Below are 57671 nucleotides of genomic sequence, written 5' to 3'. Positions count from 1 at the left end.
TTGCCGATGCTTTGAATAAAATCACCAAAGAAAAACAAAAAAAGATTGCTGTAATTAAAGGAAATGGCGAAATCCAGGATGTTTTTATTGCTAAGTTTCTTTTACAAATAAGAGAGAGTTACCACATTGGTCCATTTACCTTAGATTCTGTTGCTAAAAGTCCCGTTAACAGCTTAGAAGCATTAAAAAAATACGATTTGGCTATTATTGCCAAACCTACCGAAGCATTCTCTGATGCTGAAAAACAAGTTTTAGACCAATTCATTATCAATGGTGGAAAAACGATTTGGTTAGTCGATCAGGTAACGGTTGAAATGGACAGTTTGTACAACGATGCCGGAGCTACTCTTGCTTTTCCAAGAGATTTGAATCTAAACGATATGTTTTTTAAATATGGTATTAGAATCAATCCTGATATTGTAAAAGATGAACAAGGAAGTCCTATAAAACTGGCTACTGGCGAACAAGGAAGTGCGACGCAATACCAGGCTTTCAATTGGAAATTTGCGCCTTTGGTTTATCCAGAAAGCCAACATCCTATTGTGAAAAATTTGGGTGGGATCAAATTTGATTTTGCTAATCCAATGGATACTTTAAAAAACGGAATAAAGAAAACAGTACTGCTAAAATCATCTCAATATTCTAAAAAAATTGGAACACCTACCGAAATTAATTTGAATATTGTAACCGAGGAAACCAGCCCAAATCACTACCCAAATACAGGAAATCTTCCAATGGCAGTTTTATTGGAAGGCAACTTTCATTCGGTATTTCAAAACAGAGTTTTAGCTTTCGACCAAAATAATTTTGAAGCCACAGGAAAAGCCAGTAAAATGATTGTGATTTCGGATGGTGATATCATCAAAAATCAATTGGATAAAAATTACGAACCTGTCGAATTAGGTTTTGATCAACGTTCTGGAAATTTATACGATAATAAAGATTTTCTGCTCAATTGCGTCAATTACTTGCTGGACGATACGGGACTTATTAACATTCGATCAAAGGATTTGGATTTGCCATTACTGGATAAAGAAAAAGTATATGAAAATTATACCCAGACGCAAGTCATAACTATCGGGCTTCCAATTCTAATTTTAGCAATTTTTGGACTTGTATTTGGCTTTTTAAGAAAGCGTAAATACAGCAGATAGATGTTAATAAAAAATTTTCAATACTAGATTTGTTTACGATATATTTGTAAAAGTGTATCATTTACCAATTCTATAAAAAGATACTCTATTCCAATAAAAAAACAAATATAATCTTCATATGAAATTTATAGTATCGAGTTCGTACTTATTAAAGCAATTACAAGTTTTAGGAAGCGTCATTAATAGCAGTAATACGTTGCCTATTCTGGATAACTTCTTATTTGAATTAGACAATAATGAGCTAACCGTTTCTTCGTCTGATTTAGAGACTACAATGTCTGCTACTTTAGCTATCGATTCTACCAGTGTAGGTAGTGTTGCTGTACCTGCTAAATTGCTTTTGGAAATCTTAAAAACATTTCCTGAACAACCCTTAACTTTTACTGTTGAAGAGAATAACACTATAGAAATTAGTTCTAATTCAGGAAAATATGCCTTGGCTTATGCTCCAGGAGAAGAATTCCCAAAAGCAGTCAACCTTGACGAACCTTCCGTAACTTTAGTTCCTGCTGATGTATTAGCTACAGCGGTAAGCAAAACTATTTTTGCAGCTGGAAACGACGATTTACGTCCAGTAATGTCAGGAGTGTTTTTCCAGTTTTCTCCACAAGGTTTGACTTTTGTTGCTACAGATGCTCATAAATTAGTAAAATATGCCCGTACAGATGTTACTGCATCTCAGGTAGCTGATTTTATCATGCCAAAGAAACCTTTAACAATTCTAAAAAATATTCTGTCAACATCTGATGCTGAAGTAAAAATCGAATATAACGATTCGAATGCTACTTTTTCTTTTGATAACTACGTATTAATGTGTCGTTTGATTGATGGAAAATATCCAAATTACGAAGCGGTAATTCCAAAAGAAAATCCAAATAAATTAATGATTGACCGTTCTCAATTTTTGAGTTCTGTACGTCGTGTGGCTATTTTTTCGAACAAAACTACGCACCAAATTCGTTTGAAAATTGCGGGTGCTGAATTGAATGTTTCTGCTGAAGATATCGATTATTCAAACAAGGCCGAAGAAAGATTAACTTGTGATTATCAAGGAGATGACATGCAAATAGGTTACAATTCCCGTTTCTTAACTGAGATGTTAACTAACCTACAATCAGATATGATTATGCTGGAAATGTCGTTGCCTAATCGTGCCGGAATTTTAACTCCAATTGATGGATTAGAAGATGGCGAAACAGTAACTATGCTAGTTATGCCTGTAATGTTAAATAGTTAAACAAATCTTAAAAAATGATGGGTTTTATTTTTGATTTAAAAATAAAATACTTATCATTGTAAAATATTACGCTATTAACCAACCATTTTTTATATTTAAAAAAACCGCGATTCCTCCTAGAAAAGCGGTTTTTTTTGTTTTATAATTACTGAATAAAGATTGATTTTTTTTACCACATAAGTCATATAAGTTTATAAAACTAAGATTACCGTTCTGTATATCTACTACAGAACATATAAGTCAAACTTTAAGTACTTAAATTTTTAATTTTTGACTCGAGCGACAGCGAACAGACGAAGCAATTTGCGGTCAAATCTAAATTCTAAATTTAGTTTAACATCAAATAATTTCCATTTTCTTCATCAAAAACGTAGCGCTTTTATTTTTACAAATTCCTTTTCGAAGTTTATAATCAAAATGAAGATCATCATTTTTTATTTCGACTTCAAAACAGTTATTACTTAATATTTCGGGATATTCATTGGTAGTCAAACAAACTTCAATATCGTGTGTTGCAATAACTCCAATGGCTTTTTTAGCAATTACTTTTTTAAGAACTTCAATAGTTCCGTTACGTTTATCATCGGAATTAGTTCCTCTTAAAATTTCATCCAATAATACAAAAGCGGGCTGAACTTCTAAACCATCCATAATTTGTTTCAAACGTTTTATTTCGGCAAAGAAATAGGATTCACTATCCGACAAAGAATCTGATAATCGCATAGAAACCAAAACTGGCAAAGGATGTACCTGAGCCTCACTCGCACAAACTACAGAACCCGTTCCTGCTAAAACCATATTGATTCCTAAACTTCTCAAAAAAGTACTTTTACCCGACATATTGGAACCGGTCAAAATCACAAATGATTGAGGATAAAACAGCGTGTCATTCCCTACTCTAGTTTCGGGATTCAATAAAGGATGACCAAGATTTGAAAAATTAATTTTATAATCGGAATTCAATTCCGGATAAGCAAATTCAGGATTATTATAGGAAAAATTAGCCAGACTATTCAATTTTTCGAATTCGCCAATTACAATTAACCAATCTTCAAGAACTTCAGAATGTTCTTTTTTCCAATTCAATAAGGCTTTTAAAACATGAAAATTAAAGAGAAAAGTACCATTGAAAACTGTGGCTGTAAATAAATTACCAATAGTATCCATTCTTGAAAACAACTCTGATAATTTTTTCAAATGCGTACTCGCATTAGTTGATTTGAATTGTAGTCTTTTTTGTAAATCGATTAACTTTTGAGAATGAAATTTTTCATCTTCAATTTTTTTAACTAACAAACCGTATTGGGCAATAATCTTATCGATGTTTTCAGCATTCGCAATTTCGCTTTGAATGCGTTTGATAAACTTTCCCAAAAACATTAAATTAATAATAAATATATACGACAAACAACTTAAAAAAACGGTGCTGCTAGTAATCAAATAAGTAATTAATGTTCCTAAAAACAACGCAGGAAAAACATAAGAAAGAATGATAGTTGTTTTTGATAAATCGGCACTGGAATTTTTATTCCATTTCAACAAAGTCTCATAACTGTTTTGATTGTCCTGACTTACTTTGGCTAAAGCCAAAAATTCCTGTCTCCAATCTAATTTCTGATTCAATTCTTTAATTGACTGCTGATTATCTACAATCTCCTGATTAGAAACTTTATGTAGTAAAGAAGCAGCTAATGTCTTTTTTCCAATAAAAGTTGCAGTTCTATTGAGGTATTGAAACAACGAATTTGCTCCAAAAATATCCAAATCGTAAGCATACGGATGATGATAGTCTTGAAATTCTTCACCATTTTCAAAAGGGATTTTTTCTCTTTTTAGAAACGAAATTTCATCTTCATTGATTTTTATCAATGCTTTCGTTAAAAGTCTTTGAAAAGACAAACGAGAATGAATTCGCATCAAAATCAAAAAAGAAGCAAAAAACAACACAGCCAAAAGAACCCAAAATCCTTCCAATTTTTGAATGTAAAAATAGATTGAAGTTAAAAACAAAAAAATACTCAACAATCGGAACAAACTGATGGAATTGTATTTTTTGTTGATTTTGCTTAATTCGCTAGTAAAAAAAGTAACCTTAGATTTATAAATGTCCATAATGTATCAAATGAAAGACAAATATAAACCAGGCTGATAAAAAAGTAGAAAATATTTCGTTAAAAAACAACTATTCTATAGGAATAGCCAAAATAGGAATATCCAAACTGGCAGCACAATCCTTAGTCAAACTATGATGGAATAAGTTTTCGAAAAAACTGCGTTTGTATGTTAGCATAGTCAAAACATTTATCTCTTTATATAAAATAAAATCAAGAATACTCTCTTTGACATCATCACTAAAAACCACATTAAATTCTACTGTATCACTGACAAATTCATTTTCCCATTCTTTTATAGTTTCCTTACTAACATCCGAAGAATCGGTTTTAACATAAAGACATTTCACTTTTGCATCTAGCTTTTTAGCTAATTTTAAAACTTTCTTCAACGCTTTTTTGTCTTTAGGTCTAAAACGGGTTGTAAATGCAATATTTTTTATGCTTTTAAATTTAGCATTGACTGGAACACTAAAAACAGGAATATCCACATCTGAAATAACTGCCGTTGTATTCGTTCCAAATAAAGCATCTATCCAGCCTGTTGCTCCTTCTGTTCCCATAATTACATAATCAATTTTGTCTTCTTTGATTGCTTTTTCAACGGCAAACATCAAACCTCCGTCCATTAAGCGGTGAGTCATTCTAATATCGCCTAGATTTCGTTTTTGAGCAATTGCTCGAAGTTTAGGTAACTCGTCTTTAAAATGTTCAAATTCAGCTAATTCTATCGATTCATAAATAATCATGTAATTTTCAGGAAAATATTGATTGTCGTAAATAGGCAATTCGAAAGCGTGTAGCAACACCAACTCCCCATCAATACTTTTAGCAAATTCTAAGGCGTGTACAAAAGCATTCGTTGCTGCTTCAGAAAAATCGGTAGGAAATAAAATGCGTTTCATTGTAAATGAGTTATAGAATTAAACATAAAGAACAAAATAAAGATACAATTTTAACGCTGGAATTCCCAACAAATTGTGGTTTTATATTCGCACGCCAAACAATACTTCATTAGATTTAGTACCTTTGCAGCCAATAATTAAGAAAATGCTAAACAACGATTCCATAGTAGCACTAGCCACACCTTCAGGAGCTGGAGCAATTGCCATCATCCGAATTTCAGGTCAAGAAGCCATCCGTATTGCCAATGCCGTTTTTAAGTCAATTAAAAATAAAGATTTAACAACGCAAAAAACACATACACTGCATTTAGGACATATTGTTGATGGCGCTAAAACCTTAGATCAAGTATTAGTTTCTATCTTTAAAGGACCTAACTCTTACACAGGCGAAAATACTGTTGAAATTTCGTGTCATGGCTCTACTTACATTCAGCAGCAAATTATCCAATTATTGCTACGAAATGGTTGCAGAATGGCTGATGCAGGCGAATTTACGTTACGTGCTTTCCTGAACGGAAAACTAGATTTATCTCAGGCAGAAGCCGTAGCCGATTTGATTTCGTCAGACAATGAAGCTTCACACCAAATTGCAATGCAGCAAATGCGAGGCGGATTTTCGAACGAAATTGCTAAACTGCGTGAAGAATTATTGAATTTTGCTTCTTTAATCGAACTCGAATTAGACTTTGCTGAAGAAGATGTCGAATTTGCCGACAGAAGTCAGTTTAACGAATTATTGAACCGCATCGAATTTGTTTTAAAGCGACTGATTGATTCATTTGCCGTAGGAAACGTAATCAAAAATGGGATTCCTGTAGCCATTGTGGGTGAACCCAACGTTGGAAAATCTACTTTATTAAATGCTTTATTGAATGAAGAACGTGCCATTGTTTCCGACATTGCCGGAACCACTCGTGATACCATAGAAGACGAATTAGTCATTGGTGGAATTGGTTTTAGATTCATTGATACTGCGGGAATCCGTGAAACTAAAGATATTGTAGAAAGTATCGGAATCAAAAAGACTTTCGAAAAAATAGAACAAGCACAGGTAGTTTTATATTTGGTTGATAGTTATGAGTTATCGGTGGTGAGTTTAGAAGCACTTAAAATTGAGATTGAAAAAATTAAAAACCAATTTCCACTCAAACCACTTTTAATTGTCATCAATAAAATGGATTTACTTTCTGCAGAAAAAATTAATTTAATTGAAACCCAACTCACAACACACAACACACAACTTCAATTTATTTCTGCTAAAAACAAAGTAGGAATTAATGAATTGAAAAACCAACTCCTTTCTTTTGTTAACACAGGTGCTTTACGAAACAACGAAACAATCGTTACCAATACAAGACATTACGATTCTTTATTAAAAGCTTTAAATGAAATCCAAAAAGTAAAATACGGACTAGAGACTAACCTTTCCAGCGACCTTATGGCATTAGATATTAAAGAAGCTTTATATCAATTTGGAACCATAACTGGCCAGGTCACAAATGATGAATTACTGGGAAATATTTTTGCTAATTTTTGTATCGGGAAGTAACAAAACATTACAAACCATCATATTTCTACGTTTCAAGCGCTATAAACAAAGAGATTCTAAAAATTCATAGATAACTTTGTTTACCCTTATTTACTATATTCAGTCTACTAATTGTACTACTATGTTTTGAAATCAGAGTTTTTTCAGGAACTTTATACTACCATAGTCTGTAAAACCTTATGAGTAAAGGAAGGTTACTTTCGAATTTTGATTTACTAATAAAACAATGGTTTTCAATGCAGTAACTAAATAAAATATTGTAATGAGTCATCTGACTATCAGAAGAAAATGTGTAGTATTTAATGAAGAATTTACCTCAAAAAGTAGTAAAGATATCTATTGTTCTAAATTATGTTTTAAGAGAAATTGGAGGAAACAACAAAAAGAAAATATTATTGTAGTTCCAAAGGTTAAACCAATTATAGCCAAAGATGATTTACTTTCAAAACATTATTTATCGGTTAAAGAAGCTGTTGTTTTCTTTGAAATTTCAGAAGTAACTTTAAGACGATTAATAAAATAAACAACACAAAATATGTTTCTTTGAAAAACAGATATTTATTTTTGAAGTTAGATTTAAAGAGAATTATTTATTGTTAAGTTTTTTTGCGGAGAATAATTGCTGTTTTAGTCATATTTTTTTAACCTGAATTACTTGAACATTTTCGTTTTGGTTTCTAGTAAATTCAAATACTTTTCTTTCATATCGGGTGACAGAAAAGATATTTCAAGTAGTTCTTTCCATTTTGGAGTTGCTTGTTGCATTTGTTGCAGTATGTTCGCAATTGTTTTTTCGTTAAGTTGGAGTCTTTCTTTAGCATAATAGTCAACAAAATCAATTGCTTTTAAATTACTCTTTTTTCCTTTCAAGGTCAGTGCAATTTCTTCTTCAGGATTTTTAATTGCTATGGTGGAATTTAAAAAATCATATGCAGGAGTAAGCGTTGTTTTACCATTTTTAGTTATCAAGGAAAAGTTTTTCAAATGCATATCTTCATTTCCAGTTACATAACAAAAAAGAATTCTTTTAAAAAAATCTGCTTTTTCGATAGCTGGAAATGAACAAAATTCGTCAAGTACAGGAATCAATTTTTCCATTGTAAAACGATATTTTGTATCTCGTGTATTTGCTGTTAATTGGGCAAAATCTTCTGTTGCCAATTTTTTTCCTTTTCCATATCGGTCAAAACGCTTAATAAAATAAGACAAACTACCGTCTTTAGCATATACCATACCGTGAAAAGGAACTTCTAAACCAAACACCTTAGCCATTCGCATGGTCACATCTTCATTTTCTGGCAATTGTGGAAATAAATCATTCTGTGGTTTTATAATATACGTTCCAAATTGATCTACAATTTTAAATTCTTGGTCCACTATTGAAATAGCTGCACTAAGCTTTGGTTGAACCCCTTGAATAGATAGCTTTTTAGCTCTGTTAGCCGCTTCCTGACGAAGTTCAACTGCTGTATAGGGTAAATCATTTAAGTAAGTTAATTTAGGAGCTATCATTCGAAGTCCTTTTTCGCTGTACTTATCTGTTCCACATAATTCATAAGTAATGGGACATCTATTCATCTTCCATCAATTTAACCGTTACTGCTCCAACTAAATCATTTCCAGTTGCTATCAATTGAGAGAAATAATCATTTTTGTCAATTTTCACAATGCGTAGTAACCCTTCTAACATGACACCTTCAGGTAATAAACCTTCAAAAAAAGGAGGAAAGGATTTGTAACCATATTTTTTATGACTTACAGGCATAGTCAATGAAACAGCATCACCTTCATAATTTTCATCATACTCGAAATGATAATTATTTGAGGTGATTTCTGTTAAAATTCCAGCTCTTTTTCCGTGTACAAATACGATTGCTTTTCTCATGATTATTTAGTTAATGGACTTTTGAATTCTATTTTGATATTCAAAACCCGAAGTACTGCCAATAGATTGTTCCAGCGAACTGTTTCTTTATTTTTTTCAATATCAAAAACAGTAGTCTTCCCTACTCCTGCTAAGTTCGCTAGTTCAAGTTGTGTCAATCCTGCTTTTTTTCGATGCTCTTTAATTAAAGCGCCTAAATCAAAATCATTCATTTTATACTGTTTTAACGGTAAAAATAATCATTTTAATAATTAGTTAAGTTAAAACAGATTAAAATTTTATTTTTTTTACTGTTATTACAGTAAATTTTAACAAAAAGCTTGGCAAGATATATTCGTTAAAGTCAATAATTTAATATTTACTGCTTTTGCGGTAAATATTAAATAAAGTAGATTTTTAAAAGAATCACTTCTATATATGAGACAAAAAAAAAATCTCCACCAGGAAGATTTTTTTATTGAAGATTTCTATTATGTTGTCTTTTTTATACAACTCAAAAATAATTTAATCATTAATCATTTTTCTCAAAGCGTTCATGTCGTTTGGTACAGTATAAATAACTATATCTTTAGAAAATGCTGACGAAAATTCACAAGCTATTGCCCCCATATAATGATCAGAAAGATTAAAATTACATACGTGCCAGTTCTTTGTATCTTCAGATAGTGCGGCATCAATAATATGCTCACCATCGGCACATGGAATATGCTTAAAGTTGTCATTAATACCTGTTCCCAACCCTTTTACAAAGGCTTCTTTTCTTGTCCAATAGCTGTAAAACAATCTTTTTTTATCCTTGGAATTATGAATTGCTGTAATTTCACGCTCTTCAAAAACTTCCGGAATCAAATTGGTGAAAGGAAGATCCTGTGCAATGTATTCAATATCAATTCCCAGATTTCTTCGGGAAATTGCAATCACTACATAATCTTCTGAATGGGAAATATTAAAATGCAACCATGGTTTTGATGCTAAGTATGGTTTTTTATATAAATGGTAATCAAACTCCATTTTTTTTGCATCTAATTTAGAATAGGCAGCAAGAATAATTTTCAATATCGACCTGTAAATAATGAATTCATGATTCATTTTCATATAAAGATTAGAAGATACAGGAAGTTCTTTTACATTCAGATATTCAGCCAGATCAGATTTTAAATCTGCAAAATCAGGTAAATAAATGGAATAGATACGAATATCATTTTCATTTAAAAAAAACTCATTATCAGGCATTAAGATACGCTTTCTTATATTGAAAAATGAAATAAGTAGTTTAGCTGTTGGCGTGTTTTTCATCTAAAATATTTTGTAGCATTCTGGCTAATACTTTATCATTTGGAGGTGCTGTGATACCCAGATGGTTACCTGTTATATTATGAATTTTAACACCGCTCAATGCAGCCTTTTTCCATCCTAAATGATTGGGATCTAATTTGTAATTTTCATCATCTTTGGCTCTAAATAATTCTACTTCAAAAGGCTGAGGAATAAGATGATACCGATTTACAATTTTATCAACCATTCTATCGGCTTCCATAAAATGCTGAAGAGCTAATCGTTCCTGTTCGCTCATATTATCTTTTAATCCAAAATATTTTTTTTGCAAATAAATCTTTTTAGTATTCACACGCAATTTTAATGAATCCCAACTGGTCAGCATTTGTTTTAAATAATCTAAACGTCTGTAAGTACGGTCATAATACCTCATCAACTTTTTTTGCGTAGCCGAAGCATAGTAATAAGAAGAATCAACATAAGTATCTAATGCAGCAATAAGACTTACGGTTTTGCCTTGTTTTTTAAGCTGACGGGCTATTTCAAAAGCCACAATACCTCCAAACGAAAATCCGGCAATGGCATAAGGTCCTTTTGGGTTTATCTTCATAATTGATTCTATATATCTGGCAGCCATATCCTCAATAGATTCAAACCAATTGTTATATCCATTATTCCCTACTCCCTGAAAACCATAAACAGGCTGATCCTCATCAAAATGGTTGATCACATGTGCAAAATTCAAAATATTAAGTCCGGATCCATGCACGATAAAAAGAGGTGTTTTGGTTCCGCCTGGTTTAAGAGGCACCAGATGATCTGATGTAATCTGACTTTCTAAATTAATTAATTTGGCAAATTTTTCAACCGTTGAATGTTGGAATAAAGCAGAAAGAGGAATGCGTATGCCAGTCTTTTTTTCTATTTCGACCATTACATTTACTGCCATAATAGAATGACCTCCCATTTCAAAGAAGTTACTAAAAATATCGATACGCTCTTTTTTTAAACTTTCCTGCCAAATTGCCGCTACTATTTCTTCTTCACTGGTACGAGGAGCTGTATAACTTTCACCACTTTCAGCATCCGATTTATAAGCCAATAACGCGGTGCGGTCTACTTTGTCATTAAGCGTTCTGGGCATTTCATCCAAAATATGAAAAACATGGGGTACCATAAAAGCCGGTAATTGTGAAGATAATTCATTTCTCCATAATCTGATTTCATCTGCTTCTTTTATAATTTTGTAATCAGCGACAATAAAAGCAACAAGAATATCAGCTTTAGCTAACACAATTGCTGATTTAATCCCTTTAACAGACATTAAAACATGTTCTATTTCGCCAATTTCAATACGATGCCCCCGTACTTTTACCTGATGATCAATACGTCCAAGACACATCACTTCATTGCTGGGCAACAATTTTCCTAAATCTCCGGAAAGGTACATGACAGCTTCTTTTTTGTCCGAAAAAACATTAGGAATATATTTTGCCGCAGTCAATTCTGGTTTTCCTAAATATCCCTTTCCTACCCCATCGCCTCCAATGGCAATTTCGCCAATAGCGTTAGGCGGTAAAAGTTTACCCTGTTCATCAACTATATAATATTGCATATTAGCTATAGGAGCACCAACAGATATTATTGTTTCTTCATTTTTTATATGCTTGCAGGATGAAAAAATAGTTACTTCTGTAGGACCATATAAAGTCCACAATTCGTCACTTCTTTTTATAAGCTCCTGAGCCAGTTTATGAGGCAAGGGTTCACCACAGCAAAATATTTTTATAGGTAATTTTTTTGTCCATCCCGCATCTAAAAGCATTTGGTAAGTAGTAGGTGTGGCAACCACCAGCGAAATTTTCTCTTTATCCAGCATTTCATGAAATAATCTGCCGTCACTGGCAGTTTCATGTTCGGGAATAACTAAAGTAGCTCCTTTAAATAAGGGGAAAAACAACTCAAAACTTGCAATATCAAAAGAAATAGTAGAAATAAAAGGAAGTCTGTCAGTTTCTTTTATACCCGGCTCTTTTTCTAAAGAAAAGAACAAGTTCACTACATTTCTATTGGATATTTTTGCTCCTTTTGGCTTCCCTGTAGATCCTGAAGTATATAGAAGATATAAAATATTTTCAGGGTCAACACTAGTTTCCAGTTTTGTTGATGGATATTGATCTAATGATTCCATAGCATCATCAATCAAAATGGTATTCGAACATTGAGGCAATGATAATGATAAAGCTTTACTGGTAAATAAAAATTTAGCTTCAGAATCTTCCATCATGTATTCCACACGTTTACTTGGATATTCGTGATCTAAGGGTAAATAGGCAGCTCCACATTGTATAATTGCTAAAATAGCATATACTAACTCAGGACTTCGCGGATAGGACACGGCTATATAATCACCAGATTGTACCCCCTGTGCCACTAAGAAATGGGCAAACTGGTTTACCTTTATATGTAAATCCTGATAGGATATTGCAGTTTTATTATATTCAATAGCTATGTTATTTGGTGTAATTGCTGCTTGTTTATTTAACAATTCAGATAATGAAACGTAAGGATAAGGTGCTTCTGTATCATTCAGGGCTTTATAATTAGCTAAATAATCTTCTTTTAAGAGATCACTTATTGGACTTTCCTGATTTGTTATTAATTTATTTAATACCTCTTCAAATGAAATCATCATTTGCGTTATTGTTTCTTCTTTAAATAAGGAAGTGTTATAAGAACATTGAAGTGCAGGTCGGTTTTTTGACATACAGGCATGTAAGTTAATTTCAAATGATGAATAACTGGCAGGGTTGATTTCAAATTCATAATTAAGACCAATAAATGAAAACTCACTTTCCATATCCCGGCTTAAATCTACTGTTAATGTAACAGGCACCATAGGAATTCTTGAAGAGTTGCGGGGAATTGCAAGTTTTTGAATCAGATGCCCAAAACTATGCTGATTGTTTATATAAGCTTTTACTATTTGCGGATATCTTTGTTTTAAATATTTTAAAAAGCTCACATTACTATCTACATTACTACGTATAGGGAGTAGATTTGCACAATCTCCTATTAAATGTTTCATGTCATATCTCCTGTTACCTGAAACGGGGAAACCAACAATCAAATCATTTTGACCAGTAAGTTTACACAAAAAAACTTCAAAAGCGATAAGAAAGGTTGTAGCCAGACTACAACCGGCACTACTCCCAAGCTGTTTGAGCGAATTGATAAGTTTTATGTCTATAAAATAATCAAAACGTTTACTGTTGTAAGTCCTTAAAGAAGGTCTGGCATAATCTATAGGTAATTCTACATTAGGAACAGAATCTTTATAGATGTTTAACCAAAAATCCTCTATTTGCTTAGAATCCTTGTTCTGTGCTAACGAATTTACTATTATGGCATACTCACTAAAGCGTTCCGGAGTGGTAAGTTTAGGAATTGTTTTTTCGATAAATGCCGAATAAAGAATACTGAGTTCTTCCAGCATAATCTTAATGCTTAAACCATCGCCAATGATATGATGATAAGTTAAAACCAGAATATTTTCAAGATCATCAATTTTAATTAATTTAGACTTGAACAGAGGTCCTTTTACAAGATCAAAAAGAGTATTAACTTCATCATAAATTATATTTTCTCTCGCTTTTTCTTTATCATTTCCATCTAAATAAGAAATATCAGCATGAGCTATGTCTATTTTTAAACTCCTGCAAATATTCATATATACTCCATCGGAGCTAAAGGTGGCTCTTAGAGATTCATGTCGCTGTACTAAAGTATCTAACGCATTTTCTAAGGCTTCTACAACCAATTTACCGTCAAATTTAATTGAAAAAGAGAGGTTGTTCGCTTTATTTGCATCATCACCTCCAATTAAGCAATCAGTCCAGATTTCCAATTGGGTGTTTGTTGTTTGTATTACGCTTTCAATTTCATGGGAAAGCAAATCGAATGCAAATGTATTCGCTTCGGATAATAGTTTTTTCATAAGCTTCAGTATTGGTTAATAATATTAGTTCATTAGTCAGACGCAATAGTTTTTAATAAATCAAACTTTGTGGAGTTTATATTTAGCTATAAACTCTTCCACTTTTTCTACCATCTTGATGCTTCCGCTGTAAAAGGCAACTCTTTGATGTAAACTTTGAGGTTCTATTTCCATTATTCTGGAATTCCCGTCAGATGCTTTCCCTCCGGCTTGTTCGGTTATAAATGCCATAGGATTGCATTCATATAAAAGTCGCAGTTTGCCGTTATTAGATTTGGTATTGGGATACAAATAAATACCGCCTTTGAGCATGTTTCTATGCATGTCTGAAACCAGACTTCCTATATATCTTGAGGCGTAAGGTCTGTCTCCTTCTTCTTGCCTGCAATACCTTATAAAGTCCTTAATTCCTTCGGGGAAATGAGTATAATTTCCGTCGTTTACAGAATATATTTTACTTTTTTCAGGGAATTTAATTTTAGGATGAGAAAGATAAAAAGTTCCAATGGCGGGATTCAGCGTAAATCCGTTAACGCCATGACCTGTTGTGTACACCAGCATTGTTGAAGTTCCGTAAATAACATATCCTGCTGCAACCTGGTTTATTCCAGGTTGTAGAAAATCTTCTAAAATTACCGGAGTTCCTACTTTAGAAATTCTTCTGTAAACAGAAAAAATGGTTCCTACAGAAACATTTACATCAATATTAGATGAGCCATCTAAAGGATCCATTAACAGGATATATTTGTTGGTGTTACTGTTGTCACTACCCTGAACGCTTATAAAACTGTCGTTTTCTTCAGAGGTAATACCGCATACAATCTGTCGGTTGATTAAGGTTTCAATAAAAATATCATTGGCATACACATCTAGTTTTTGCTGGTCTTCACCCTGAATATTTTTACCTCCTGCTCCTCCCACAATGTCTATCAGACCCGCTTTATTAACTTTATGACTAACAACTTTTGCAGCTAATTTAATGGAGTTAAAAAGTCGGGATAATTCCCCGGAAGAATATTTGAATTCCTGTTGATTTTCTATTATAAATTCACCTAATGTTTTGTTACTTTCCATATCTATTAGCTTTAAGTGTTTTAGGTGTAAAAGTTGGTTATTTTGCGTAGTCGATGCAGTACTTATGTTGTTGAGCAGCTAATCGTTTAAGTGAAACGAACTGTCTCACTGCAATAGAGTTTTAAGCGACTTTAAATTTTTTGATTTTGTCATTCAATTTTAAAATCCTGTCCAACTGTTTCTTTTGAACTGTATATTTGGTGTAGTATTTATACAATTCTTTACCAATAAAAAAGGCACTTACAGAAATTCCTGTAAGTAAACCAAGGAAAAAATAAGTAGTATTCATAATTTTAAATTTTAAGTTTAAAAGGCATTTTCATCTCCTTTTAACGTTACAATAACCGTTAAAATGCATATTTTAATATCAGTAATAATACTCCATCGCTGTACATAATCGATGTCAGTATTTACACGTCGTTTCATATCAGAGACTTTTTTAGTTTCTCCTCTAAGCCCTGTTACCTGTGCCAAACCGGTGATTCCGGGTTTAACAAAATGCCGAACCATGAAATTATTGATATGGCTGTTATAATCTGTAGTATGTTTAATCATATGAGGACGAGGTCCTACGACACTCATTTTCCCCATTAGGACATTAAAAAACTGAGGCATTTCATCTAAACTAGTTCTGCGGATAAACTTACCAATAGGAGTAATTCGGGAATCACCTCTTTTGGCCTGTTGCGCTTCATCTCCCATATCAGTGTACATACTTCTGAATTTGTAACACCAAAAAGGTTCATTCTTTTTACCTGTTCGCATTTGTTTAAACAATACTGGTCCTTTACTTTCTCTTTTTATAAGAAAAGCCAATAAAGGATACAGCCATGACAAAATGAAAATAATTACCAGCAGACTAAACACGATATCAAATACTCTTTTAGCCAGCCGGTTATAAGCATCCTGCAAGGGTTCGTAGCGGGGTTTTATAACATGGAAATTATTTAAATGGGTAGAGCTGAAATGTTTTTTTGAAATAGATGAAAAATCAGGAATGAACTTTAAACGCATGCAATGCTTGTCTCCCAATTCAAAAAAACTATTTAAATCTGAAATAAAATCAGGTTTACATACTATGTATAATTCGTTGATATTTGCTTTAGAGGCATCATCAATAGCTTCAGTAAGAGCCTCAGTAAACTCTTCTTTAGAGGAATAAGTAACTTGATTATTTTCGTTAAGTATGCCTACAAAATGAATAAAGAAAGAATTGGTTTCTAAGTAAGAAGCCAGTTGAATACTGGTAAGATTAAAACCCCAAATGGCAACTGTAAAACGTTTAAAAACCCATTCTTTAATTTTTCTGATCACCAGCGTAAATATTGTTCTGGATAATAAAAAGTAGAATAATAAAAAACTCAGCTGAATTAAATTGGCTCTGCTTTCAAAAAAATAAGAGATATCATCCTGAAAGATATAAATATAAATATGCCATAAAATTCGCTGGGTCAGAAAAGCACGCCAGCTATTACGGAAAAAATGTTCTAAACTAAAAAGAACATCAATTTTATAAAGATTAAAATAAGAGACCGAAAACAACCAGCTTAAAACCGTTATTGGAATCATTTTATTCAGAAATAAAGTATCCCAACCCAATCTTTCTTCTGTAGCAAATTTCAAAAAAATCAAAGTTGAAACTATCATTGCTGACATGTCGGCAATGGCACAGGAAATTACAAAGGTAAACTTGTGTCTATTTCGCATTTTTAAATTTTCTTACATTAAATAAACTATAGGTAAAAGCTCCTACTGAACTTCCTATAATGGCAAAATAAATATCCATCAAATCCGGATTTCTACTTTGGATTAAAAATTGCCCGCCTTCGGCAATAAAAGCTACAATTCCAGCCACACCAAGATTTTGGATAAAAATTAAATTGGTGTTTTTTTCTTTATTGTCAGAGTTCGTTATTTGAGAATAAGCCGCCAGAAAATAACCAAAAGGGATAAATGGAACTCCGGTACGGAGATTGTAATTTTTATTACTCCAGTCCAAAATCCATTTGGGTAAATAAGCTTCTGATCTCATGTTAGGATCTGGTAACCATGAATAATAAAACACTAACAGACTAACGATCAGTAGTGTAAAAAGGATTGCTTTTTTTTCCATATTAAATGTTATTAATTATTAAAAGCTATGCTTCTTTTAAACCATGGTACTTTTACCTTTTTTTCCTGATAAGTATAGCTATAGCCGTAAATACTTTTTTTATTAATTCCGTTAATGACCACACCCACATTTTTCAGTTGTCCTTTTTTTATAAAATCATTTAACTGTAAAAGCATCTCTTTGTCAGAAAAATTAGACTTAGCGACATATACCGTCACATCTGCGAGATAGCTAAAATTAAGCGTATCAGAAACAACCTGAACCGGAGCCGAATCAATAATTATAAAATCATAGAATGACTTAGCTTCCTCCAGTAAAGTTTCTAAATTAGAATTAGTCAGTAATTGAGTAGGATTAGGAGGAATCTCTCCTGAAAAAAGTACGTCAAGATTTCCTGAAAAATCAGTTTTCTTTACTAAAAAGTTTTTCCAATTCTTAGTATTATCATATAAAAAATCCGAAAGTCCCGGTATACTTTTTTGAACATTATAGTAATCATGCAACTGAGGATTTCTTAAATCGGCACCAATAAGGAGTACTTTTTTATTTAAATTACCAATTGTAACCGCATTATGAAAAGCACAAAAGGATTTTCCTTCTCCCTGAATAGATGAAGTAAACAATACTACTTTTCCTTTTTGATCCTTATCATGAGGCAGTAAATACGAAATATTAGAAAATAATGTTCGTGTTGCTTCGGCAATTAATGATCTGGAAGTGGCTGAATTGTCTAGTTTTTCATTCGAATCTATTTCAGGAATATTTCCAAGAAAAGGGATATCAGCCAGTTGTCCCGTAAGATCTTCCTGAGTATGAATTTTAGAATCCATTTTAAGTTTTACATACACAAAACCAAAAGGCAATAAAAAACTAAACAAAATTGCACCAAGCATGAAAGGCTTTGGTTTTGGAGAAATGGCAGCATAATTAGTTTGTGGAAAATCAAGAATACTTAAATTAGAATCTAAAACAGCTCCGTTTAAGATGGCTTCTTCCCGTCTTTGTAATAAAGCCGAATACGTCTCCTCTTTCAGACTCAAATCATTATTGATGTTGCCTAATTCCTTGTTTTTTGTAGGGATACTTTGTGCTTCCGAAATAGCGTTACTTTGTTCAATTCTGTTAACAATTTTAGTTTGCTTTAATTGATTTAAATAATCACCTAAGGTGTTTAAAATAGTTTGTTTTTGAACTTTTAACTGAGCCATTAAACTCACATAAGCAGGATTGTTTTTTTGTGCTCTCTGCAAAATTAATTCACTTTCTATAAGACTGGAATTGTAATTAACAAGCAGCTGATTTAATGATGGAATTTCCAGATTATAATCAGTACCTAAAGGAGTTGAATATCCTGATTTTCTAATGTCACTAATTGCAAAATTAGTCAATGAAATTTGTCTATCATTAAGTAAAGAATTAGCTGTTTTAGTGGTTTTATCATTTGTTTTAGAAACAATGTACTGATCTAAAACATAGATATTATTATTACGCAGATAACTTTCTTTAACGCTTTCAATAGAATCTTTTTCTTTTGTAAAAGCGGCTATTCTCTGGTCTAAATATTCAACTGTTTTACCCAGTTTTTTTTGTTTATTAGCAACAATATCCTCATCTAGTGATTTAATAATTCTTTTTAGAATTTTTTTAGACTGCATAGGATTAGTTCCTGTATGACTTAAACTTAAATTGGTTTTTAAATTTTCATCAGAAGCGATATTCAAGTTGAATTTTAAATTTTTTACTGCCATTTCTGTAGGTTCCAGAGTTACTACATATTCCTTATCCAGATAACTAGAAAGATTTTTTTTTGCTTTTGTAGTCAGCTCAATCGAAAAGGGAATACCTGAGATGTCATAAATGGTATTATTTCGAATTAAAGAAAGTCTATCGGTTACAGATTCATTCACAATAAATCCGTCCTCAGTAACCTTAATGTTATAAGTTACTTTTGATAGAGAATCATTTGAAATGTGTGTCTTAAATACAAACGGAATATCTGCTACGACTTTATTTGCTATCAATCCTTTTTCAAAATAATTGATATTGAGCTTTAAATCAGAAACCAGTTTCGATAAAAAATCATTAGAGGTAATAAATACTTTTTCTTTTTCTAAATCTTCTTCCTTATCGGTTTTCACCTTATCAGTACTTATTATTTCACTGTCTTTTTCATTCATTTTATCAATGTTGATCAAAGCTGTAGTTTCATAGGTAGGTGAAACTGCTCCTAAATAATAATAGGCAGCAGCTGTAAACAAGATAAAGCTTACCAAAAACCACGGCCAGTACTGCACATATTTTAAAAATTGCTTTTTTGAATTCATACTATTTAATTTATTATTTACAGTCGTTTTTATAATGTGAAATTCAATTCTACATTAAATTTTAAAGAACCTAATTATAGGTATTTATCTCAGTAATAAGTAAATTGTCAGTAAAGAAGCTGCTACGCTAAAAAGTTGTAGCGGATCTTTAATTAAACCACCGCTGTTTGCTTTAACCTTATTGGGTGTTACTACAATTACATCATTTTGTCTGATGCGGAAGTTGGGATCAGACAACCAGGAAGCACTGGTTAAGTCAATATGATAAACTATGCGTTTACCATCTAATTCTCTGATCAGTTTTACATCTTTTCTAACGGCAAAATAAGTAAGATCACCGGCTAATCCTATGGCATCCAGCAAGCTGATAGACTCCTCGCTAAAATTGATGACACCTGGTGATTTAACCTCTCCCAGGATGGTAAATTTATTATTAAGAACGCGCACCGATACGGTAGGACTCACCAGATAACCTTCGTTTACCAACCGATCTTTTATGATGTTTTCTAAGTTTGACGGTGTAACTCCTACTACTTTTATTTCGTTTAAAACAGGCATTGTAATGGTACCCTCTGGTGAAACCAGATAACCTTTAAGTTTCATCATTTCGACAGAACTGTCTGAGGTATTCGAAGAAGTTTTGTTAAAAGGTGCTGCAACCATAGGATTGACATCGCCCACATCAATTTTTAAAATATCGTTAGGCTGGATAGGAGTCATTGGATAATTTATTGCAGAATTAGAATAGGCATCTAAATCTTGTAAATACAATGTCTGTTTCCTTGTTGTACAAGACTGTACTATCAATAAAAGCAATAAAATTATTGGTAAGTGTCTTTTTTTCATGGTAATAAAAGTTTTTAGTGATTTGAGTTTAGTCTGTTGAAAAAAGAAGGTTAGTTAAAAAGAACTAGCTATTCCGCTCAGGTATTGGCGTAAAGCCATAGTCTTTTTTAGAAAAACGGTTTGAAATGCCATCAATCCATGGTATTTGTAAATTTTATAATCTTCGTATAAAACTTCAACGGCACGTTTTGCATTAGTACTCATACCTCCCATTCTCATTTTTACAATATAATTATCAACATACATCATGTTGATTTTGTATTTATACAGGTAGCGAAGTAAAAATTCAGTATCTGAGGCTATTTTAAAATCAAGATTATACAATCCATACTGATCAATTATTGATTTTTTCAAATACACCGTAGGATGCAGTGGCAACCAGCCTCTTTTTATTTTATTGAGACTAAAAATCCCTCCGATTCTGTTTCTGATTAACCGCTCTTCTGTATCATTAGATACATAAATTCCGTTACCGTAAATTCCGTCAGCAGTTTCAGAATTTTTAAATCCTGCGACTATTTTGCTGATGGCTTTGCTGTCATAGAATTCGTCGTCAGAATGCATCAGCCCAATTACCTCACCTCTTGCTAAGCTGATTCCTTTATTAATCGCATCATACATCCCTTTGTCCGGTTCCGAAATGTATTCGCTTATGCTATTTCTGTAAGATTCAATAATTTCTTTGGTTCCGTCTGTAGAATTGCCGTCGATAATAATGTATTCGATATCATGATAATCTTGTTCCAATACACTTTTGATGGCTTTTTCAATAGTAGCTTTTCTATTGTAACACACTGTTATTATGGTTATTTTCATGATTATTGCTATTTTAAATGAGAAAAATTATTTTAAATTTTGACATACAGAAAGTTGATTCCTCAATAAGAAACTGAGGAAAATAGTCGTAGCGATAAGATTTAATGAAAAAATTGTGTTTGTTGATTTAGGAATGATTACTCAAAAACAAACAGCTTGGTTAATCAGTTTTTCTGATTTTTTTTGGGTACTGCTAAATATTGGATTCTTCTGAAATAGGAAACGAAATAATTTAAATTAGAAGTAGTCTTTTGGGTATTAGTTGCTTTTTCACCTAATAAATAAAACCTTAATACCCTGCTTTTCCTCATAATAAATATGCCTGCCAACGAAAAAAGAAAGACGGAAAATGTGACCAGTAATTTCACTGTTAAATCGTAATATAAGATAATGTGGCTCTGACTAATAATAAATTCAAATAACTCCAGAAACAAAACATGACTGAGATAGATCCCAAAAGTTGCCGAAGTTAATGTCGAGGGTAAACGAAACTGATCAAATAATCCAATACACAATAATAATATTCCAAATGCCATAAAAGGAGAGATATATTCATATCCAAAAAAACTAAATGAAAAAGGAATGATATTAAAAACGGTTGTAACTACTATAATGAGTATCCCCATCCAGATATTGACAGTATTTCTTTCATTCGAATTAAAAAATGTGGCTGAAAAGGCCAGCAAAATGAACAATGGAATACCCACAAATATAAATCCCATAGAAATTGCAAAAGAATTTCCTAAAACTCCGATTGCTAAAAAAACAGCTACCGATGTCCAAATAACAATTCCCCACAGTTTGTTTTTCAAATTTCCTTTTAGCAATAAATAGATAGAAATGATGATTCCCTGCATCGAAAGTAAATTAGGAATAAAATAAAGTTGTACCGCACCATCACCATAAAACAATACTTTCCAAAAAACTACATTGGATGGTCCTCCCAAAAATTCTGCTTTAATTAAACGCAAACTAACATAAATTACAGTCCATACCAGATAAGGTATTATCAACCTGTAAAAAATTTTATTTACAATATTGTTTACCCCTTCATCCTTTCTTTTTTTCAGTCCAATAATTAAATAAAAAAGGGAAACTATATAAAAATAAGGAACTCTGAATCCTGCAAACAAACGCCCTACCATCTCAGCACTATCCGTATTGCTTTGTACATGGATGGCAATCACACCAAATATTGCAAAAACTCTAAAAGCATCTATTGTACTGTTTCTTTTAATTATTTTCTCCATCCTTTAGTTTTAGAATTGCTTCAAAAAGCAAAGTCATTAATTTTTCAGAAACTGATTCGAATAGTTTGACCAATCCCGGTGAATGGTTTTTTATTATAAATTACCATCTGTTTTTTAGAAAAACGACCGGATTTCCTTTATAAATACCATTATTTTCTAAGGTTTGAGTGATTACCGAACCAGCACAAACAATAGTATCTGAACCTATAACAACATCAGGACCTACAAAAACATTCGCTCCTACCCAGCAGCCATTTTCTAAAACAATAGGTCCGTTTCTGTAGGGCATTGAAGGTTGTTTGTAATCATGATTTCCACCACATAAAAAAGCTCTCTGGCTGATACAAACATTATTACCTATACTTAATAATTCGAAGTTTAACAGAAAAGCTTCTTCACCAATCCAAACATGATCACCCACTTCCAGTTTCCAAGGAAAATGTATATTTACACGTGGTTTAATTACCACTCCCTTCCCTATTTTTGCTCCAAAGAGTACTAAAAGTTTAGATTTAAAACCAGATGGATAAGGAACAGAACTAAGAAAAAAAAGAATCTTTACTCCATACCACAAAATTTCTTTGAATTTCCCTGCTCCGCGAATTAATCCTTTTGAAGCATCAAATTCAGCTAATCTTACTCTGCTCAACATTAGGGTTTTATTACATTATTTAAGGTTGAAACAAATATCTTGGACTGATTTCGAACATTAAATTTATCTTCAAATGTTTGTTTTGCCTGCCTGCCTGTCTGTTTCAGCTTTGCAACAGGCAAAGCTGCTATTTCCTGAAGTTGTTGTTCGATACTCGCTACGGATAATTCTTCTAAAACCCATCCGCTGTTATCTGCTTTAATTTCTCTCCAGATATTAATATTTTTAGTTATTAGTACCGGTTTTTCGCATGCCATAGCTTCTACAATCGCAATACCGAAATTCTCCTGATGACTGGGTAAAAAATAAGCCTGACAACCGTAAAAAGCGCCCCACTTAGCCTTACCAGATAACATTCCCACAAAATGAATTTTAGAATTATCCTTAGCCAGTGCAATCATTTCTTCGGCATACAATGAATTGGTTGGACCGGCAATAACTAAATCGGGAATATTTCTTGTCTTTAAACATAAATTATTATAAGCCGCAATTAAAAGGTCTATTCCTTTTTTAGGATGGATGCGGCTTAGAAAAAGCCAGTAATTATTCTGAACAGACGGGCTCAGAAGTCTGAATGCTAATCTCATTTCAGCCGTCTCTGCGGGAGGATTTGGAATTCCGATACCTACATTAATTGCTAATTTTGGGTTATATCCTCTAAAAGTAGTACGAGCCAGATTTAATTCTTCCTCGCAGGTAAAAAAAACAGCATCAGCAGCGTTAATGGCTTTTTTTTCTGTTAATCTCCACACAATTTCATTACGTAATGCTTTCCACTTTCGGTCTGCTGCTTTTTGAAAATAAGGATCCAGCATTCCGTGGGGCATAATAATTACTTTGGGAAGTTTAGATTGCGATTTTTTTACTTTTTTTATCGCTTTATAAATTCCGTAATTAGCATATTGCCAGATACCATGAACAACGACAACATCATAATATTGTAATTTTTTCAGAAACCAATCTGCCAATAAAGGACTGTATTGATAACTGGTTTTGCCTTTACCAATTTTATATACATTAAAATTATCTTTTAGTCCATAATCCTGATCTATGGCATCCAGACAAACAACATCATTCTTTACATTCAAAGACTCAAGATTAGGAATGATATTGCGAATGGCCTGGGATGTTCCTCCGGAAAGAGGACTCATCGAGCTTATTACATGAAGTAGTTGCATTCTAATTGATTTTGTGTATTATTTTGACTTTTTAGGGAAAATAATTTTGGATTATTGTTGTCCGATTAAATTTGATGAAATCAACAGGTCGCTCCTCAGGAGCTTGTTTTTGACGAATCGCTTTTTCTTACAAACAGAACGTCCCGATGAGACTAAAAACAGCTCCGTTAGGAGCGAAATGTTTGTAGAAAATTGTGTTTCTTGATAAATAGCTCCAGAGGAGCGACCTGTTCCTATGTGCCATAAATATTAAGTTCAAATTTTATTTATGTTTTTTATCGAACAACAAAGATTTTGAACACCAAAACCTGTTTTAATTCAGCAGGATTTGTTTGTAGAGCTTTTCAATAGCATTGACAAAACCCTGAGCTGAGAATTGTTTTGATCGCAAAATCGATTTTTGAACAGCCAGTGCTTTTTGCTCCGGAGTCAATTGCAGCACATGTTCTAATTGTTTTGCAGCAACAGATTTCCATTTAGCGAATTCTTCTGATTCAAAATTTTTTTTTGGAATATAAAAACCCGCATTGCCCGCTACTTCTTTCATCGGGTTTTCATCTGTGGTAATGACCAGAGTACCTGCGGCCATTGCTTCGACTATGGGCCAGCCAAAACCTTCGTATAAAGACGGAAAAAGCATGACCGATGCACCCTGATAAAAATGTTGCAACTGAAAATCATCAATATTTGATATAAAATAAATCGATTTTGAAAATTGAGATTTTTCTTTAAATGCAATCAACTCTTCAGAAGGTACTTCGCCTACTAAAATCAGAGGTACTTTTGACGTATAATCAGTAGCCCATTGATCATAAATTTCGAGTACTCCTAATTTATTTTTATAAAAAGCATTCCCTCCCACATGAAGAATGTAGCCTTTAGATAAATCAATCCCAAAATTATTTGTCAGTAATTCACGTATTACTGCCTTATTTTTTGCAGGTTCAAAATTTTGATTCAAACCATTGTAAACCACCTTTGAAAATTTAGGAGGCTGTGTTAAAAAAGAGTGTAAATCAGTTTGGGTTTTATTTGAAATACTAATAAAATTTTCTGCCTTATTATATCCCCAATGAATAAATTTTTGATAATACCTGCCCGTGAAACCAATCTTATTTTCTGCCAATGAACCATAAGCCGATTGCTGTGCCAAGAAATCATGACAATGTACCACATGCTTTCTTTTATTCACCAATGGTATCCAGGGACCTAAAGCATTATCAGCAAAAACAAATAAGGTATCTCTGGAACAACCGAGTACTTTCATTTTAGTAAGCATTGGAAACACAAGATATTGATCCAGATACCCGAACCACTTTTGCAGCAATGGTTTTCTTAAAGCCAGTTTGAAAAAAAATGCTTTAGGAAACCATATTCTCACTTCATGTCCTTTTTGAATCATGCCCTCGCTTATCATCCGGGCAAATCGGGGCATACTCTGATGAGCTAAAAACTGCGGGTGAGTAAAAAGTATAATTTTCATCTAATTTATTTCTTTATCCGTGTTTATAGTCGCTAATAAAAGGCCGGAAACAATTATCGCAGAACCCAGAATACTAGGTTGTGCCCATTGACCCTGAGTGATGGACAATACAACGGTTCCACAAAAAATTATCGGAAGAATATCATTATTTTCTTTTAAAACTTTAACAGAAGCTACAAACAAATCAATGGATAAAAATAACCGTAAACCTATAAGTAAGCCGCCAAAAATCAAGCCCTGCTCACCGGCGAGTCTGCCTATTTCTCCTTCAGAAATTATAAAATGACGGTTTCCATTGAGCATTTGAGCACCTGCATTTGTCCCCATTCCCAGATTTCCTAAAAACAAAGGTTTATCAAACAAATCGACAATAGGATCTTTAAAACTATCATACATTCTTAAAAAAATAGATTCTTTAATTGTTCCTCCCTGATTCGCATTGTCAACACGGGTTAAAAAAACTTCAGTTCCTAAACTAAAAATAGATGTGGTACTATTTAAAATAATCACTATTCCTGCAAAAACACCAATAATGGAAAGAACTTTTACTACTTTGGTTATGCTGGTACTGGAGCCCATTATCGCAAAAAATCCTACTACCAGAACCCCCATAACAGCACCGCGACTGATAGTAAGCGGCATGACAAAAATTAATGCCAGTGTACTCGTAATTAATAATAACTTAGAGCATTTTTCTTTGGATAACCAAAAATAAAAGATGTAAACCGCTGTTGAAATATAAAAACAAGCCAGACCGGTAATGAAAGAAAAAGTTCCTGAAGGACGACTATAACCTAAGGCTCCTGAAAAACCGGAACTTCCCTCTCCACCAAGACCTACATTAATATAGGCTGTTTGCGGACTGATGAACTGAAAATAAACAACTACAGCCATCAATATGTTTACTCCTAAAAAAAAGTAACCTGTTTTTAAAACATCTTCTTTACTGAAAACGGAACCAATTATAAAAATTAATGGAAAATGAAGCAACATAATTCTGGCTCCATATAAACTGACAAACAGATTAGCATGCCCAAAAGTTAATGTAATTGCTAAACCTAACAGGGTAAAAACAGTACTTAAAACTACATACGGATTGAGAAATTTTACATTTGAATAAAAAGCCTGTATGATAATATAGATCGCAATGGGATCACGCACTACCAGTAAGGGCGTTGCTAATCCTGGTAAAATCCATTTGCGTAAAGCACCTTCAAATATCCAAAGTATAAAATAAAGCCAAATGGCTGATTTCAGATATTTATAAGATGGGGTAACAGCTTCTTTTGTGATATCCATTTATTCTAATTTTTATAATCTATAATGAAGAAAGCGAATCAGCCATTTCCTGACCATAAACGGACCATGGTCTGGTTTTGGATTTCTGCTGGGCTGCGAGTCCAAATTGTTCCAATATTTCTGGTGTTTCCAGTATTTGAAGAAAAACTTCTTTGATAGCAACTGATGAAGCCGCCGGAACAATCCATCCATCAGCACCATTACTGATTAAATCAGGTCCGGCGGTGCGATCTGTTGTAATGACCGGAACTCCCTGAGACATTGCCTCTGTAATCACCAGACCAAAACCCTCAAAAAGCGACGGAAAAACAAAAATATCATGCTCCCGCATACAATCTAATACCTGATTATGGGATAAGGAAGGAATCCAGTTGTGGTACTCTAAAGCTACATTTAAAGCCACACAATCAGGAATTGCTTTGTGACCCACAACCGTCAACTCGACTTGATCTTCTAATCCGTTTACAGCATCAAATAAATATGAAATCCCTTTTCGCTGGGACAAACCACCTACAAATAAAATTTTAAGTTTGCGTCCTTGCAGTGATTTGTACTCTTTTTTAGTATTAACCTCCGGAAAACCGTATGGAATTACTTTTATTTCTGCTAAACTACCCGAATAATCTTCTAATGTTTTTTTAGTAAAACTGCTGGCTACATAAATCACATCTGCCAGAGCCAGTTCCTGATCTTTTTGATCCAGCTTTCCCTGTGAATCATTAAAACCCGTAAGTGTGTCCGACCAGTCGGGGTTGATTTCAAATTCTTTTTCCATCAATAAACGGGCACTTTTCCAATAGCCGATAGGCAAATCATAAATGCATGTAATCCCTAATTGTTTTGCTCTTATAAAAGTTTTCAACGCTCCATCCTCATAAGCATATACCGCTTTCAAGCCTTCTTTTTTTGATTTAGCTAAACTGTCTGCTACCCATTTATCCTGTTTTTGATATACCTTATCTATGCAGAACAAACCTTTTTCATGTTTTATCAAAGCGTTTAATTTGGATTTGGATGCCAATAAACGTCCGAATTCAAAAAAGGATTTTGATACCGTAAAAGGTTTCCAGGAAGTATCTAAACTTCTTCTTTTTAAGTCGTTTAATTTGGGATTCTCCCCTAATTTAAATAAGAACTGTCCCTCAAAAATGGCAATGCAAGTGAATAATTTATATAAAATTTTGTTTTTAAGTAAACCATTAATCAATGCTTTTGCATTTGCATTTAATGTGGGGTGTGAAAATAATATCATTTTAACCAGGCGTTATTTGCTGCAAGAAAATCACAAGGATTATATTCCAGCACATTAGTTCTCTTTTTTTCAATTTCTTTAGCAGGATTGCCTGTTACTATCGCATAATCACTGACATTTTTACTAACAACAGCTCCGGCACCTACCACTGCCCCTTTACCAATAGTTACTCCGGGTAAAATAATGGCATTGGTTGCTATCCATGCATAATCGTTAATGACAATAGCTGCTTTTTTATGACTCCACAAAGGATCTGAAATATCATGGGAGCCACTCAAAATAACCGTTCCGTCGTTGATACAAACATATTTACCTATGGTTACTTTATCATGCAGTGCAATTTCTACTCTGCCTAATGTTGTGAACGCGTCAATTGATAAAAGTTCTTTTTTTCCTTCAATTTTAGCAATTCCTATTTCGGAAGTTTCAGCGATTCTGGCTCCTTTGTTAATTAATTTTTTTCTTCTTCTGTTACTTTTAACTAATTCGGGAAAAGTGAGTATTCGCTTAGCCCAGGAAATAAAAAAGGCTTTACTAAACAAGCTAAACTGCACTCTGTTATTCCATAAATATTTTAAACCAGCCATAAATAATACCTTATTTTCTTAATCCTTTTAAAAATTGTAATACAACCGACTCCAGATTATTCTCGGTAGAGGGTATAAACTTTTTATCGAGAAATTTTTTTACCGATTCTTGGTTTTGATATTGAGTTAAGTTCAAAAATTTTTGCTGATTAAAGCCCTTCACTTCCCAGTTTCTGGCCACGAATATAACCGGTATTTGATGATCAAACATAGCTGTCAGGCTGCCGCTTTTCTGATTTAAAATATAAGGCGTAGTAGAGATACCATAATGAGAATGCGATAAAAAATAGCTTATTTCCTGATCAGTAACAAATCCTGTAATTTCGAAATTGATAGAATGCTTTTGCAGCACCCTTTTCCATTCTTCAATAGCATTGCCACAATGACCTATAAATAAAAAATTTAGTGATTTTTTATTCTTTGATGCCAATAAAACCCGCTTTAAATCATCAATAAATTTTTCTGCCGGTGCACCGTAATGAATAGTCCCAAAAATGCAAAATCGCAACTCCTCTGCTTCTTCAACAGATTCTTTAGCTGGGGCAGACTTTTTAATTATATTGCTAAACAGTGGCAGTATCTCTGCATTATACCCCAAAGAAGCCAGTTTGGATTGGTATAAGTTAGTTTGCGTATTAACGATTATCTTCGGTTTTGTTTTTAACATTTCTACAATTAAAAACTTTTGTAAAAAACCAATAAAACTGTTTTTAAACGTGGCATTTACATCCATACCTATCCATAATTCATGGAACATAATATGCCATTGGTAATTTCCTTTTACTTTTTTTAAAAAAGAAGGAATCCAGAAAGGCAGTCCTTTTGAATTAAAACTATAGGGTACGTATTGTAAAGAAATATAATCAGGCTGGAAGTCATTTATAATATGCTGCAATGCTGACAATCGTTGGTTATTTTCTGTAGCTCTAGGAATTCTGTGTACCAGTACAGCAGTGTTTTCAACCATTTGATTCTCACTGATAAAGGATTCTGCCTGCTGATCGCACAAAGACAAAAGCTGAGCTTCATGTCCCAATTTTATCAATTTTCCACAAAAACGACGCGTATAATCACCCACTCCATCTTTGCCCGGTGCCGCAGAACCACATAAAAAAAGCACTTTTATCATTCTTGTACAAGGTATTATATACTCGTTTGTCTTTTTCAATTTTGCAAAAAACTATTTCCTGTAACCTATTTTTTTTGCGGGAACTCCAGCCCAAATTTCATAAGAAGGCACTGATTTTGTAACAACTGATCCGGCAGCAACCACCGCACCTTTCCCTACAAAAACCCCTTTAAGAACAACAACATTACAGCCAATCCAGACATCTTCTTCTATTTCTATTTCTCCGGATGTAGAGGGCTGATTTCGCATTATATTTTCAACAGAAGTACCGTGGTTGTGATCGATAAATCTGGAACCTGACGCAATCAAAGTATATTTGCCAATCATAATTTTGCCTGAGCAGTTAAACTCGCAACCCGAACCTATAAAAACATCATCAGCAATTTCAATTGAAAAACCTTCTTTCCAGATACCATCATATTTAAAATAGATATTTTGTTCCAGTATACAATTATTCCCGATAGCAACCTGATGAGGCCAGGTAGTGTAAAGTTTAGGGATTACTGTTCCTTTCCCAATTTTCATTCCCTGTAAGCGATAGTATCCTTTTCTAAAAAAACTATTCACTTTCATCAAATACCGATATCTGATTACAAAAAGAGATTGCTGGAAAAAGTAGCTTTTTTTCATTTAAATAAAATTACAGCAAACAAAACACAAAAAAGTGGTATTAAGAATTAAAGAGAATATGATTTATTTTTAATCTTAAATATTCTGAAAAGATTATAATAAAGTAGCATTAAAGCCTGTGATGATCCTACAACTATATTGAGATAAAGAACTCCCGACAATGTTGAAACATCAATTAACTGAACCCCGACTATAATAACTACAATCATAACTGAAATGTAAATTAGCGGATTTATAATCCAGCCTCGGCTGTTATTTAAACCAAAAATGCATCCCTGAAAAAAAGTGATACAACCACCTATTATACTGAGTACCAATTCAAAATTTAAATCTTTATAATCTTTACCTAATACAGAAAGGAGTTCCCTAGAAAAAAAATCAGTAAAAGAAATAGCGAACACGGACAAAATGATACATCCGATAATAACATAAAACACTTTTTTTAAAAGTAAACGACTATCCTCTTTCAGCTTAGCAAAATTAGGAATTATCAGCATGCCAAATATTACCGTAAACAAATTGAAAACCATACTGAGTTTGCCTATTGCTCCAATACTTGCCAAAGAACTTGTAGACCCAAAAATGGAAAGAATCCAAATGGTTATCTGACCTGAAACACAAAAAAAAATGGTTTCAGGAAGCATTCTTTTGACAAAAAATAAAATTTCCTTTTTTACCTTTTCATCTGTTTTTTGCTTTGCATCAGCATTATTGTAAGCAATTTTTTTTAAATGAATATTTCCATAAATACGCGGAATTCCATTGGCTAATAAAGCTATAAATGTTAATGGAAATAAAAACACTAATAAAACATTCAGCAAAAGCCTTCCCATAGCTACTATAATCTGATTTTTTTGCAGCGGATGGATATCCTGATGTAGTTTAGGTACTACTTCTAAAAGTGAATCAGACAAAGCAGCCAAAAATGCCGGAATAAGAGCAGCTACAATTAAAAAAGTGGTTAACCAAGAGGCACCGTTATGTAGTAATAAATAGGCTAACAAAGGAGTTGCGACTAATAAACTCCCTATTGCAAATTTTCGTCTTAATTCCAATCCTGTTTCTAAAACGATACCTAATTTTTTTTTGTCTTCCCATACTTTTGCACCAAGAGACATTATACCTGTTGAGATTCCTCCGTTTGCTAACATAATCATAGTTCCCAGCATGGTATTAGCTAATGTATACAGGGCATATTCCTGTGTAGAGAGAAGTCTGATAATTAAAATTCCGCTTGCAAAACCCACTGCCTGAATGATAATCTGAGCCGATCCGGTAATGCTTAATTTTTTTCCCCATTGAATGCTTTTGTCGTAATGTTCATAGGACTTGATTCTTTTTAACATTTGTGTATTTTAATTATTGATACAAAATCTACAAACAACAAACTCCTGCCGGAATTTATTAAATATCTTATCAAACCTTTTTTAAATTATTGCTCGTTTTTGCATAATTTTTTTTTAACCAGCTCCTTCTTTTATCTTCTAATTCCATATCAATGTACTTGCTTATAACATAAGATAAAACAATGCAAATTATAAAATACAGCAATGCATATACCATTTTAAAGACAGCTGTAGTACCATTTTGTACCGCCAGAGAATAAATCTGCAATAGCGGCCAGTGCAATAAATAAACTACAAATGACATAGAAGAAAGCAAAGAATCTGTTTTAAAATTTTTAACTGGTTGTCTGATATTATAAATAATAAAAGGTGAAATAACCAAAGTCAATAAGCAATTAAAAACTTCCGAAACAGCGTAACCTAAAAAAACGTATCGTTCCTCTTTATCTAACAGTATCATCCTGAAATCAGTAACAACATGACTTACTACAATTAAGCCTGTCACCAATAGCAGAGCTGTTTTTGCCACTTTATAATTGACTTTCAGATCCCAAAAATAGACGATACCACCCAGCAAAAAATAAGGCAGATATAACAAAATAGAATCATAAACAGCAATTTTCACATTGAAATAAACTAAAATGATGCTGACTAAACTGCTTATTATAAAAAATGTAAAAACTGTCTTTTTGCTTTTTTGAAACAGCACTAAAAGTGGAGCTATGATATAAAATTGCAACTCAACTGCCAGAGACCAGGCTGGAAGTATAAACCAGTATTTGTTGTTTATTCCATTGCCTATTATAAAAAAGTTTGATACAAAATTTGAAGTTATTCCGCCTTTAGAATTTTCTAAAACATTGTCCCAGACTCCTGGCAAAATGATGTAACAGCTTAATGTAAAGAATAAAATTACCCAATAAACGGGATACAATCTTAGAAATCGACTTTTGAGGTAAACCCAATAAGAATCATCAAATTTTAAATATTTTTCTGAATACATCTTAAAAATCCAATAACCACTTAATACAAAAAACATATATACTACTGCGTGACCAAAAGATATAAAGGAAACAGCATGAAATACCACAACTGTTAAAGCTAAAATAAGTCTGAAACTTCCCGGAGAAATATTTACAATTCTTTGAAGCATTACTTATTCAAAATAATTTAAGATCGTATAACCTCCTTCTTTCAAATATTGGTCTTTCCTCATCAGTTTTAAATCCGATTGCATCATGTCTTTTACCAGTTCTGCTAAATCGTATTTACATTTCCAGCCCAGTTTAGTTTGTGCTTTTGTGGCATCACCTATTAGTAAATCTACTTCGGTAGGTCTAAAATATTCCGGATCAACCGCTAAAACTTCTTTACCTATTTCCACCTGATAATCAGGATTACTACAGGATTTTACATAGCCTTTTTCATCAATACCTTCTCCCTTAAATTCTAATTCAATCCCTACCTGAGCAAAACTCATGCGTACAAATTCACGAACAGGAGTGGTTGTTCCAGTGGCAATTACCCAGTCTTCAGGTTCTTCGGCTTGCAAAATCATCCACATCATGCGTACATAATCTTTAGCATGACCCCAATCCCGTTTAGCATCCAGGTTTCCTAAATACAATTTGTCCTGTAATCCCAAAGCAATTCTTGAAGTAGCTCTGGTAATTTTACGGGTTACAAAAGTTTCTCCGCGAATGGGTGATTCATGATTAAATAAAATTCCATTACAGGCATACATTCCGTAAGCTTCTCTGTAATTTACAGTGATCCAGAAAGCATACATTTTAGCTACTGCATAAGGGGAGCGTGGATAAAATGGCGTTGTTTCAGATTGCGGTACTTCCTGTACTTTTCCATACAATTCAGAAGTTGATGCCTGATAAATTCGCGTTTTCTTTTCTAATCCTAATAAACGAACTGCATCTAAAAGTCTTAAAGTTCCTAATCCGTCCGCATTTCCGGTATATTCCGGAGTTTCGAATGATACAGCTACGTGACTCATAGCTGCCAAATTATAAATTTCGTCAGGCTGAATTTCCTGAATCAGTCGCGTTAGATTAGTACTATCAGTCATATCGCCATAATGCAAAATGAAATTTCTGTTTTTAACATGCGGATCCTGATACAAATGATCAATTCTGTCGGTATTAAATAATGAAGAACGTCTTTTTAATCCGTGAACGATATAGCCTTTTTTAAGTAAAAATTCACTTAAATAAGCTCCGTCCTGACCTGTTACTCCCGTAATGAAAGCTGTTTTTTTTATTTGATTCATATCTTAAATATAAGGCACAAGGCATTGTGGCGAAAAGTCGCAAAAAGTTAAAGTTGTATTCTAATTTTTAAAGGGTAAGTATCTGTGGAACTTTAAGGGTTAAAATTCCTTTACTTTGAAATCTTCAATATTTTCCAAAAACCACTTATATGTTTTTTGAATGCCGGTTTCTAAATCGACCTTATGCTTCCATCCTATGCTATGCATTTTAGAAATATCCATTAATTTACGCGGGGTTCCATCTGGCTTGGTGGTATCCCAGATAATATCACCTGTATGACCCACAATTTTTTGGATAATTGTAGCTAATTCATTAATCGTTAAATCTTCTCCTGTCCCTACATTGTATAGGTAATCAGGTAGTTCATTTTCTAAAGCAAAAACTACCGCTGCAGCCATATCATCCACAAAAAGAAATTCTCGCATGGGTTTGCCGGTTCCCCAAAGAACCACTACAGCATTATTATTTTCCTTTGCTTCATGAAATTTCCGAATCATAGCAGGTAAAACATGCGAACTTGTTAAATCAAAATTATCATGAGTACCGTATAAATTTGTGGGCATCAAACTCACAAAATCTTTTTCGTATTGTTTGCGGATGGCTTCGCATAATTTTACACCGGTAATTTTTGCTAAAGCATACCATTCATTAGTTGCTTCTAAAGGAGCTGTTAATAAATATTCCTCCTTTAAAGGTTGCGGAGCTAATTTGGGATAAATACAGGAACTTCCTAAAAAAATGAATTTTTTCACCCCCAGATAATGAGCTTCACTAATAAGGTTATTTTGAATCTGCATATTTTCCATTAGAAATTCATATGGAAAATTATTATTGGCCAAAATCCCGCCTACTTTTGCTGCAGCATCAATAATAACATCAGGTTGTATTTTTTGAAGGTAGTTTCGAACTGCTTTTTGATTTCTTAAATCTAATTTTCTGCTTGAAATCCCATTAAGATTAACATATCCTTCTTTAGTTAATGTTCTCCAAATTGCACTTCCTACCATTCCTTTATGGCCAGCGATATATATTACGGAATTCTTATCAATCATTTTGAGACTATTTTATTTAAAAATTAAGTAAGAAATGCAATTGCAGCATCTTCATTATAAAGGTAATGGAATATAATAATTTATTTTTCATCTGTTCCGAAAACCTTACAGTAATGGAGACGCAATTGATTCTAATTGTTGGTACACTTGTTTTACTTCCTGAGAATTTTCTTTTTGTAAAACCATTAAAGCATCGGCAGTATAAACCAGAATACAATTTTTAACACCTATAAATGTGGTATGCATTAAGGTTCCTATGACAATATTTTTATTGGCATCCATGGGATAGCTTCTCTGAACTAAATAATCATATACCGATTCAAAAGAACCTAAGTCAGACCAGGCAAAATGAGCAGGAACTACTTTGATGTCTTTGCTTCTTTCCATCACAGCATAATCAATACTTATCGAAGGGATTTTTAAAGACAATTCATAATCTAAAAATCCCTTTTTATTGGATTCCCAAACTTTTTTTGAAGCCCTGTAAACTTCTGGTTCCTGTTTTTCGAGTTCTTCTAAGAATTTTCCCGATTTAAAACAAAAAAGTCCGCTGTTCCAGAAGTAATTTCCCTTCTTTAAATAGGTTGTCGCTGTTTTAAAATTGGGTTTCTCATGAAAAGCAATTACGTTTTCATTTTCAAATTCAATGTAGCCATAGCCTGTTTCTGGTTTAGTGGGTTTTATACCAAAAGTGACCAGATAATCCTGATTTGCTAATTCAATTGCTTTTTCCAAAGCAGTATTGTAAAATATACCATCTTCTATAATATGGTCAGACGGTGAGATCAGCAAAATATCCTCCGGTTTAGAAGCAAAAGCGGCAAAAGCAATTGCAGCAGCAGTATTACGGGGAACAGCTTCAACAATATGAGTAAAAGTTGTATTGAACTTTGCCATAATGGTATCAGTCATTTTATGATTTTCAATATTTCCAACTACTATAGTCTTAGTAGCAAAACTTTGATTTCTAATGACTGTTTTTTCAAAAAGTGATTCTCCGTCAAAAAGATCAAGATATTGTTTGGGCAGGCTTTTTCTGGAAAGAGGCCATAAGCGGCTACCAATTCCTCCTGTCAAAATTACGTTAGTTATCATGTTAGTTTTCATTAAATAACTTTTAAGAGTTCATTTTGATATACTTCCTGACGTAAAGAAGTACTTGAAAAACGGTGATCCCGTGTATTAAAATACAATTCGATTCCTTTTTTCTCACAATAACTTCTTCCTGTAAAATCTCTGTCTTGATACTCATCACCTACAATGCGTAAATCAAGGGTAAAAGATTTTAAAATATCTTCTAAATCCTGCTCAGTTGTATAAGGCACAATTTCATCTACAAACTTACATGCTTTAAGTTGTATGTAGCGCTCGACTACTGATTGAGTTGGTTTATTTTTAGAAGGGCGATCAATAGTTGGATCTGTTTGTAAGCCCACTATTAAATAATCACAATGCTGTTTAGCTTCTTCAAGCATCTTAACATGACCCGCATGTAATAAATCGAATGCACTAAATGTTATTCCAGTTTTCATCTGTTCGTTTTTTAAAAATTAAAAAATCATTTTTGGTACTTTAGACTATAAGAAATAAATCTTTTAAGATTTCTTATGACATTTTTTGGAAATTGAATAAGGGTACCCCGTGAATAGCTACATTTTAACTATCCAAAAAAAATTTAAAAGTTGTAAAAACTAAAAGAATATCTTTTTTAATTCCTACTTAAAGATTTAAATCTCATTAAAAAAAACAAAAATTTAAATCGTTGCTATCTTAATAAAATTATAGTTTGATAACAAGAGTAAAATTAGAATGGTAAGAGGTATTTAGAATAAAATTTTAGTGGTTATAAATCCTTAATCAGGAAAAATTAGTAGAAAAGCAATAGGCTGATTTCAGACGTTAAATTTATTTTAGCAGTGTTTAACCTTGGTATTTTTGATTGAAAAAACATTGACAATCAATACATTGAAACCCCTTTACCAGGCTAAGTAAAATGAAATGGAACTTATAAATGTAACGGTATGAAATGGTATGTAGTTTATACAAAACCTAAATGGGAAAAAAGAGCCACTGAACAGTTGACAAAGTTTGGAGTAACTTGTTATTGTCCCATGATTAAAAAAGTAAAGCAAAGATCAGACAGAAAAATTAAGGTAGAAGTTCCTTTATTTGATCACTATATATTTGTACAGCTGGCTGAAAAAGACCGGAATATGGTTTTTCATTCACCTGGTATAGTAAGGTATTTATTTTGGCTGGGAAAACATGCTATAGTTAAAGATCAGGAAATTGAAACCATAAAAGAATGGCTTAAACATGGAGATACTGCTAGAGAAATATCCGTTATGCAGTATCAAATAGGTGATAGAATACATTTAAATTCAGGACCTTTTTGTGAGCAAAATGCGGTAGTAAAAGACATCACTAAAACACACTATGTTTTAATTTTAGAATCTTTAGGATATGTTTTAAAAGTAAAACACGTATAAAAAATACAATTTTTCTGTAATTATTTTCAATTACTATACTTGCGTGAAACAAAGATTTGTTTATTTAATTTCACAAAGGCAGAAATGAATTTAATCGTTTTTTTAGGTCATTTGTCGATTAATTGATTATTTTTCATACAAATACAGTATTTTTATCAAAATTTTAAATTTAACAATAATAATGTAAAATTAGTAAGCTTTTTGATAATATCTTAGTAACATTCACGTTACATTCATGATTTAGATAAGAATTACTTAATGGTACATTAACATAAAATTTATAACCACAGTAAAATATTTATTATAATAAATAGTTATATAAAGCTAAAAAAAGCATTTTTTTTTGTCTTAAAATAAATTTATTAATTAAAGCGGTACTACTGCTAATAAATTATTTTTTATGAATAGAAAAGTATACGAAAATATTAGAAAAATAAGAGAATTAAAAAATCTAACCCGAGAATATGTGGCGGCAGAACTGAAAATGAGTCCCAGTGGATACGGTAAAATTGAAAGAGGAGATGTAGATTTGACTGTTTCCAAATTAATTGAGATTTCAAAAGTTCTGGATGTTTCAACAGAATTTATATTTAAATTTGATATATCATTATTTTTTAATGACACAAAATAAATTTTGAAGAACATATAAGGTGGTTAAGTTTAAAAATATTCAATATCTAAATTAAGTTAATAACTGAACAAAATTAGTGTTAAAAAATTTAAGGCTATGAAAAATTACTATCTCAAGATTAAAGAGTATCGATTGCAAAATAATCATTCTCAAGAATATATAGCTATTCAAATGGAAATTAGCATACAGAAATACAAAAATATTGAAAAAGGAATTGACGATCTTAAATTATCAAAACTGGATAAATTAGTGAAAATTTTAGGAATTAAAAAAAGTGAAATTTTTAAGTTAGATAATTAAGATTGAAAATAATGCGGGTTGGTTTCAAATGTAATAATATAAGTTGTTATGCTTTATAACTATAAAAGCGCATACTCTTTATACTTATACATTAATAAGTCACCAGCAGCTGAGGATAAGGTTTAGGATTAGCGTCAATAATTACGGTAGGTTTACCTAAGTTGATGTTTACCAAAATCTTATTAAAATTTGGGTTAGAAAGCATGCTACTATTTACAATCATGCCTGTATTCAAAGTTCCTATAGCACCTGTGATTGTGGAATTAGTGATAAAACCTATTGATGAAAAAGTTTTAAACAAATTAGAATGGTCTAATACTGTACAACCTTCTAAAAACGCTCCGTATAATCTAAAAGTCGCATTCGCTGTGTTTTTATCAAATAAACAGGAATAAAACTCCACTTTTGATTCTCCGCCTACAACATAATCTCCAGTTGTATTAGTAAAATGACAATTAGCAAATAATGATGAAACATAATTCCTCATTTCTGCAACTATTTTATTGTTATCAAAGTTACAATCTATCCAGGCGTTTAAATTGGAGCCTCTGTAAGAGAGTAAACTCAATGCCTTAGTATTATTAATCCATTGGCATTTGTAAAAAACTACCTTGTCCATAAACATCATCGTTGCAGCTTCTCCAACGCCTTTATAAAGGGGATCAATCTCCTGAAAGAAACCAACATTGGTATTCACAAAACTTACCTGTTCTATAAAATTATTATCAAATCCATAAAACTTATCTAAATGGATACCGTAATTCTGGTTTCTAAAAACTAAATGTCTAAATATACAGGCACTCACTGAAATCTGAGAACCGTTTAAAGGGTGTATTCTAAGGCCGGTACTCCCTCCCTGAAGTGTAAAATTAGATAGATAGAATTTAACTTCACCTTTGCTGTTTTCACCTGTAATAAGCGGAAAATCATCTTTTAAACCTACAATGGCTGTTTTTCCCGTTCCTTTACCTATAATTCCCTGATTACTCTTGATAGTTAATGTAGAACCTATATAATAAATTCCTTCTTCTAATTCAGCAATGTTATTAGTATTTATCAGGTTTTGTATATAAGCTGTCTGATCCATTTTTCCAGCGCGGTTTGTCATCCAGTTCTCCCCTGTCGGGTTCGGAATTGGTTCAAAAACAGGTCTTTCCCAAGGTTTATTCTGAGTTCCTAAAATAGTACTGCTCAGTTTATTTATCGTAGGAGCATCTGTTACGGGACTGCTTATATCCACACCGTTTAACGAGATACTTTTATTACCGGAATGACCTTTAAAATCAAATCTTGTATTGGTTTCTTCTGTATCATAACTTTCTAAATTACTGTCTACCAGAAACATATTAGTATTTCCTCTTAAAATACTTTTTTTTGCAGCTTTCGAACTTATAAATTTTCTTGAAATGGATACATTATCCGCTGCAATATCAAAAACCGGAGTAGGTGTAGCAGTTAAATTTCCTCCTGAAATGGAAGCAATTTTTACCTCTCCCATGTTTTTCATTTCTATTAATGGCTTACTGCTGTAATTATGCCAATTCCAGCTTTCAGAATCGACGCCCACCCATGTTAATGTTTTGAGATTGTCTATTTCTGCGCCATTACCACCGGGAGTAAGCATGTTTATCCATAGTTGAACATTTCCATAACTGGGAGTCGCACTGTTGCCCTTCATTACTATTTGCGGATAATAAGCATGAATACGGTGCTTAATTATTTTATTGTTTCTAAAATAGCCGGAGTTACTCATATCCCAGTTTAAAACACATCTTGATAAGTTAATAAAAGTGTTATTTTCAATAATTCCGCCTACTGAACGTATGGTAGAGGATTCTATGTTTTTAAATTCCGAATTTGTTATCGCTGTTCCTGCTTGAAAATTGATTCCACCGGATGAAATGATATTATGGATTTTCAAATTACTGGTGCCGGCTGCTATAGTTATATTAGAGACTTTAGTTAGTGAAAGATGCCCAAAAAGGCGTTGATTGCTGCGTAATACTATATTTACACCAGAATAATCTCCTTTTTCTAATCGTACAGAACCATATTTATCTAAAGCTGCCTGCATACTCAACTTTTGTGTGAGGGGTAATAAAAAGGCATTAAAATATTCAATTTCTTCACGTTGATTAGTACCCATTTCTGACGATGCCGAAGCTTTAACAGGAACATCATCCGTTGCGTACTGATAATTTTGTGAAAAAATTGCCGTTGAAAAGAATAAAAAGAAGATTAATTTTTTCATTGTCCTGATATTATATAGGAATTCAAATCTGTCTTTCGGAGAAAACCAAATCGTACATTTCCTGTACTACTACTAAATACTGCTTTTCCATTTTCATTGTAATTAATTTTGACTCCGGGAGGCGCTTGTATGGTCAAAACAGCACCATTGTGAGCTTCTAAATTAATGGTATCTCCTGTTAACATACTTTCAAATCCGGCGGTCATCGTTAATGTAGCTGATGAAGTACATTCAATGGTATTGTTTATATCTGAATCAGCAACATTTCTTGAAGAGTTAAATATAACAATTTTAGCTTTATAAGGGTTAGTGTTATCCGAAGATATTAGCCTTTCAGCCGTTTTAGCATGTAAAGCATAAGGAACACTTAAAAGTTGGGTAACTCCGATGATGTTATAATTAGCTCCACCGGTTGCATCTACTTGTGTTTCTATAAAAAAGGGCCCGTTTTCCCAAGGTATAGCAGCAAAACTTCCATTAACATTGCTCCCCGTTCCTATTTCCACAGAAATAAGTCCGTTACTATTAGTGTACACTGAATGAGTTTCCTTAAACACATTAGTACCCTTTACTGAATTTTGATGTATAATAATGGAAAGGCTAATCTTAGAATTAATGACCAGATTATTATCCTCCCCCCTTATTATTGCCTGATAACTTATTTTTTCAGGTGACTGAGCCCAAATATTAACTGCAAAAGTTAAAAAAAACAATAGGTAAATTATAAATTTCATTATTTTATTTTTTAATTATTTTGAACGTTTTTAAAAGTTTATTCTTTCGATAAACCTGAAGCAGATAAAGAGAAGGTAATAAGTCATTTAAATAAATTTTACTTTCTTCCTGATTGATACTACTCTGTTTTAAAAGCATCCCATGAAGATTAAAAAGTTTATAACTCAATAATTCTTTTTCTAATACAACTTCTGCTCTAGTTAAATAAATAAAATCTTTAGCAGGATTAGGGAAAACAAACATTCCTGTCTTAGGCTGAATACTCTCATTTTTAGCCTCTAAAGTTTCTTTGATTTCCACCTGGTGTATTCCCTGAGCTACATTAAAATCAGCTGTTTCAAAGCTGGTATAAAACAACTGACCTACAGAATAAGAAACGCTGCCACTACTTCCTGTTGCATTACTCCCTGCGGTAATAAATGATTCCATCCTGCGATTAGAATCCGTGACAGTATTTTGGGTAACACCCTTGTAAGAGAAAATCAGGATTAAAAGGATAAGATTAAAATCTTTAAAACGGAGATGTTTCACTGGGACTTTTATTTGAAACGAAAATATTTAAAAAATCAAATAAAGTCGATGTAACAAACAAAAAAGACGATTAAATACATTTATTTTTAATATATATAAGCATTCATTTACAAAATAAACATATAGAAAATCTTAGTTTAACATTCAAAAACTTATTTTATTCTGACGATTTAGCTTCTATTTTTACAGTTAAAAATAATTTAGTAAATACACTTGTAAAGAGAAGCCACAAGTCATAAAAATGATATAAAAATAAAATAATATGCAAAATATCTCCAGCGTTGATTTTACATAATTTCCTTTCAGAAGATTCTATATGCAGACAGAAATTTGTTGATGAAATTGGAAATGCTTTTGAAAATATTGGTTTTGTTACTCTAATAGGTCATTTCCTAGATCAGGAAGTAATCAGGTATAACATACGTCTTTATTTATCTTTTACTTTACACTATAATAGATTGCACCTCTCCCCATCTTTATAACAAAATTTATTACTAAACAACACAAAACACAATTAGTTCAAAAAAAATGTATATTTGTGATTCACACGTTTTAATTTATGGAAGAGAATAGAGATATTACAATTTACGATATTGCTGAAAAATTAAATCTTGCCACCTCTACAATTTCTAGAGCGTTAAAAGATCATCCATCAATTAGCGATAAAACGATTAAAAAAGTAAAAAAAACTGCCGAAGAAATGGGTTATGTCCCTAATACTTTGGCGGCTGGACTTCGTGGAAACAAGACCAACACCATTGGTGTTTTGATACCAACCGTTACACAGCCTTTCCTTTCTTCATTAATTAGCGGTATCGAAATCACCGCTCAAAAATCAGGATACAACGTAATTATTATGCAATCGCATGATTCCTATGATGAAGAAGTCAGTTTGGCTAAATCTTTATACAGCAGTAGAGTAAGCGGAGTAATTAGTTCTCTTGCAATGGAAACTCGTGATACATCCCATTTTCAACAGTTTGTTAGCAATAATATTCCTTTAGTTTTTGTCGATCGTGTACCCAAAGATTTCAATACTTTTCGTGTTATCATAGACAACTATGCAGCGGGATACAAAGCCACAAAACATCTTATCGAACAGGGTTGTATCCGTATTGCACATCTTACGGCTGGATCTGAATTTGGTAATTTGTACAGCGAAAGAAAAAGAGGGTATTTAGATGCATTGAAAGACCATAATTTACCTCTAATTGAAGAATTAATCGTGAATTTAAAAACAGTTACTTATGAAGAAGGTGCAAAAGCAAGTAACAAATTATTTGATTTAGAAATTCGTCCAGATGGTATATTTGCTTCTGGAGATATTATAGCGGTTAGTGCGATCCAAACTGCCAAAAAAAGAGGAATTAAAATTCCTGAAGAATTGGCGATTATCGGCTTTAATAACGACCCTATCTCACAAATTATAGATCCTAATTTATCGACTATTACGCATCCTGCGGCCAAAATGGGAAAAGCATCGGCAGAGATTATATTAAAAAATATAAAATCGAATAAAAAGGACGAAGTCAAAGAAATTACTTTTTTAAATACCGAAGTACTGGTTCGGGAATCTTCAAAAAGGATATAAAAAACTAAAAAACCACGTTAGACATTGTGTTTAACGTGGTTTTTTCATTATTTGTTTTTTACCTCAAAAGGTGTTGCGGGTAATCCTTCTTTCGAAAATAAATTAGCATCTTCTGGATTATTATCCCAAGCATATCGAACTATTGTGGGATTACTTATTTTTTCGTTCCAAACTTCCACTTTATCTCCAATTATTTTTGCCTTTGCCCAAACAAAGTTTTTGCCATCATTTGAAATCGCAAAAGATTTTAATTCCGATCCATCTTTAACAATTAATCCTCCTCCACTATTTTTAAAAGAAATAATAGCTTTATCTTTTTCGAAAACAGAAGTATTTGGCATTGGGCTTGAAGCTTGTAATTTACTCTCTCCGTAAGCTAATTTTCGGGCTAGTAAGGACAAACGTTTCCCGACATCTTCCTTATTCAAAGGATGAATGTCATTCCATTCTCCTAAGTCAATCGTAACAGCCATTCCCGTATTAGGCACACTTAGTGATTCCAGCTGAGCTTGTCTTAAAGCCGCCCAATTGCTTTCTCTGGGTTCAGGATAAGTTTCCATAAAATTAGGTAATTGTACAAAAAGAAAAGGAAAATTGCCTTGTCCCCATTTTGTTCTCCAATCCTGAATCAATGCTGGTAAAGCTTTAGCATATAATTTAGGATTCCCAGAATTTGATTCGCCTTGGTACCATAACACGCCTTTAATCTTTAAATTAATTAAAGGGGCTATCATTGCATTAAATAATCCTTCTGGTTTCCAGCGGATAAAAGTTGGTCCTTTTAATGGCTTCATTGCTGTACCCAATTTGTATTTCCATAATCCTTTTAAGTCAATGGTATCCTTATCTACAGCTAAATAATACGGTTTATCTAATACAAATCCTCCTTTTCCAATATTATTAATCACTCTTATTGAAATGACATTCTTTCCTTCTTTCAAAACAGTTGATTTTACATCATACCTGCGTGGAGGATATTGATAACCTGTAGTACCAACTAACTCATCATTGACATAAACAAAATCCTGATCGACAATACATCCCATAAATAATTTGGCTGGTTTTCCAACCATCGATTTAGGCACTTCTATTTCTTTTCTAAACCAAACTGCCCCATTAACATTTCCAATAGATTGATCAGACCAAAATCCTGGAATAGGCATTTGTTCCCAATTTTTATCATTAATTCCAGCTAAATCCCAGTGGTTATTGAGTCCTTCATCATTTTTATTTAATAATTCATACCAGTCGTCGTTTCTTTTTTTGTCGGCGGTTTCAATTTCTTTGATGTAATCATTGTTTTTGAATTTTTGAGCTTCTTCGTAAGCTTCTGGAAAAGCAGCGAGTGCATTATCACTCAACCAAGCTTCTATAGGAGATCCTCCTAAAGCTGAATTAATCAAACCAATAGGCACTGGATGTTTTTCATAAATGTTTTTAGCAAAAAAGTAAGCTACTCCCGAAAAATTCAGGACTGTTTCTGGAGTCGCAGCAACCCAACTTCCAGAATCCAAATCGGTTTGCTCTTTTTGAAAATTATATTTATCAGCTACTAAAAAATGCCTAATATTTGTATTTTTAGCATTTTTAATTACCTCTCCATACTTCTCTTTAAGACGCTCCATTGGGAGTTCCATATTCGACTGTCCTGAACAAATCCAAACATCTCCAAATAAAATATCTTTAATTACAATTTCATTACTAGCTTTAAGAGTCATTTGGTATGGTCCTCCTGCTTTTTCAGCGGGCAAAATAATATTCCAGTTTCCTTCTGGACCTGCTTCTGTAAAATAGGTTTTGGATTTGAATTCTAACTTTATTTTTTCCTTTGGCGAAGCCCATCCCCAAATTTTCACTTTTTCATTTCTTTGTAATACAATCCCATCACTGATCAATCTGGGAAGTTTAATCTGGGAAAATATTTCATTCGATGGAATAAAAAGTAGAACAATTAGTGCAATTTTTAATTTATTCATTTTGTATGTTTTATTTTTTATAATCGCTTTTAACTATTTCACATTAATTATAACTTCAGCCATTTTAGGCGCACCTAATTCAAAACTTCTTTTCATTGGACTAGATCCTCCCACATAAATTTTGAAATCTCCAGTTTCAATAACCCGATTACCTTTATTATTAACCATTTCGAATGCTTCAGGAGTCAAAGTGAATTCAACATCTTTTGCTTCTCCAGCTTCCAAAGTAATTCTTTTCATATTAGCAAGCTGAAAATTAGGCACATCCACCGATGCTACCAAATCTGACACGTACAATTGCACCACTTCGTCTGATTTAACTTTGCCAGTATTAGTCACTTTCACAGCAACAGTAAGATTATCTTTTTTCGAAATTCTTTTTGAAGATACTTTTACTTCGTCATAAGAAAAAGTAGTATAACTTAATCCAAAGCCAAATGGATACATTGGGTCTTCGTTCATATATCTATACGTTCTGCCTTTCATCGAATAATCTTCAAATGGAGGCAATTGGTCTAAAAATTTTGGAAATGTTATTGGTAATTTTCCTGATGGCGCTGTTCTGCCAAAAAGTATATCAGCTACAGCAGTTCCTCCTTCTTCACCTGGATACCATACTAATAATACCGCATCTGATAATTCCTGTACTTCAGCAAGATTCATTGGACTTCCACCAGTAATTACAGTTACAATTGGTTTTTTATCATTCGGATTTTTATCTGCTGTTTTTCTTAATTCTTTTAGATATTCTATTTGATTTTGAGGCAAATTATAATCCAATCTATCTCCAGCTGTTGAAGAATCTAATGAATCTCCTTCCTCTCCTTCTATTGTACTCGAAACACCCAATACAACAATAGTCACATCACTGTCCCTCGCATTTCCTGTAGCATAATTTATAGGATTTATAGATTCTTTATTGAGCATTGCTCCTAATCGATATTGCAATTGACTTGCTGGACTTATAGAAGCCGTAATTCCTTCTAAAATAGTGACCATATTTGGATTTATACCATAATAATTTCCCAAAAGCACTTCGATACTAGCTGCATTTGGTCCAGTTACAAAATATTTAGAAAGGTCATTTTTTAGTGGTAAAATTCCATTATTCTTTAATAAAACCATACTTTTTTGAGCCACTTCTTTTGCTAATTCCCGATGTGCTTTACTATCCACTACTTCAGGAGAAATTGCATCATAAGGATTACTCCCTATTGGATCAAATAATCCCAATTTGAATCTGGTCTGTAACAAAATTGCCAGTTGCTTATCAATATCTTTTTCAGTTATTAATCCTTCTTTAACAGCCTGAGGAAGTGATTTATAAGAATCTCCACAATTTAAACTTACCCCACTTTTTAAAACCAATGCTGCCGCCTCAGCTTCCGTTTTTACTATTCCATGTCCTCCTTTATCTTTGGAAATATAAAAATCATCAATAGCTCCACAATCAGTCACTACATGTCCTTTAAAACCCCATTGTTTTCTTAAAACATCAGTAAGCAGGTATTTATTAGCACAACAAGGTTCGCCATCAGTACTATTATAAGCACACATTACCGACTCCACTTTAGCCTCTACTAATGCTTGAAAAGCGGGTAAATAAGTTTCCCATAAATCTTTAGGTGAAACTTCGGCATTAAATTCATGTCTTACCTTTTCTGGTCCACTATGTACTGCAAAATGTTTAGCGCAAGCAGCCGTTTTTAAATAATTTGGATTGTTTCCTTGCAAACCTTTTACAAATTCAGTACCTATAATTGCCGTCAAAAAAGGATCTTCTCCATAAGTTTCCTGTCCACGTCCCCAACGAGGATCTCTAAAAATATTAATATTAGGAGTCCAAAAAGTCAATCCTCCATATTGTTTATTATAGCCTTTAGCTTTTGCTACATTATACATCGCTCTGGCTTCATCTGAAATTGCAGTAGAAACTCTAAGTGCTAACTCTTTATCAAAAGTAGCCCCTAAACCAATAGCTTGTGGAAAAACGGTAGCAGCGCCCGAACGTCCAACACCATGAAGCGCTTCATTCCAATAATCATAAGGTGCAATATTTAATCTCTTTATTTCTGGAGTACCATTCATCATTTGCCCTACTTTTTCCTCTAAAGTTAGCCTGGAAATTAAATCCTGAACCCTTTGGTCAATCGGTAATGCTGTATTATAAAAAGGGAATGTTTGACTCTGACATGGAAGAGTAACAAACACTATTAATAAGATTCCTATTTTTTTTAAATTAACATTCATACGTAGATTTTTATTAGTTATTTGGTCTTTTTTTAGTGAATATAAAAAAAATAAGATAAAATTTTTTTTATATGATACAATGTTTTACTTTTACGCAACCGATTGCAAATATAAATAAAAAACGGAACAAAGATAGAAACAGTAAAAAAATACGCTAGATACTTATAACATTAAATATAATCTATTTTAAAGAAGAGTTTTTGAAAATCTTTACAAGTAAAATTAACCGAATGAATCACCCATTATTTTTATACCTACTATTACAATTATCTTTTTTGATAGTTCCCTTTAATATGTCTGCGCAAGAAGATTATAAATTGTGGCTTCAATACAAAAAAGTTCAAGAAACTAAAATGGCTTCCAATTATCAGTCTAAAATTAATGGAATTCATGCCTTAGGTAATTCAGAAACGATTCAGGCTGCAACAAAAGAAATACAATTAGGGCTTTCTGGTTTATTAGCTTATGAAGTTTCACTTCAACAGAATGCAAACAAGGAAAATATGTTGATTTTAGGCAATCAATCCTCTTTAGATGAAGCCATCCTAAAAAATGTAAAAAGTGAGTTTGACTTGATTAATAATGAAGGATATATTATAAAAACCATTCAATTAAAAAACAAAAAACACATCTTAATAACAGCAAAAACAGATGTAGGAGTTTTATACGGTGTTTTTAATTTTTTAAAATTACTCCAAACCAATCAATCGATTGAAAACCTAGCCATTACTGATGCACCAAAAATAAACATCCGAATGCTGAATCATTGGGATAATTTAGACGGAACAGTCGAACGAGGTTATGCTGGTTTTTCGCTTTGGAACTGGCAAAAATTACCTGATTTTATTGACCAACGTTATATAGATTATGCTCGTGCCAATGCTTCCATTGGTATCAATGGTACAGTTATTAATAATGTGAATGCCAATGCTTTGATATTAACGCCACAATATTTAGAAAAGGTGGAGGCTTTAGCCAAAGTATTCCGACCTTATGGAATAAAAGTATATTTAACGGCTCGTTTTTCGGCACCAATAGAAATTGGTGGATTGAAAACTGCTGATCCATTTGATGCTGATGTCAAAAATTGGTGGAAAGAAAAAGCAAAAGAAATTTATTCTAGAATTCCCGATTTTGGAGGATTCTTGGTAAAAGCAAATTCTGAAGGGCAACCTGGTCCACAAAATTATAATCGGAATCACGTTGATGGTGCCAATATGCTTGCTGATGCAGTTGCTCCGTTTGAAGGAATCGTGATGTGGAGAGCTTTTGTCTATTCGGAACACGATGTTAATGACAGAGCAAAACAAGCTTACAGCGAATTTGTTCCTTACGACGGTCAATTTAGAGATAATGTAATTGTTCAGGTAAAAAATGGAGCGATTGATTTCCAGCCTAGAGAACCTTTTCATCCAATGTTTGGCGCCATGCCTAAAACTCCTTTAATGATGGAATTCCAAATTACTCAGGAATATTTAGGTTTTAGTACTCACTTAGTTTATCTGCCTAAATTATATCAAGAAGTTTTAGAATCTGATACCTATAGTAAAGGCAAAGGTTCAACCGTTGCCAAAATAATTGACGGAACATTAGACAATCATAAAATGACAGGAATAGCTGGAGTAGCTAATATTGGAAATGACATCAACTGGACAGGTCATCCATTTGCACAAGCTAATTGGTATGGATTTGGACGACTAGCATGGAATCCGTATCAAGATTCGGAAACTATTGCTGAAGACTGGTTGCGAATGACTTTTTCTAACGAAGAAAAATTTATCAAGCCAGTAAAAGAAATGATGCTCGAATCCAGAGAAGCTGCAGTCAATTATATGACTCCTCTGGGCTTACACCATATCATGGATACTGGTCATCATTATGGCCCAGGACCTTGGGTAAGCAATTTATCCAGACCCGATTGGAATCCTACTTATTATCACAAAGCTGATACTAAAGGAATAGGATTTGACCGTTCTAAAACTGGAAGCAATGCAACCGCACAATACGCTCCCGAAGTTGCAAAAATATTTGATGATGTAGAAAGCTGTCCAGAAAAAGATTTATTATGGTTTCATCATCTATCATGGGATTACAAATTAAAAAATGGAGAAACGCTCTGGAATTCTTTAGCATTAAAATATCAGGAAGGCGTCAATCAAGTGGAATCAATGAATTCAACCTGGAATAAAATGGAAAATTATGTTGATGAAACAAGATTTAAAGAAGTTCAAATGTTGCTCAACATTCAACATAAAGAAGCAAAATGGTGGCGTGATGCCTGCCTGTTGTATTTTCAACAATACTCTGGAAAAGAATTACCGAAGGGAGTTGAAAAACCAACCCAAACATTAGACTATTTTAAATCATTACAATTTCCGTTTGCACCAGGGAATTAATAAAAGAAAGCAGAATAAATAATGAGAGTTTCCATTCAAAAAAATACATTTTTACCGCTATTATTATTGTTTTCAATAGTAAACATTGGCTATGCCATAAATCCAAATAAATATGTAACGAATAAATCTTCTAAAGAAAGTTTTCCTTTGGCTTCCAATGGAAAAGTAGCTTCTCTATTAGTAAGTGATGTGGATTTCCCGGGAGTATTGCGTGTGGTCAGCCATCTCCAAAATGACATTCATTCGGTTACCAATATTTTACCAAATATTATAAAAAACAAAGTTATATCCGAAAACTATATTGTAATTATTGGTACTTTAGGCAAAAGTTCCATCATTGATCAACTAGCCCGAGAGGGAAAAATTAATGCCAGTGAGTTGCAAGGAAAGTGGGAAAAATTCACAACTCAAATTGTCAATAATCCCATTGCAGGAGTACAAAAAGCATTAGTTATTGCAGGTTCAGACAAAAGAGGAACTATTTACGGCATTTATGATCTTTCTAATCAAATTGGCGTTTCGCCTTGGGGATTTTGGGCTGATGTTCCTTCACAAAAACAATCTGAATTGCATGTTCTTCCTGGTGTTCATACTTTAGGAGAACCAAAAGTAAAATACCGTGGTATTTTTATCAATGACGAAGCTCCTGCCCTAACGGGTTGGGTTCGTCAAAATTACGGAAAATTTAATGCTAAGTTTTATGATACCGTTTTTGAGTTAATCCTTAGAATGAAAGGAAATTATTTATGGCCAGCCATGTGGGGCGAAAAGTTTTATGCAGATGATCCTCAAAACGGAATTCTGGCAGACGAATATGGAATTGTTATGGGAACTTCTCATCACGAACCTTTAACAAAAGCACATGGAGAATGGAATAAGTCTGTTAACGGAGAATGGGATTTTAATAAAAACCCTGAAGGTTTAAAGAAATTCTGGACTGCTGGAATGGAGCGAATGGGAAATAAAGAAACGCTGGTAACTATTGGTATGCGTGGCGATGGTGACGAACCCATGACCGAAGGAACTGCCATTGATTTATTAGAAAACATTGTTAAAACACAACGTGAAATTATAACCGCTGTCACTAAAAAACCAGCGGAAGAAACTCCTCAAATTTGGGCTTTGTACAAAGAAGTTCAGGAATATTATGACAAAGGAATGAAAGTACCTGATGATGTTACTTTATTGCTGTGTGACGATAACTGGGGAAATTTAAGAAAATTACCTGCATTGGATGCAAAACCTAGAAAAGGTGGTTATGGAATTTATTATCATTTTGATTACGTGGGAGGTCCTAGAAGTTACAAATGGATCAATTCTAACCAAATAGAACGTACTTGGGAACAAATGCACTTGGCCTATGAACATGGTGTTGATAAAGTCTGGATTGTAAATGTAGGTGATATAAAACCAATGGAATTCCCTATCGAATTCTTCTTAGATTATGCCTGGAATCCGGAATATTGGAATGAAACGAATCTAAATGATTATTATTTCCAATGGGCTAAGGATAACTTTGGAGGACAAAATACTGAAGAAATTACCAATCTATTAAAAATGTATTCTAAATATAATGCGAATAGAAAACCGGAACTATTAGATCCTTCCAGCTATAGTTTAATCCATTACAACGAAGCTGAAAATGTAGTTTCAGACTATAATAAATTAGCTCAAAAAGCACAAGAAATCAATGCACAGCTTAAGCCAGAATACAAAGACGCTTTTTACCAATTGATTTTATATCCTGTTTTAGCCAGCGCTAATTTAAATGAATTGTATGTTACCACGGCAAAGAATAACTTGTATACTAATCAGGGAAGAGCTGCAACCAATGAATATGCTGAAAAAGTAAAAACATTATTTGATAAAGATGCTGAACTTTCGACATATTATCATAAAACAATGGCGAATGGAAAATGGAATCATATGATGTCCCAAACGCATATTGGATATAAAAATTGGCAGGACCCAAAAACAAATATTATTCCTAACACCAAAACTATTGATGTTCCTGCTAAAGCTGAATTAGGTGTTGCAATTGAAGGAGCAACAAAATGGTGGCCAGAAGCTACAGATGAGGCTACATTACCAAGTTTTAATTCTTTAGAAAACAATATCTCTTACATTGATGTTTTTAACAGAGGAAGTATCCCTTTTGACTTTAAAATTACATCCAAATCAAATTGGATACAGTTCTCGAAAACCAAAGGAAACATTGACAAACAGGAAAGAATCTTAGTAGAAATAGATTGGAAAAAAGCACCTAAAGGCAGCCAAACGGCTGTTGTAATGATATCAGGAGCTGGAAAAAATATTCCGATTAATATCAAAATCAACAATACAAAAACAAACAATGCTAACGGTTTTGTTGAAAATAATGGATACATAGTCATCAAAGCGGTGAATTTTTCCAATAAATACGAACCTGAATCTTTTAAATGGAAAGTGGTTGATAATTTAGGAAAAACTGATGGAGCGGTAATTTCATCGCCTATTAAAAAAGGAAGAGTAGAATTAAATGAAAACTCTCCAAAACTATCTTATAATGTACATTTTAAAAATACTGGAATAGTAAAAGTGCAGATGCATTTTTCTCCTACAATAAATTATTCTACAAGAGAAGGAATCTATTATGGATTATCATTTGATAACGAAAGTCCAACTAAAGTAAACTATGCCTCAGACCCAATTATTTTTGATTATAATGGAAAAGTGACTAAAAATTGGGACAAAAATGTTACTGATAACATCAAAGTTATTACAACTGAATTTAAAATCGATAAAGCAGGAAATCACACTTTAAATTATTATCGAATGGATGAAGGTTTAGTACTTCAGAAAATTATTATCGAAACAGAAAAAAGTGAATTAAAACCAACACTTCTCGGTCCTCCTGAAAATTCAAACCTAAAAAATTAATCAAAAAATATAAAAATCAAAAAATATGAAATCAACCAAACCCTTTTTATTATTCATCTCTGCAGCATTTGCCTTAAGTAGTTGTAACAATAAAATCAATAGCCAATCTACAGCAAAAAATTCTCTTCAAAATGCATACAAGGGTGATTTTTACATTGGAACAGCCTTAGATATTAATCAAATTGAAGAAAAGGATCCTAAAGTGACTAATCTAATTTCAAAAGAATTCAACAGTATCACTCCCGAAAACATCATGAAATCGATGTTTCTTCAACCCGAAGAAAATAAGTTTGATTTTGATGTAAGTGATAAGTATGTCGCTTTGGGACAAAAACATAAAATGTTTATTCATGGGCATACCTTGGTATGGCATAGCCAATTAGCACCTTGGATGTCAAAAATAAAAGACAGTACAAGTATGGCTAATATGATGACTAATCATATTACAACAGTAGTAAAAAGATACAAAGGGAAAATCGATTCCTGGGATGTTGTTAATGAAGCCCTTAACGAAGATGGAACTTTAAGAAAATCAGTTTTTTTAAAAACTTACGGAAAAGATTTTATTACTCATGCCTTTAAAACAGCAGCTGCAATAGACTCAAAAGTAGAATTATATTATAATGATTACAATCTATGCAATGCTAAAAAAAGGCAAGGAGCGGTTGAATTGGTAAAAAATCTTCAAAAAAACGGAGCTAAAATTGACGGAGTTGGAGAACAAGGACATTGGCATTTAGACAGACCTACTCTTGAAGAAATAGAAAAAACCATTCTGGATTTTTCTGCTCTGGGAGTAAAAGTATCTTTTTCTGAATTAGACATTTCTGTACTTCCAAGTCCTTATGGATTACAAGGTGCTGAAATAAGCCAAAGATTTGAAAATAATGAAAGAATGAATCCTTATCCTAAATCTTTACCCGATTCTATGCAGGTTAAACTAGCTCAACGCTATAACGATATCTTTAAATTATTTTTAAAACACAAAGATAAAATAAGCAGAGTAACATTTTGGGGAGTTAATGACACTCAGTCCTGGTTAAACGATTTTCCTATCAAAGGAAGAACCGATTATCCTTTATTATTCGATGCTAATTTGCAACCAAAGAAAGCCTATGAAAGTGTGATGTCTTTGAAAGTAAAAAAATAAATCTATCTACTTAAAACAAAATAATTAAATGACTTCTACTTCACAAAAATTATCCATAAAAGAAAAAATTGGATATAGCTTAGGAGACTTGGCTGCAAATCTGGTGTTTCAAACCCTGATGACTTATCTGGCTTATTTTTACACCGATATTTATGGCTTATCACCCACCCATTCCTCTATAATTATGTTAGTGGTAGGTTTTACTTCAGCCTTTGTTTTTAATCCAATTATTGGGGCTATCGCTGACCGAACTAGTTCAAAATGGGGAAAATTCCGTCCCTGGATTTTATGGACAGCTATTCCTTTGGGATTATTGAGTTTACTTGCTTTTACTACTCCGGATTTTTCATACAAAGGAAAAGTAATTTATGCGGTAGTAACCTATTCCTTTTTGTTATTGCTTTATGCGGCCAATAATTTACCCTATTCTGCTTTGAGCGGAGTAATTACGGGAGATATGTCCGAACGAAACAGCCTTTCCTCCTACCGCTTTGTCGCAGTAATGTTTGCCCAGTTTTTTGTGCAGGTATTTATGTTAGGCATTATTAAAAGTGCCGGAAATGGAGATAAAGCCATTGGTATCGAAAAAGTAATGACAGTACTGGCTATTGTAGGGACGATCATGCTATTGATTACTTTTTTTACCACTAAAGAACGTATTGTACCAAAACCGGAACAAAAATCAAGTGTCGTAGAAGATATAAAAGATTTAATAAAAAACAAACCCTGGTTAATAATGCTAACACTTACCACATTAGTATTTATTACGTTAGCCTTAAAAGGAGGTTCTTATATATATTATTTTGAAAATTACGTTGACAAAAAACAATTAGCCTCCTTTATCAAACCAATACTGGATTTTCTTTCTTCCGTAGGTTTAAACCATTTTGGCGATGATCCTATTTCCGCCGGATTTGGCTTGTTTAATGCCGGAGGTATTATTTTCATGATTGTAGGTATTACACTGTCTAAAAACTTAGCTGATAAATATGGAAAAAGAGACATTTTTGGACTTTTCTTATTCATCTCTACCCTTTTTATTATTGCTTTTTATTTTTATCCTCCGCAATCGGTTTCTTTAATGTTTGTTTCTCAAATATTACATGGTTTTTTCTATGGCATCACCATTCCTATTCTTTGGGCTATGATTGCTGATGTTGCCGATTATTCGGAATGGAAAAACAACCGCCGTGCTACTGCCATCATTTTTTCGGCAATGATGGTTGGATTAAAAGCGGGATTGAGTATTGGAGGAGCTTTGACAACCTCATTATTAGGTTTTTTCAACTATACACCAAACTCATTAGAGCAATCAGCAACGGCTATAAACGGAATAAAATTATTAGTAAGCATATTTCCTGCCATTCCTTTTATGATAGGAGTTGGACTCTTATTTTTCTATGAAATCAATAAAAAAATGGAAGTTCAAATAGAATCAGAATTAAAAGGAAGAAGAGCTTAATCATTTTTACATCACAATAAAATTAAATAAAATGCCAGAAGAAAGTATAAAACATATAGACTTTACAGAATTAGCAAAAACAGCTATATCACAACCATTAGTATCAAATATATACACCGCAGATCCATCGGCACATGTATTTAATGGTAAAATTTATATTTATCCATCCCATGATATTGATGCAGGAATTCCTTTCAATGACAATGGAGATCATTTTGGAATGGAAGATTATCATGTTATATCAATGGAAAGCGTTACTTCTGAAGCTGTAGATAATGGATTGGCGTTACACGTAAAAGATGTTCCTTGGGCCGAAAGACAAATGTGGGCTCCTGATGCAGCTCACAAAAATGGAAAATACTATTTGTATTTCCCAGCCAAACGCGCCAATGGGATTTTCCAAATTGGTGTAGCTATTAGTGATTCGCCAATAGGTCCCTTTCTACCAGAACCCGAAGCTATCAAGGGAAGTTACTCTATTGATCCAGCCGTTTTTGAAGACGAAGATGGTAAATATTATATGTATTTTGGCGGAATCTGGGGAGGTCAACTTCAAAAATACAGAAACAACAAATATGCTGAAGAAAATGAAGAACCTTTAGCGAACGAAACTGCTCTAAGACCTATTATAGCCTTATTAACGGACAACATGAAGGAATTTGCCGAAGAACCAAAAGAAATTAAAATTTTGGATGAAAATGGTAAAGAAATCTTAGCAGGAGACAATGACCGTCGTTTTTTTGAAGCTTCTTGGGTACATAAATACAACGGAAAATATTACTTCTCCTACTCTACTGGCGATACTCATTTTATTTGTTATGCAACAGGGAATTCTCCATACGGACCTTTTACTTATCAGGGAATAATTCTTAAACCCGTAATTGGATGGACTTCACATCATTCTATTTGTCAAGTCGAAGGAAAATGGTATTTATTTTATCATGATTCTAGCCTTTCTAAAGGAGTTACTCATTTGAGATCTATTAAAGTAACTGAGATTACGTATAATGAAGATGGTACAATAGTTCCAATAAATCCTTATCGAGGAATTTTAAACAAATAATTCTAAAATAGAAATTAGATGAAACTTCCATTTTTATAAATAAATATTGGGATTTTTTTTGAAATTGTCTTTCCAAAAAACAAACATAATTTTATAAAATACATCTAAAGAGATTAATTATATAAACATAAAATGAAACCTAACACTCAACAATTAAACGATTTAATTATCCAAGTAAGAAGAGACATCCTTCGAATGGTACACGCTGTTAATTCAGGGCATCCAGGAGGTTCTCTAGGTTGTACTGAATTTTTAGTAGCCTTATATCAAAATATAATGGACCGCAAAGAAGGTTTTGACATGGACGGAATTGGTGAAGATTTATTCTTCCTTTCAAACGGACACATCTCTCCAGTTTTCTATAGCGTTTTAGCTAGAAGCGGGTATTTTCCAGTTTCTGAATTAGCTAGTTTCCGTTTATTAAATTCAAGATTACAAGGACATCCAACAACTCATGACAACTTGCCAGGAGTACGCATTGCATCTGGTTCTCTTGGTCAG

At 32.9% G+C, this 57671-nt stretch carries 47 protein-coding genes and 1 pseudogene (1 of these 48 running past the window's edge); 14 read left to right on the top strand and 34 right to left on the bottom strand.

Features of this window, described 5'->3' with window-relative positions; genetic code table 11:
• Together gldG and dnaN are read left to right on the top strand one after the other, a co-directional pair.
• Nucleotides 1–1154 carry the 3' portion of a gliding motility-associated ABC transporter substrate-binding protein GldG gene (gldG, locus tag AAGV33_RS12980; protein ID WP_373392466.1) on the top strand. It extends 532 nt beyond the left edge of the window, so 1154 of the gene's 1686 nt are visible here — the last part of the coding sequence; its start codon lies beyond the left edge, outside the window; it ends in the stop codon at nucleotides 1152–1154.
• 118 nt (nucleotides 1155–1272) lie between these two features.
• Nucleotides 1273–2391: a DNA polymerase III subunit beta gene (gene dnaN / locus AAGV33_RS12975; protein ID WP_373392465.1), complete on the top strand. Its 1119-nt coding sequence runs from the start codon at nucleotides 1273–1275 to the stop codon at nucleotides 2389–2391.
• A 339-nt stretch (nucleotides 2392–2730) separates the two neighbouring features.
• Here the strand turns inward: dnaN and AAGV33_RS12970 are convergent, their stop codons facing one another.
• A complete protein-coding gene (locus AAGV33_RS12970) occupies nucleotides 2731–4503 on the bottom strand; it encodes a MutS-related protein (RefSeq protein WP_373392464.1) in 1773 nt (590 codons plus the stop codon).
• Nucleotides 4504–4573: 70 nt separating this feature from the next.
• Nucleotides 4574–5407 carry a universal stress protein gene (locus tag AAGV33_RS12965; RefSeq protein ID WP_373392463.1) on the bottom strand — a complete coding sequence of 278 codons (834 nt, stop codon included), beginning with the start codon at nucleotides 5405–5407 and terminating at the stop codon, nucleotides 4574–4576.
• Between the two features lie 145 nt (nucleotides 5408–5552).
• Here AAGV33_RS12965 and mnmE point away from each other — a divergent pair, with 145 nt between their 5' ends.
• Both mnmE and AAGV33_RS12955 read left to right on the top strand, forming a co-directional pair.
• Entirely contained in the window at nucleotides 5553–6956 is a 1404-nt protein-coding gene (gene mnmE / locus AAGV33_RS12960) for a tRNA uridine-5-carboxymethylaminomethyl(34) synthesis GTPase MnmE (RefSeq protein WP_373392462.1), read from the top strand.
• Between the two features lie 262 nt (nucleotides 6957–7218).
• Nucleotides 7219–7479 (top strand): hypothetical protein, encoded by a 261-nt coding sequence (locus tag AAGV33_RS12955; protein WP_373392461.1) that lies wholly within the window; start codon nucleotides 7219–7221, stop codon nucleotides 7477–7479.
• A 128-nt stretch (nucleotides 7480–7607) separates the two neighbouring features.
• On the opposite strand, the gene AAGV33_RS12950 is transcribed toward AAGV33_RS12955, so the two are convergent.
• The 27 genes from AAGV33_RS12950 to AAGV33_RS12820 form a co-directional block, all read right to left on the bottom strand.
• Nucleotides 7608–8534: a HipA domain-containing protein gene (locus AAGV33_RS12950; protein ID WP_373392459.1), complete on the bottom strand. Its 927-nt coding sequence runs from the start codon at nucleotides 8532–8534 to the stop codon at nucleotides 7608–7610.
• Nucleotides 8527–8841, bottom strand: a complete 315-nt coding sequence (locus AAGV33_RS12945) for a HipA N-terminal domain-containing protein (protein ID WP_373392458.1) — start codon at nucleotides 8839–8841, stop codon at nucleotides 8527–8529. The genes AAGV33_RS12950 and AAGV33_RS12945 overlap by 8 nt, the downstream gene beginning before the upstream one ends.
• 2 nt (nucleotides 8842–8843) lie before the next feature.
• Nucleotides 8844–9053 (bottom strand): helix-turn-helix domain-containing protein, encoded by a 210-nt coding sequence (locus AAGV33_RS12940; protein WP_373392457.1) that lies wholly within the window; start codon nucleotides 9051–9053, stop codon nucleotides 8844–8846.
• A gap of 292 nt (nucleotides 9054–9345) precedes the next feature.
• Nucleotides 9346–10137: a 4'-phosphopantetheinyl transferase family protein gene (locus tag AAGV33_RS12935; RefSeq protein WP_373392456.1), complete on the bottom strand. Its 792-nt coding sequence runs from the start codon at nucleotides 10135–10137 to the stop codon at nucleotides 9346–9348.
• Nucleotides 10115–14113, bottom strand: a complete 3999-nt coding sequence (locus AAGV33_RS12930; RefSeq protein WP_373392455.1) for a non-ribosomal peptide synthetase — start codon at nucleotides 14111–14113, stop codon at nucleotides 10115–10117. Before AAGV33_RS12930 ends, AAGV33_RS12935 begins: the two co-directional genes overlap by 23 nt.
• 60 nt (nucleotides 14114–14173) lie before the next feature.
• A complete protein-coding gene (gene fbp, locus AAGV33_RS12925) occupies nucleotides 14174–15187 on the bottom strand; it encodes a class 1 fructose-bisphosphatase (protein WP_373392454.1) in 1014 nt (337 codons plus the stop codon).
• A 121-nt stretch (nucleotides 15188–15308) separates the two neighbouring features.
• Complete coding sequence (locus tag AAGV33_RS12920; protein ID WP_373392453.1) at nucleotides 15309–15476, bottom strand: hypothetical protein; 168 nt, start codon at nucleotides 15474–15476, stop codon at nucleotides 15309–15311.
• Nucleotides 15477–15493: 17 nt separating this feature from the next.
• The gene (locus tag AAGV33_RS12915; protein ID WP_373392451.1) at nucleotides 15494–16894 is read right to left on the bottom strand and encodes an exopolysaccharide biosynthesis polyprenyl glycosylphosphotransferase; all 1401 of its coding nucleotides are present in this window, start codon (nucleotides 16892–16894) and stop codon (nucleotides 15494–15496) included.
• A complete protein-coding gene (locus tag AAGV33_RS12910; RefSeq protein WP_373392450.1) occupies nucleotides 16884–17300 on the bottom strand; it encodes a hypothetical protein in 417 nt (138 codons plus the stop codon). Before AAGV33_RS12910 ends, AAGV33_RS12915 begins: the two co-directional genes overlap by 11 nt.
• A gap of 11 nt (nucleotides 17301–17311) precedes the next feature.
• The gene (locus AAGV33_RS12905; RefSeq protein WP_373392449.1) at nucleotides 17312–19624 is read right to left on the bottom strand and encodes an exopolysaccharide transport family protein; all 2313 of its coding nucleotides are present in this window, start codon (nucleotides 19622–19624) and stop codon (nucleotides 17312–17314) included.
• Between the two features lie 84 nt (nucleotides 19625–19708).
• Nucleotides 19709–20470, bottom strand: a complete 762-nt coding sequence (locus tag AAGV33_RS12900; protein ID WP_373392448.1) for a polysaccharide biosynthesis/export family protein — start codon at nucleotides 20468–20470, stop codon at nucleotides 19709–19711.
• Nucleotides 20471–20524: 54 nt separating this feature from the next.
• Nucleotides 20525–21286, bottom strand: coding sequence for a glycosyltransferase family 2 protein (locus tag AAGV33_RS12895; RefSeq protein ID WP_373392447.1), 762 nt, complete (start codon nucleotides 21284–21286; stop codon nucleotides 20525–20527).
• Nucleotides 21287–21450: 164 nt separating this feature from the next.
• On the bottom strand, nucleotides 21451–22536 hold the full coding sequence (locus AAGV33_RS12890) for an acyltransferase family protein (protein ID WP_373392446.1): 1086 nt from the start codon (nucleotides 22534–22536) through the stop codon (nucleotides 21451–21453).
• Nucleotides 22537–22636: 100 nt separating this feature from the next.
• Complete coding sequence (locus AAGV33_RS12885) at nucleotides 22637–23188, bottom strand: WcaF family extracellular polysaccharide biosynthesis acetyltransferase (protein ID WP_373392445.1); 552 nt, start codon at nucleotides 23186–23188, stop codon at nucleotides 22637–22639.
• Nucleotides 23188–24366: a glycosyltransferase gene (locus tag AAGV33_RS12880; RefSeq protein WP_373392444.1), complete on the bottom strand. Its 1179-nt coding sequence runs from the start codon at nucleotides 24364–24366 to the stop codon at nucleotides 23188–23190. Before AAGV33_RS12880 ends, AAGV33_RS12885 begins: the two co-directional genes overlap by 1 nt.
• A gap of 313 nt (nucleotides 24367–24679) precedes the next feature.
• The gene (locus AAGV33_RS12875; RefSeq protein ID WP_373392442.1) at nucleotides 24680–25849 is read right to left on the bottom strand and encodes a glycosyltransferase; all 1170 of its coding nucleotides are present in this window, start codon (nucleotides 25847–25849) and stop codon (nucleotides 24680–24682) included.
• Entirely contained in the window at nucleotides 25850–27148 is a 1299-nt protein-coding gene (locus tag AAGV33_RS12870) for a hypothetical protein (RefSeq protein ID WP_373392441.1), read from the bottom strand.
• 19 nt (nucleotides 27149–27167) lie between these two features.
• The gene (locus AAGV33_RS12865) at nucleotides 27168–28400 is read right to left on the bottom strand and encodes a glycosyltransferase family 4 protein (RefSeq protein WP_373392440.1); all 1233 of its coding nucleotides are present in this window, start codon (nucleotides 28398–28400) and stop codon (nucleotides 27168–27170) included.
• Entirely contained in the window at nucleotides 28397–28987 is a 591-nt protein-coding gene (locus AAGV33_RS12860; RefSeq protein WP_373392438.1) for an acyltransferase, read from the bottom strand. Before AAGV33_RS12860 ends, AAGV33_RS12865 begins: the two co-directional genes overlap by 4 nt.
• 10 nt (nucleotides 28988–28997) lie before the next feature.
• The gene (locus tag AAGV33_RS12855; protein WP_373392437.1) at nucleotides 28998–30155 is read right to left on the bottom strand and encodes a glycosyltransferase family protein; all 1158 of its coding nucleotides are present in this window, start codon (nucleotides 30153–30155) and stop codon (nucleotides 28998–29000) included.
• A 12-nt stretch (nucleotides 30156–30167) separates the two neighbouring features.
• A complete protein-coding gene (locus AAGV33_RS12850; protein WP_373392436.1) occupies nucleotides 30168–30746 on the bottom strand; it encodes an acyltransferase in 579 nt (192 codons plus the stop codon).
• A 47-nt stretch (nucleotides 30747–30793) separates the two neighbouring features.
• Nucleotides 30794–32092 carry a lipopolysaccharide biosynthesis protein gene (locus tag AAGV33_RS12845; RefSeq protein WP_373392434.1) on the bottom strand — a complete coding sequence of 433 codons (1299 nt, stop codon included), beginning with the start codon at nucleotides 32090–32092 and terminating at the stop codon, nucleotides 30794–30796.
• A 70-nt stretch (nucleotides 32093–32162) separates the two neighbouring features.
• The gene (locus tag AAGV33_RS12840; protein ID WP_373392432.1) at nucleotides 32163–33245 is read right to left on the bottom strand and encodes an acyltransferase family protein; all 1083 of its coding nucleotides are present in this window, start codon (nucleotides 33243–33245) and stop codon (nucleotides 32163–32165) included.
• A gap of 3 nt (nucleotides 33246–33248) precedes the next feature.
• On the bottom strand, nucleotides 33249–34373 hold the full coding sequence (gene gmd, locus AAGV33_RS12835; RefSeq protein ID WP_373392430.1) for a GDP-mannose 4,6-dehydratase: 1125 nt from the start codon (nucleotides 34371–34373) through the stop codon (nucleotides 33249–33251).
• A gap of 99 nt (nucleotides 34374–34472) precedes the next feature.
• On the bottom strand, nucleotides 34473–35426 hold the full coding sequence (locus tag AAGV33_RS12830; protein ID WP_373392429.1) for a GDP-L-fucose synthase family protein: 954 nt from the start codon (nucleotides 35424–35426) through the stop codon (nucleotides 34473–34475).
• Between the two features lie 105 nt (nucleotides 35427–35531).
• Nucleotides 35532–36533: a mannose-1-phosphate guanylyltransferase gene (locus tag AAGV33_RS12825; protein WP_373392427.1), complete on the bottom strand. Its 1002-nt coding sequence runs from the start codon at nucleotides 36531–36533 to the stop codon at nucleotides 35532–35534.
• On the bottom strand, nucleotides 36533–36958 hold the full coding sequence (locus AAGV33_RS12820) for an adenylyltransferase/cytidyltransferase family protein (protein WP_373392426.1): 426 nt from the start codon (nucleotides 36956–36958) through the stop codon (nucleotides 36533–36535). Before AAGV33_RS12820 ends, AAGV33_RS12825 begins: the two co-directional genes overlap by 1 nt.
• Before the next feature lie 489 nt (nucleotides 36959–37447).
• Between AAGV33_RS12820 and AAGV33_RS12815 the strand changes: the two genes are divergently transcribed.
• The 3 genes from AAGV33_RS12815 to AAGV33_RS12805 all read left to right on the top strand — a co-directional run bounded on the left by AAGV33_RS12815 (nucleotide 37448) and on the right by AAGV33_RS12805 (nucleotide 38846).
• On the top strand, nucleotides 37448–37915 hold the full coding sequence (locus AAGV33_RS12815; protein WP_373392425.1) for a UpxY family transcription antiterminator: 468 nt from the start codon (nucleotides 37448–37450) through the stop codon (nucleotides 37913–37915).
• 400 nt (nucleotides 37916–38315) lie between these two features.
• Nucleotides 38316–38546, top strand: a complete 231-nt coding sequence (locus tag AAGV33_RS12810; protein ID WP_373392424.1) for a helix-turn-helix transcriptional regulator — start codon at nucleotides 38316–38318, stop codon at nucleotides 38544–38546.
• Between the two features lie 96 nt (nucleotides 38547–38642).
• Nucleotides 38643–38846 (top strand): helix-turn-helix transcriptional regulator, encoded by a 204-nt coding sequence (locus AAGV33_RS12805; protein ID WP_373392423.1) that lies wholly within the window; start codon nucleotides 38643–38645, stop codon nucleotides 38844–38846.
• A 91-nt stretch (nucleotides 38847–38937) separates the two neighbouring features.
• Here AAGV33_RS12805 and AAGV33_RS12800 read toward each other — a convergent pair whose 3' ends face one another.
• Genes AAGV33_RS12800 through AAGV33_RS12790 form a run of 3 tightly spaced genes read right to left on the bottom strand, consistent with a single transcriptional unit; the run spans nucleotide 38938 to nucleotide 42261 of the window.
• Nucleotides 38938–41097, bottom strand: a complete 2160-nt coding sequence (locus AAGV33_RS12800) for a hypothetical protein (protein ID WP_373392422.1) — start codon at nucleotides 41095–41097, stop codon at nucleotides 38938–38940.
• A complete protein-coding gene (locus tag AAGV33_RS12795; RefSeq protein WP_373392421.1) occupies nucleotides 41094–41831 on the bottom strand; it encodes a hypothetical protein in 738 nt (245 codons plus the stop codon). Before AAGV33_RS12795 ends, AAGV33_RS12800 begins: the two co-directional genes overlap by 4 nt.
• A 4-nt stretch (nucleotides 41832–41835) precedes the next feature.
• Nucleotides 41836–42261: a T9SS type A sorting domain-containing protein gene (locus AAGV33_RS12790; protein ID WP_373392420.1), complete on the bottom strand. Its 426-nt coding sequence runs from the start codon at nucleotides 42259–42261 to the stop codon at nucleotides 41836–41838.
• A 661-nt stretch (nucleotides 42262–42922) separates the two neighbouring features.
• On the opposite strand from AAGV33_RS12790, the gene AAGV33_RS12785 reads away from it, so the two are divergent.
• Nucleotides 42923–43954: a LacI family DNA-binding transcriptional regulator gene (locus tag AAGV33_RS12785; protein ID WP_373392419.1), complete on the top strand. Its 1032-nt coding sequence runs from the start codon at nucleotides 42923–42925 to the stop codon at nucleotides 43952–43954.
• Nucleotides 43955–44001: 47 nt separating this feature from the next.
• Here the strand turns inward: AAGV33_RS12785 and AAGV33_RS12780 are convergent, their stop codons facing one another.
• Both AAGV33_RS12780 and AAGV33_RS12775 read right to left on the bottom strand, forming a co-directional pair.
• The gene (locus tag AAGV33_RS12780) at nucleotides 44002–45930 is read right to left on the bottom strand and encodes a sialate O-acetylesterase (protein WP_373392418.1); all 1929 of its coding nucleotides are present in this window, start codon (nucleotides 45928–45930) and stop codon (nucleotides 44002–44004) included.
• A gap of 33 nt (nucleotides 45931–45963) precedes the next feature.
• Nucleotides 45964–48180, bottom strand: coding sequence for a glycoside hydrolase family 3 N-terminal domain-containing protein (locus AAGV33_RS12775; RefSeq protein WP_373392416.1), 2217 nt, complete (start codon nucleotides 48178–48180; stop codon nucleotides 45964–45966).
• 230 nt (nucleotides 48181–48410) lie between these two features.
• On the opposite strand from AAGV33_RS12775, the gene AAGV33_RS12770 reads away from it, so the two are divergent.
• The 6 genes and pseudogenes from AAGV33_RS12770 to AAGV33_RS12745 all read left to right on the top strand — a co-directional run.
• On the top strand, nucleotides 48411–50576 hold the full coding sequence (locus AAGV33_RS12770; RefSeq protein ID WP_373392415.1) for an alpha-glucuronidase family glycosyl hydrolase: 2166 nt from the start codon (nucleotides 48411–48413) through the stop codon (nucleotides 50574–50576).
• 21 nt (nucleotides 50577–50597) lie between these two features.
• Nucleotides 50598–53495, top strand: coding sequence for a glycosyl hydrolase 115 family protein (locus tag AAGV33_RS12765; protein ID WP_373392414.1), 2898 nt, complete (start codon nucleotides 50598–50600; stop codon nucleotides 53493–53495).
• A 25-nt stretch (nucleotides 53496–53520) separates the two neighbouring features.
• On the top strand, nucleotides 53521–54645 hold the full coding sequence (locus tag AAGV33_RS12760; RefSeq protein WP_373392413.1) for an endo-1,4-beta-xylanase: 1125 nt from the start codon (nucleotides 53521–53523) through the stop codon (nucleotides 54643–54645).
• A 28-nt stretch (nucleotides 54646–54673) separates the two neighbouring features.
• The gene (locus tag AAGV33_RS12755) at nucleotides 54674–56107 is read left to right on the top strand and encodes an MFS transporter (RefSeq protein WP_373392412.1); all 1434 of its coding nucleotides are present in this window, start codon (nucleotides 54674–54676) and stop codon (nucleotides 56105–56107) included.
• Between the two features lie 31 nt (nucleotides 56108–56138).
• Nucleotides 56139–57170 carry a glycoside hydrolase family 43 protein gene (locus tag AAGV33_RS12750; protein ID WP_373392411.1) on the top strand — a complete coding sequence of 344 codons (1032 nt, stop codon included), beginning with the start codon at nucleotides 56139–56141 and terminating at the stop codon, nucleotides 57168–57170.
• A 132-nt stretch (nucleotides 57171–57302) separates the two neighbouring features.
• Nucleotides 57303–57671, top strand: a pseudogene (locus AAGV33_RS12745) (transketolase); the annotation flags it as partial.

Source organism: Flavobacterium magnesitis, assembly GCF_041729735.1.
Classification (GTDB): Bacteria; Bacteroidota; Bacteroidia; order Flavobacteriales; family Flavobacteriaceae; genus Flavobacterium; species Flavobacterium magnesitis.
This window is presented reverse-complemented; position numbering and strand designations above follow the sequence as displayed.

What these genes read in the sequence shown, in the direction of transcription:
- AAGV33_RS12910 (WP_373392450.1), bottom strand. Translation starts at nt 17,300, where the DNA reads ATGGAAAAAAAAGCAATCCTTTTTACACTACTGATCGTTAGTCTGTTA.
- AAGV33_RS12830 (WP_373392429.1), bottom strand. Translation starts at nt 35,426, where the DNA reads ATGATTGATAAGAATTCCGTAATATATATCGCTGGCCATAAAGGAATG.
- AAGV33_RS12820 (WP_373392426.1), bottom strand. Translation starts at nt 36,958, where the DNA reads ATGAAAACTGGAATAACATTTAGTGCATTCGATTTATTACATGCGGGT.
- AAGV33_RS12805 (WP_373392423.1), top strand. Translation starts at nt 38,643, where the DNA reads ATGAAAAATTACTATCTCAAGATTAAAGAGTATCGATTGCAAAATAAT.
- AAGV33_RS12875 (WP_373392442.1), bottom strand. Translation starts at nt 25,849, where the DNA reads ATGAAAATTATACTTTTTACTCACCCGCAGTTTTTAGCTCATCAGAGT.
- AAGV33_RS12940 (WP_373392457.1), bottom strand. Translation starts at nt 9,053, where the DNA reads ATGAATGATTTTGATTTAGGCGCTTTAATTAAAGAGCATCGAAAAAAA.
- gmd (WP_373392430.1), bottom strand. Translation starts at nt 34,373, where the DNA reads ATGAATCAAATAAAAAAAACAGCTTTCATTACGGGAGTAACAGGTCAG.
- AAGV33_RS12935 (WP_373392456.1), bottom strand. Translation starts at nt 10,137, where the DNA reads ATGAAAAACACGCCAACAGCTAAACTACTTATTTCATTTTTCAATATA.
- AAGV33_RS12825 (WP_373392427.1), bottom strand. Translation starts at nt 36,533, where the DNA reads ATGAAAACTAACATGATAACTAACGTAATTTTGACAGGAGGAATTGGT.
- mnmE (WP_373392462.1), top strand. Translation starts at nt 5,553, where the DNA reads ATGCTAAACAACGATTCCATAGTAGCACTAGCCACACCTTCAGGAGCT.
- AAGV33_RS12965 (WP_373392463.1), bottom strand. Translation starts at nt 5,407, where the DNA reads ATGAAACGCATTTTATTTCCTACCGATTTTTCTGAAGCAGCAACGAAT.
- AAGV33_RS12795 (WP_373392421.1), bottom strand. Translation starts at nt 41,831, where the DNA reads ATGAAATTTATAATTTACCTATTGTTTTTTTTAACTTTTGCAGTTAAT.
- dnaN (WP_373392465.1), top strand. Translation starts at nt 1,273, where the DNA reads ATGAAATTTATAGTATCGAGTTCGTACTTATTAAAGCAATTACAAGTT.
- AAGV33_RS12785 (WP_373392419.1), top strand. Translation starts at nt 42,923, where the DNA reads ATGGAAGAGAATAGAGATATTACAATTTACGATATTGCTGAAAAATTA.
- AAGV33_RS12775 (WP_373392416.1), bottom strand. Translation starts at nt 48,180, where the DNA reads ATGAATGTTAATTTAAAAAAAATAGGAATCTTATTAATAGTGTTTGTT.
- AAGV33_RS12800 (WP_373392422.1), bottom strand. Translation starts at nt 41,097, where the DNA reads ATGAAAAAATTAATCTTCTTTTTATTCTTTTCAACGGCAATTTTTTCA.
- AAGV33_RS12780 (WP_373392418.1), bottom strand. Translation starts at nt 45,930, where the DNA reads ATGAATAAATTAAAAATTGCACTAATTGTTCTACTTTTTATTCCATCG.
- AAGV33_RS12850 (WP_373392436.1), bottom strand. Translation starts at nt 30,746, where the DNA reads ATGAAAAAAAGCTACTTTTTCCAGCAATCTCTTTTTGTAATCAGATAT.
- AAGV33_RS12955 (WP_373392461.1), top strand. Translation starts at nt 7,219, where the DNA reads ATGAGTCATCTGACTATCAGAAGAAAATGTGTAGTATTTAATGAAGAA.
- AAGV33_RS12870 (WP_373392441.1), bottom strand. Translation starts at nt 27,148, where the DNA reads ATGGATATCACAAAAGAAGCTGTTACCCCATCTTATAAATATCTGAAA.
- AAGV33_RS12890 (WP_373392446.1), bottom strand. Translation starts at nt 22,536, where the DNA reads ATGGAGAAAATAATTAAAAGAAACAGTACAATAGATGCTTTTAGAGTT.
- AAGV33_RS12930 (WP_373392455.1), bottom strand. Translation starts at nt 14,113, where the DNA reads ATGAAAAAACTATTATCCGAAGCGAATACATTTGCATTCGATTTGCTT.
- AAGV33_RS12970 (WP_373392464.1), bottom strand. Translation starts at nt 4,503, where the DNA reads ATGGACATTTATAAATCTAAGGTTACTTTTTTTACTAGCGAATTAAGC.
- AAGV33_RS12860 (WP_373392438.1), bottom strand. Translation starts at nt 28,987, where the DNA reads ATGGCTGGTTTAAAATATTTATGGAATAACAGAGTGCAGTTTAGCTTG.
- AAGV33_RS12880 (WP_373392444.1), bottom strand. Translation starts at nt 24,366, where the DNA reads ATGCAACTACTTCATGTAATAAGCTCGATGAGTCCTCTTTCCGGAGGA.
- AAGV33_RS12790 (WP_373392420.1), bottom strand. Translation starts at nt 42,261, where the DNA reads ATGGAATCATTTATTACCGCAGGGAGTAATGCAACAGGAAGTAGTGGC.
- AAGV33_RS12895 (WP_373392447.1), bottom strand. Translation starts at nt 21,286, where the DNA reads ATGAAAATAACCATAATAACAGTGTGTTACAATAGAAAAGCTACTATT.
- AAGV33_RS12845 (WP_373392434.1), bottom strand. Translation starts at nt 32,092, where the DNA reads ATGTTAAAAAGAATCAAGTCCTATGAACATTACGACAAAAGCATTCAA.
- AAGV33_RS12765 (WP_373392414.1), top strand. Translation starts at nt 50,598, where the DNA reads ATGAGAGTTTCCATTCAAAAAAATACATTTTTACCGCTATTATTATTG.
- AAGV33_RS12760 (WP_373392413.1), top strand. Translation starts at nt 53,521, where the DNA reads ATGAAATCAACCAAACCCTTTTTATTATTCATCTCTGCAGCATTTGCC.
- AAGV33_RS12865 (WP_373392440.1), bottom strand. Translation starts at nt 28,400, where the DNA reads ATGATATTATTTTCACACCCCACATTAAATGCAAATGCAAAAGCATTG.
- AAGV33_RS12750 (WP_373392411.1), top strand. Translation starts at nt 56,139, where the DNA reads ATGCCAGAAGAAAGTATAAAACATATAGACTTTACAGAATTAGCAAAA.
- AAGV33_RS12770 (WP_373392415.1), top strand. Translation starts at nt 48,411, where the DNA reads ATGAATCACCCATTATTTTTATACCTACTATTACAATTATCTTTTTTG.
- AAGV33_RS12905 (WP_373392449.1), bottom strand. Translation starts at nt 19,624, where the DNA reads ATGAATTCAAAAAAGCAATTTTTAAAATATGTGCAGTACTGGCCGTGG.
- AAGV33_RS12920 (WP_373392453.1), bottom strand. Translation starts at nt 15,476, where the DNA reads ATGAATACTACTTATTTTTTCCTTGGTTTACTTACAGGAATTTCTGTA.
- AAGV33_RS12900 (WP_373392448.1), bottom strand. Translation starts at nt 20,470, where the DNA reads ATGAAAAAAAGACACTTACCAATAATTTTATTGCTTTTATTGATAGTA.
- AAGV33_RS12840 (WP_373392432.1), bottom strand. Translation starts at nt 33,245, where the DNA reads ATGCTTCAAAGAATTGTAAATATTTCTCCGGGAAGTTTCAGACTTATT.
- AAGV33_RS12885 (WP_373392445.1), bottom strand. Translation starts at nt 23,188, where the DNA reads ATGTTGAGCAGAGTAAGATTAGCTGAATTTGATGCTTCAAAAGGATTA.
- AAGV33_RS12945 (WP_373392458.1), bottom strand. Translation starts at nt 8,841, where the DNA reads ATGAGAAAAGCAATCGTATTTGTACACGGAAAAAGAGCTGGAATTTTA.
- AAGV33_RS12755 (WP_373392412.1), top strand. Translation starts at nt 54,674, where the DNA reads ATGACTTCTACTTCACAAAAATTATCCATAAAAGAAAAAATTGGATAT.
- AAGV33_RS12950 (WP_373392459.1), bottom strand. Translation starts at nt 8,534, where the DNA reads ATGAATAGATGTCCCATTACTTATGAATTATGTGGAACAGATAAGTAC.
- AAGV33_RS12915 (WP_373392451.1), bottom strand. Translation starts at nt 16,894, where the DNA reads ATGCGAAATAGACACAAGTTTACCTTTGTAATTTCCTGTGCCATTGCC.
- AAGV33_RS12810 (WP_373392424.1), top strand. Translation starts at nt 38,316, where the DNA reads ATGAATAGAAAAGTATACGAAAATATTAGAAAAATAAGAGAATTAAAA.
- fbp (WP_373392454.1), bottom strand. Translation starts at nt 15,187, where the DNA reads ATGGAAAGTAACAAAACATTAGGTGAATTTATAATAGAAAATCAACAG.
- AAGV33_RS12815 (WP_373392425.1), top strand. Translation starts at nt 37,448, where the DNA reads ATGAAATGGTATGTAGTTTATACAAAACCTAAATGGGAAAAAAGAGCC.